Below are 57,671 nucleotides of genomic sequence, written 5' to 3' on the forward strand. Positions count from 1 at the left end.
GAAACGCTTAGATCGCATAAAAAATCTATATTTCTTTCTTTTTGTAAAAAGGCAAGGGCTTTTTCACACTCTTCCTTTCTTTCGTTATATTTTGATTCCGTTAATTTACGGGGCTTATTGGAATTCATAATTACAATCCTGTAAGGCTCGGTTTCAAGAGGAATGTACTCATAGTTCAAGGAGGAGGTGTCTAAAAGAATGGCTTGATTTTTTTTACCCATTGCTATAGCAAACTGATCCATAATCCCGGATTTGAGGCCTAAAAATTCATTTTCGACCCGCCGGCCTGTTTTTGCAAGCTCAATGCCGTCAAGTTTAAAACCGAAGGCATGAGAAATAATTTTACCGAAACAAAGTTCCAAGGCCGCCGAAGAAGAAATGCCGCTGCCTTGCGGAATATTGCTCATTATTAAAAGCTCAAATCCCGTATCAGCCTTTAAGCCCCTTTCTTTTAAAAACAAAAACATACCGTTTAAATAGTTTGAAAAATCATTTTCTTTATCAAAGTTCAAATTTCCGTCAAGCTCAAATTCAAAAACTTTTTTAGACTTCATCGAACGGTAAAGTATTTTTTTATCCTTTCTTTTTCGCAGGGCAATTCTTAAATATAAATTAACGGCAGCGGGCAGCACGAGGCCTCCGTTATAATCTATGTGTTCACCTATTATATTTATCCGCGCAGGAGAGGCTGCAAAAATAATTTTTTCTTCCGAATTACCGTAAAGAGAAATAAAGGCATCTTTCAATTCCTGTATATCATTTGTTAGGTTCAAAATTTTTTCCCCCTCAAAACTCAAAAATCATCAAAATAATTTTATAATTCTAAGAACCTTAAGCTCTATAGCCCTTAAGCCAGCGTTTAACCGGAACGGTCCAATCATCTTCGCTTGAGCCTTCCAAAAGCAGACGTTCAAACATAAAATGAATGTGAGCACTCACATCTTTTTTATCTTGTTCGGAAAGCGTTTCGTCGTCAATAAACAAACTGTTAATAATATCAACTCCAGCGCTTATCGTAAATCGGTCTTTGAGCACATATAACATCATATACATCGCTGAAGGAATACAGTTTACACTGTGCTGTTTTACATACAATACACTTTCTATAATGCGCCGTGCCCCTTCTCTTAATTCAGCGGTATAGGCTTGGCGCTCATCTTCGGTGAAATCGCCTTTTTTAAAAACTTCAGCATAATACACTGAAGCAAGAATAACGATAGAAACGTGCAGACTAGGAACGCACAGTAAATGCGGATCGAGGGCGTGAATCATTCTAAACGCTTTATCCGCCTTATAATCGGGACGCTTTGTCGTTGTCATACAAAAACGGTACACCCTTGCAGCATCGGAATACGCCTTTTTGATGAGGGAAAGATATTCGATACAGTACGGCAGAGCTTTTTTTACGCCTATTCTGCGGAACAAAAAAGTCATAGGCCGAATCCAAAAATTGGTAAAATTCAAATAGATTTGCACTTTGCCGGGTGTAAACGGAATCAGCTCGTCCAAGGGGTGCGAGACATCCAAAACGGGAATGGTTTTGAAGCGCCACTTTACCGAAAACTGAAGCCAAAAAAAATCGCGCACAACCGTACGCAAAAAACGGAAAAGCACTTTCGCACTTTTAAGCCGGAACGGAATTACCAAATACGGAAGAAGTATACCGTAAGATTCTATCGGCCTTATGACCTGATCTTTTCTCTCTGCACAACTGTTTGCCATAAAGCCTATTATATCGAAAACGGAAATTCTTTACAATATACCGCATTGCGATTGTATTGAGATTGCCGGCGATTGAAATTGCGGCAATTGAAATTGCCGGCAATGCGATTGCCGGCAATGCGATTGCTGGACAAAAGGCTTATTTTTATGTAAAATGAAAAGAAAGAAATGCGCTTTAAGGAGCAATAAATAGATGTACAAAAAAGACTTTCCCTTGCTTATGCAAAATCCTAACATTCATTATTTGGATTCTGCGGCAACAGCACAAAGACCTCTACCGGTTATAGAAGGCATAAAAGAATATTTTTTACACTCAAACGGAAATGCGGGCAGAGGGTCTCATTCCCTTGCAATAGCTTCTTCTATTTTGGTTGAGGAAACACGGAAAAAGACTGCCGAATTTATCGGAGCCGATAAAATTGAAAGCATTATCTTTACAAAAAATTCTACCGAAGCCCTCAATATAATTGCCTATTGTTACGGCTTATCAAACCTCAAACATGGCGATGAAATACTTCTTGCTGTCTCAAACCATCATGCCAACCTTGTTCCTTGGCAGTTTGTTGCAAAACAAACAGGGGCTGCCTTAAAATTTATCTATCTTAATAAAAACGGCGCCTTGGACATAAATGATTTTAAGGCTAAACTTTCTTCAAAAACAAAGATAGTAGCCCTATCAAGCGTAGTAAATGCAACAGGACTCATAAACCCTGTAGAAGAAGTAATTAAGCTAAGCCATGAAAGCGGAGCCGTCGTTGTAGTCGATGCAGCTCAAGCCGTTGCCCACTTTAAACAGGATGTATCGGCTATTGACTGCGACTTTTTAGCTTTTTCAGGGCACAAGATTTTTTCGGACTTCGGAGCCGGAGTTCTTTACGGAAAAAAAGAGCTATTGGATAAGATGCCTCCTTTTTTATACGGGGGAGATATGATCAATTTTGTTACAGAAGAGTCAAGCGAGTTTAAGGAAGCCCCCTATAAATACGAGGGTGGCACCCACGATACTGCTGCAATAGTTTCTCTTAAAATTGCAATAGAATATATCGAAAAAATCGGTTATGACAATATAGAAAAAACCGTAAAAGAATTGGACTCTTACGCTCTTTCGGAATTAAAAAAACTTGACTTTGTAGAAACCTACGGCACCGATGTTAAGGAGCGGGCGGGTATAATCGCTTTCAACGTGAAAGGCGTTCACTCACATGACACATCTTACATATTAAACGAATACGGTGTTATGGTAAGAAGCGGACATCATTGTACACAGCCCCTGATGACTTACCTAAACATAAATTCCTGCTGCCGTGCAAGTTTTTCTATTTTTAACACAAAGGAAGACATTGATGTTATGGTCACTGCCTTAAAAAAAGTAAAAAGCGTTTTTTTAAAGAATTAAAAAAACTTAAAAATAATATTGATAAGGAATATAAATGGACATAGATACGATTTATCAGGAAATGATTTTAGAATACTCTCGAAAAAAAGAAAACTGCCGCGAGCTTTCAGGTGAAGGGGTAAAGATAGAAAGAGGCCATAATCCTTCATGCGGTGATGACCTTACCCTCCTTATCCGGGAAAAAGATGGTATTATAGAAGATGCTTCCTTTTTAGGGAGAGGCTGTGCCATTTCTACGGCTTCTACAAATATGCTGATTGAGCTGATAAAAGGAAAGCCCTCAGAAGAAGGCAAACGTAAGATAGAAATATTTTTTAAGATGATGAACGGAAATGAGGTTTCAGAAGAAGAAAAGGAAGAATTGGAAGATGCTCAAATCTTGGAATACTTTGCCGAAATGCCTGCCCGTATAAAATGCGCAACCTTAAGCTGGCACAGTGCCGATGTTCTTTTAAACGAAAAAAAGGAGGTGTATTTTAATCGTTGTTCTTGCACCGATGAAAATACACCCAAATAAAACTTATTTTTTAATCTGGTTTGATTTTAGTTTTACAACATGGCCTTCACCTGCATCAAAAATAATCAAAAAATCTTTGATCTTGATGTCGGCATACTTAATTATAGCTTCTCCGTTTTTATCAAGCGTAGTCTTAAGTATAATCTTTTTTTTCGAATCCTTTTCTTTGGGATTTTCGATTCGAATCTCTACACCTTCAGCAGATGCACCGTTCGAAAAACTGCCTTGGCAAAGGAATGTCCCGTCACCGTTATCATAGCAATTAAAGATAACACTATGAGCAAACAAAAGAGCTGCTCCCAGCACTAAAAAACAAATAAAGATAGCTGTTCTTTTTTTCATTTCTCTTTCTCCTATAAAAAGTCAATGAGAAAATATCAATTTTCGATTTGACTTTTTACGCCGTTTCGCAATACCTGTAAGAAACGGCAATCAATAATGCGATGTTTTGTGCAAAGCACAAAACTCGTCAGATAAACAGTGAGGCACTATTTCTGCCGAACTGTTTATCACACCTCCCATAAAAATTTTTTGAAGGAAGCCTCAGAGCCTTTTGGCTCTGTTCTGTAAGGAAATTTTTCATCGTATCCGCTAAAGCGGATAGCGAATCAGCTTCCGAAAAAGTATTAAAATTTGGGAACCTCAAATAGGTTCCCAATAAAATTTATTTTTTAACCTTAGTTAATCTCTCTAAAAGATTTCTTGCCTCTTTTTCTACACTTGCGGCAATTTCAGCGTCTGTAAGGGCCGCTCTGTAGCAGGTGGGAGTTCCTTCAAAGTCTTCAAGTTCTTTTTCATTATTACCATACCACAAGTGAAAATGCAGCATAGGAGCAGTACCATGTACAGCTACAAATGAAATCAAAGAATACATACCGGCATCCTTTCTTTCAGCCTTCATCGTCATATATGGTCTTGAAGGACTTGCACCGACACGGACATAGCTTGATCTAAAGACTTCTTTATCCCCTTTATAAAAGACCAGCTCATTTTTTCCGTCTTTTACAATAAATTCCAAGTGAGAGTAATCTTTAACGGATTTATCTCTTTTTTGTAATTCTGCAATAATTTCAGCCTTTGTAAAATCTCCACCCTTGGGATCTTTGCCTGCAAATTCTTTTACAACCTTTGCATAGGCGGCTTCGACCTCTTTACTTGTATTTTCAAAAATAGATAATGCATTAATCCATTTGCCGTGAACTGCATAAGATTCAAAGGGAGAAACAGGGCACCACTTAGGCATATTTTGGATTGAAGATTCAAACATTTTAACAAGGTCTGCCTCAGATGTGAATGCAGAATAGTATGTAGGCCATTTTCCTGCACCGGTTATAAGACGGTCAATACTTCGGCTTCCAAAACGGGCATGCCAGTGGATAGGGCTGTTTCCGTGAGCACTGGGAGGCATTGATATAAAATACTTAAAGTTTGCATTTTCAAGTTTATCTTCTACAGCCTCAAATGTTTCCCAAATAGTATCAGGAGACTCGCCGTCAGCTTTTTGTCCCATATATTTGTATTTGACGGAAATTTGCTTTTCGTTACCGGCTTTATCCAAGTATGTAAAAAGCACAGTGTTTGTACCGTCAAACTTTGCCTTTACCGCCGGAGCTTTGTACATATCCAAGGCAGCGGCTTCAAGGCCTTCAGGTGTATAAAAGGGCATATCTGCTGCTGTTTTTTTATAAGCTGCTTTTAAAGATGGATTATCTTTTATGATATCTGCAGAAACCCATTCGCCCTTCCAGGCGGCCAATTCCATTCCGGCTGTAAATTTATCATTCATTTTTACAGCAGGCATTGACTTACAGGCAGTAAAAATAACTGCGAGTGTAACCCAGTATAAGTGCAATCTTTGCACCCATTTTTTTATTAACCATAATAAACTCCTTTAAGTTAATATAAATTATCTATAAGCTAAATAAGGATATTCCTTATTTTAGCGGCATTGCCTCAATCCAGAGCACGGCATCCTGCGAAAATTCTTTACCCTCAAATTCTTTTACATTACCTGCACCAAGGGCAGCAAAACCCCAGTACCCGGCCTTGTGAGGAATAAAGGAGAAGTTTCCGTTTGCATCGGCTAAAATAACGGCAGCGGCATTTTTTGTTTTTGCCTTCTTCTCAAATTTGCTTTTTTTCATGTTTACATCAAAGTTTATGTATTCAACTTCAATTTCCGCATTGGGAACCGGTTTCCCTTTTGAATCGACAACAGTACCGCGGAAAACACCGCCGACCCAAACGTCATAGGGCTTTACCAAGGGTAAAATTTCGGGATAACCGTCGGCACATCTTTTTTCCCAATCTGTCGGACGCTCGTCCTTATTGATAAAGACCTTAGTAATCTGCTGAATATATTTATCTTCACTACCTTCATAATAAGGATGGGGAACTGCTACCAAGACCCAGTCTCCGCCCCCTTTAAAGCCGTTATCCCTGTTTAAGGTCAGATCATAGGCCAAAGCCGTATTTTCGGCAGTAGTAAATTCCGTTTTCTTTAATGAAGGTAGAAGATCTTGAATTTTTTCGTCATGAACCGAAAAGAATTTTTCAAAAACTTTGACTTCTCCGGCCTCGTTTTTACCGATATCCATTACTAGTCCTGATTCGGCAGGATGAGTAAAAACAATCTTGAACTCAACAGAATTGCCTTCAACAATTGAAGTCGGGGTATAAATCATTTGGAAGTGTGCAAATGAAACCATAGATACCAAGAATAAAAATAAAAATATTCCTGTCAATTTTTTCATAGAAAAACTCCTATAATATTTTTAGTCTAAAGACTTATAATCTAAGCGCAAACTCAACTGTAAACAAATGTTTACAATATACCTTATTTAAAAATAAAACGGAGATAAAATAATGAAAAAGCGAAAAACATAGTCTACAGCTTTGCTTTGTTTAGAAGAGACCGACAGTAAAATATAGCTGTACAATAGTTAGTTTTCCGATTTTCCCTCCCTCCGAAGGATTCGAAATACAAATAGGCAGGTCTCCTGACTTATGATTTAAAGTTTATCGCCTTCCCATATTAACAGTGGCTTATGCTTCCAATAATGACAAATATTAGAAATACAATGATAAACAAACTCAATTACAGTAGCGGGGGCTGTGCCGGTTTTTCACCGGTTTCCCTTTTAATCTTAAAAAATAATTTAAGAACCTTATTTGTCTATAACCTTTTAGTAATTATAAATATTTTCAAAAAAAAGCAAGGCCCCCATCGGGTGCATTCTACACGGAAATCAAGTCGACTAAAAACAGCCGATAATAAAAGTATGGAAAAGCTAATCAGCATTTATTAAAAAGGAATATTGAAGAGTATATTAAAATGGTACCAATATCAAAGCCCTCTCATAAAATGTTATAAAGAGCATACATTATTTTTATATTTTAGTCAAGAAATAAATAAAATTTAAGGCCTTTTAATTCTACAATCTCCTGAAACGGTCTTTATAAAAAGCCTCGGGCTATCCGTTTTATAGGATTTACTTAGTTTATATCGAATTGTTCTTCTTTTAACACGAGAGTATGCTCACTAAATTTTCCGTTTATAATACCGAATCTCAGTTGCATTAGGCAATAATGATTTTTATATCAGTTTTTTCTTTTTAAACCAGCAAAGTCCTAAAACGACAATGACAATACTCAATATTATAACAGTAAGATAGCCGTACTTCCATGAAAGTTCGGGCATGTAGCTAAAGTTCATACCGTACCAGCCTGCTACAAGGGTCAACGGAAGAAAGATTGTAGTTACAACAGTAAAGATTTTCATAATCTTATTTAAGTGGAGATCCAGCTGAGCTTGATAAGATTCCCGCAACTGATTCGAATACTCTCTTAAAATACGGATATTTGCTCCATAACGCTCTACCCTCTTTGAAAGAAGGTTTATAATGGTCAACTCTTCTTCGGTAAAAATTTCGTTTTCATTTTCGGCCAGGTCTTGGCAAAAATCTTCCAACTGATCATAATAGCTAAAGAGGGTCAAAAGTTCGTTGTTTATATTCGAAAGCTCCGCTTCAAAGTGAGTGTCTTCTTCTATTTTTTCCCAAACCCTCATTTCCAGTTCAGATATTTTGTTTCTAAAACGGTAATAGACGCCGGCATGCGACTTGATAAGCTCTTTAAAAAAACGGTTAAGAATACGCGGAATATTTCTTTCGCGAACTATAGTTTGCTGTAAAGCAGTTTCAAAAGCTTTTTGAGTAGAATAGTCCTTGTCTATAATTTCTATGGCCAAAAAAAGATTTTTAGATATATAAAGGCCTATTGTATCGCGGTCTTTAAAAATATTTTCCATTTCGATTATATTTATAACGCCGAAACTGTAGTCTTCCCAAACGCCGAGGGTATTTTGTTGGGAAAAATCGCTGCATTGCTCGATAAAAAGAGGGTCAAGGCCTAAAAGCCCTTGAAGCTCAATGAGCTCCTTAAATTTTATATATCCTGCAACATGTCCAGTTATTTTTTCAGTCCGGGGATCAATCGGTGTCAATTCTGCATCTAATTTTACAAACATAGCTTAACCTATCATATTTTTTATATTATATCAATAATTTTATATCAATAATTTAGCTTAAATTGGAATTTATTGCCTCCGCAATTTTTAAAAGTTGGGCCTTAGTATTTTGCGAAGGGTCTTCAAGGACAGCTTCAAATAACTTTTGTAAGATTATGCCGAGCTTAGGACCTGCAGGAATTCCGATTTCAATCAGCTCTCTGCCTCCGACAGCAAGATCTTTTAAGCTGAGGGCAGAGTCTTCTGCTATGACTTTTTCAAGCCTCTTTTTAAATGCAGTCAAATTGCTTAAATCGGGAGCCTTTCCCGTCATACCGAAACCGTCGGCTCTTCTCAATTCAAAGAGATTCGGAATATTTTCTACCCCGGCTCTGACTATAAAGCGGCGGACGGCAGCATCGCTCCAATCCTCCGTATAATGAAACATGTGAAGCCCCACCAAATGACAAACTTCTTCAATTTCCTTATTCGGAAATTTTAAACGCTGCATTATATTTTTGGTGAGTTTTTCCGAAACCGCCTCATGCTTATAAAAGGTGTAATCGCCGTACTCATTTTTTTCTCTGGTACTTACCTTTCCTATATCGTGGAAAAGAGCAGCCAAGCGCACAATAAGATTATCTTGCGGAGCGGCATCGCAGCTTAAAAAGCTGTGGTCAAGCACATCGAATGAGTGCATTCCTTTTTGCTCGACCCCGCGGCAATCAGAAAGTTCGGGCAAAAATACTTTTAAAAGTCCCGTATCTTCCAAGAGTCTTAAAGAAATTATAGGATGCTCACTTAAAAGTATTTTAACGAATTCATCCCGAAACCTCTCTATCGAAACTTTTTTGCAAGTCTCAATACTTAAAGGAATAGCCTTTAAAGTTTCTTCTTCTATCTTAAAGCCCAACTGCGAAGAAAAGCGGATTGCTCTTATCGGCCTCAAACCGTCTTCCCCAAAACGGGCAAGGGGAGAGCCGACGGTTTTAATAATTTTTGATTTTATCGATTTTACGCCGTCAAAGGGGTCGACAATGGAGCCGTCTTTTAAAGAAACGGCTATTGCATTCATAGTAAAGTCTCTGCGGCTCAAATCCTCTTCGATTGAACGGACATAGCTAATACTCTGCGGCCGCCTGCCGTCGGAATAATCAGCCTCGCAGCGGAAAGTGGTACATTCTATTTTTTCGCCCTTATATAAGATAGTAACCGTACCGTGGGCTATCCCCGTAGGAATCGTCTTGCGGAAAAGAGCTTGAACTTCCTTCGGTTCGGCATCGGTTGCTATATCATAATCCTTACACAGTTTCCCTAAAAACCAGTCTCTAACAGCTCCGCCGACAAGGTAGGCCGAAAAATCGGCATTAAAAAAAATAGAAGCGATTTCTTTCATTTTTTTTGAAACAGGATAGCGCATAGAAATTCGAGTTTACACAAAAATTTACGGCCTGTCTATACGTAGGCCGCATTTTTAATACCGCATTTTAAATTATAAGGCTTCTATTTTTTTACGACTAAGGCCTGTACCTTCAACTATTTTATCAATATCAACTCCGAGCCTTTTAAAAGACGCTGCCATTTCCAGCTTTGCTTGATATGAGCCTTCAGCTCGTCCTTCGGTTAATCCTATACTTTTTCCTTCGGCTCTGCCTTCCGCTAAACCCTCAGCCAAGCCTTCTCTTCTAGCTTCGCTGCGCTCATCTTCCACATACATCCGGTATTTTTCGTCAGAGAGTTCTATTGCCATTCGCCTCTCTTCATCAGTTACCCTAAAGAGTGTTGCTTCTGCCATTTTTATACCCTCCTCTAAGCTGCACAATTTTTCCAACATTCCGCTTTTTTTGTCTTCTTCATAGTTGGCTAAAAACCTTATCCAAAAGTCTTTTAAGTTATACTCTTCCAATCTCTTTTTCATAGTATAACCTATTAGCTCATTTAATTCAACATAAAGATATTGAATTATAGAGCTCTCAGGCATTTTTACCGGCTCTGCGTTTTTAGGAACATCGCAGCCGAAAACTGAAAGGCTTATAGCGTATAAAAAATCGTCTTCTTTAGGCTCAGTCTTTAAAAAGCGGGAAGCGAGGCGCATAAGGTACATTTGACTTCTGCGAGGATAGTTTGTTTTCCAAAACTGCTGCATTTCAAGGTCGACAAGAAGGCCGTTGTCGGTTCTAATCAAAAAATCGAGGCGGTAAGTTTCTCCCGAAGGCCTATCCCGAATAAGTTCGGTGTTTATGATTTCGGCCTTTGTGATTTTACCGTAAGAATCTTCTAAAAAAGCGTTTAAAAAGCTTATTAGGGCCTTGTTTCCTTCTTCTCCTTTTGAAAACATCAGCTTAAAAACCCAATCCGTTTTGGGGTTTAAAATAGGCTGTTCATTTGACATAATGTTTCTCCTTAGAATAGCAAATAAGTCTTGCCGTCCTACTATTATTATTCAAATTTTTTACAAGAGATAGTAAAATTCTATAAAAATTTTTCATTTGGCTAAAGATAAGACAAAAAAGTTTTATTCTTGCGGTTTAATATCCGCCGTTTCTCGGTAACGCTTGCGTCGTGGGGTTGATTAAATACTTCGGTTTTTAGAGATACCCGTCACTCATACATTGAAGGTACTAAAAGATTGAAGAGCAAAATTTCTTGAGAACCGGTAATTGTAATTTCATACACACCGCGTTTTAATCTTTTAATAAAATTTACTTTTGAAAGATTTATGTTTTTTATGCAAAAGACATCGTCTATATAGATTTTTTTTCCTCCGTATTCCGGAAGAATTTGAATAAATCTTTTTTGAAAAACATCCTTATCTATTTTTTTGACCTGAAAAACCGGAATAGATAGGATTAGATTTTCCTTTTGAAATAACAATATGTTTACATCCAAATTCGCAGCAGAATATTTGCGTATCTCGGAAGCCTCATTTAAAAGGCTCCGAGCCTTATGCTTTAAGCACTGCTCTAAAAGGCCGCCTTTTTTATTTTCTAAAATAAGAGCTTTATGCTCAATAAAAAGAGATATTAAAAGATGGTTTGATTCTGAATTTGTTCCTAATGGCGAAAAAAATGGGATGGGCTTTTTTGCCAGCGCTTCTTCAGAAGCCGATTCCAAATATCCTTCGGCCTGAGTTTTATAAAACTCTTCGATAACCGCATTCGGGAGGATATTTTTTACGGCTTCAGAAAAAATTTGAGGGGATAAAATTGATGAACACAAAACGAAAAGATATGATAGATTCCCGTCGGTTTGAATGTAAGCATCGATTACCACTGCTTCGGCTTCTACACAGGCTAAGGAAATTCTCATACGCAATACGGCTCCTTGCTCACTCATAAAATTTTCTTGAACGGCAAAAAATTTTAAGCCGTAAAGAAATTCCTTACGCAAAAGTGAATTAGCTAAAACAGAGTAGTTGGAATTTTCATATTGTCTATATACAGAAACCATCAATACAGTTATCGGTCTTTTTTATAAAAAGCATTATTACTTAATTACCAAACGCATATAAAAAAACTGCGCCCTGCCCTAAGGCAAGACGCAGTCCTATAGTGAATAGCAGCGAATTCTCTTATACCGTTTTAATCTCGATCTGTTTAGGCTGAGTATCCGGTTTTCTCGGAATATTTACAACCAAAACACCGTTTTCAAATTTTGCAGAAACTTCATCGGCATTTATATCCTCAGGCAATGTAAACCGCCTCATAAAATGTCTTGAGCTTCGTTCCTTTATGATGTATTCTGCACTCTTATCTTCCTTTTCTTCCTTCTTAGAAGATGAGATTGTCATAAGCCTATCTTTTAAGCTAATTTCAACATCTTTTTCGCTATAACCCGGAAGATCTACTTCCATTACATAGGCTTTTTCCGTTTCGCGGATATCTACACTAGGCATTCCGCAGCTTGCATTCTTGATCGGAGCAAAAACTCCAAAATTGGGTCCCAAGCTCCTATCAAGGGCATCAAATACGCTGTCCGTAAAAGACGGACTAAAAAGACTTAAACTATTCATAAAGCACCTCCTGCTTATAAGTTTTTCTTTCAAACTCTTCACTTAAATACAAGCAATTTTTATGCCAAATTAAAACAAAAGGATAAAAAATTTATTAAATACCATAAGTCTATATTCAATATAGAGTTACACAATTATAAAAGAAATGTAAATTTATGTCTATTAAAAAATGATAGAGCTTAAAAGGGACAAAAAATACTATTGTGCCAAATTTTCATCTTAAATAGAGCTATTTTGACACAGCAGCCTCAGCATAGAGGTTCTCATAGGCCACTTTTGCTACAGCCTGCTCCGCTTCTTTTTTGTTTTACCGGAAAGGGGGCCGTAACCCTTACCGTTTATTGAAACCGAGAACCAAAAGGTGCGGTCATGGTCTGGACCGCTCATCTTTTTAAGCTCATATTTCGGAACTGTTTTAAATTTCTTTTGTACAAATTCTTGAAGGAGGGATTTATAATCGCTTATAAATTTTTTTTCTAAAACCGAAGTGATAGTTTTTTCTAAAAGGTTAAGCACAAATTTTTGAGCTGTCTTAAAGCCGGAATCAAGGTAGTAAGCCCCTATGACAGCTTCAAGAGCATCGGCAAGAATAGCCTTTTTTTCCCGCCCGCCGGACATTTCTTCTCCCTTACCCAAAACCAAATATTTACTTATGTTTAGCTCATGAGCGGTTTTAGATAGAGCTTCTTCCGAAACAGCGGATGCCTTTATTTTTGCCAACTCCCCTTCAGGCCTATCTTGAAAGGATTTATAAAGATAAGAAGCCGCAATAAGCCCCAGTACGGAATCACCTAGAAATTCCAGTCTTTCGTTATTCGCGTGAAAACTATTATTTTCATTAGAAAAAGATCTGTGATGGAAAGCAAGATCCAGCAAGCGTAAATCTTTAAATTTCAATCCCGCTTGCTTTTGAAATTCAAGGAGCTCCTGCTTCCTTTTGGGCTCAAGACCGCATTTTATAGGAAACAAAGAACTCCTCCTAAAAACAAAACTTATTTTTGCTGCGTTTTGATAAATTCATAAGCATCTCGGACAGTTTCAAACTCATTTGCCTTTTCGTCCGGGATCTTAATACCCATATCCTCTTCGAGGGCATAAACGAGTTCATAGGTGTCAAGACTGTCGGCACCTAAGTCCTGCCGGAATGAAGAATCTAAAGTAACTTTATCTTCATCAATTTCCAACTTTGCTGCAATTAATTGCTGAATTTTTTTGAATAAATCATCCATAAAACCATCTCCTCTAGTCTAATTTATCGGGGTTAACAACCTGTTTGCCTTTATAAAACCCGCACTTGGGGCATACATGATGAGGCATAATCAAGTTACCGCATCCGGAACACTCAACAAGATTAGGCGCTTGTAAACGCATATTTATACCGCGTCGGCGTCTTGTTCTAGCCTTTGAAGTATTTGCTCTTGGTACAGCCATACTCAATCCTCCACTACAAAATATCTAAAATTAAAAAACGTATTTGCCGCACCTTTTTGCGGCTATTCACATAATTAAGTGCCTATTCTACACTAAAACCCGCAAAAAGTCAAGCCAAAATCCAAAATTGATTTCCGTGCAAAATTCCAAAATCCAGAGGATAAAATCCATAGGATAAATCCAAAGGATTGGTTTACACCAGATATTTTTTCATTATCCTTATTGCCATATCGGGTTCTTCGGTGGCCAAAAGCCCCATGGCCGATAAAATATACTCCTTATCAAGGAGGAACTGGGGATTTTTAGGTTTTAAGCTAAAAGGATCATCCTCACGGAATTTGCAAGCTTCCATAATTTCTTTATAATGGGAATTATAAACCAAAATACCGCCTGTCCCTATTACGTAACGCAGCTGGGTTAAATCCTTTCCTTCTTGCTGAAAACTGGCTCCGCAGCCGGTATAAACAGGAGTCAAAACTCCTACATGACGGCTCATAGAAACATCGGCACATACCTTGGCAACGGCACAATCAAAGGCCAAATCCTTTTCGTTTTCAGAAATAAAATCCGTGTGCTCATTTCTTTTTTTGACTTCTTCTTCAATATTGTACTTATATTCTTTTGAAAGATAGTGCCTAAGCCCATGAGGGCCTTGTACTGAGGCTACGGTCGGAAGGGAGTAGCGCATTCCAAGGTCTCCCTCGACAGTGCGTTTTAAAAAAGCTTCGGGGAGACCGTATAAAAAACCGAACCTTGGGTAGGGTCCCCGTCGGCGGCGGAATGAACATCGGTTGTAGCCCCTCCTATATCTATGACGATAAGGTCGCCTAAACCGGCTTCATTTTCAGTACCTTCAGAAAGAGTTTGAGCGGCCTTTAGAACAGCTGCAGGTGTGGGCATTAGGATATTATCGATATTGTTTTCGACATGGGTCATACCCTTTGCATGCACAATATTATTCATAAAGATGCTGCGGATTGTTTCGCGGGCGCTTTCAACATTGAGTTTGTTTATCTTGGGCATTACATTTTCAGCCAGATGATAGTCTACCTTGTCTTTAAAGATTTCGATTATTTCATCTTCGGCACTCTTGTTGCCTGCAACTACAACAGGAACCTTAATACCGTAATCTGCAAGCATTTTTGCATTGTGTATTATACAGCGCGAATCGCCTCCATTGGTTCCGCCAGCTAAGAGGATTATATCCGCATTTGAGTTTACTATCTCCTCAGCTTCACCTTTGTTAAGATTGTGGCTGTAAGTGTGAATTACCTTGGCTCCCGCCCCCAGAGCAGCCCGTTTTGCCGCCTCGCTTGTAAGTTCAGGTACAAGGCCTATGGCTATAATCTTCAAGCCTCCTGCGGCCGAAGAACAAGCAAGGCTTTTTACTACCTTATAATCCGTTCCGGTTTTTTTGTGCAAGATTTCAAGGGCATTATTATAGCCGGTCATAACATCGGTTTCAACGGTAGTATAAGCTTTCGCCGTGCCGATTATGTCTTCTTTTTCGATATCCACAAGAGTTATCTTCGTGTTGGTACTTCCGAAGTCAACAAATAAATAGCAGTTCATTTTGAGTAAATTTTAAATTCAAGTTAAGTTCTATGCATGATCGGGAAAATCCGCATATAAATCTTTAATAGTCGTTTCAACCGGAGTTCCCGGAGGATAAACATGATCAAATCCCATATCGGTAAAACGTTTGTGAACATCGTCAAAATCCTGTTTACCTACAACTATGTTTCCGCCTACAAAAAGTTTAATACCCTTTAAGCCTGCTTCATCGCATTTTTCGCGCAAGCCCTTGCAGTCAAGCTCGCCTTGTCCGTAAAGGGAAGATACCAAAATCGCATCCGCATTCGTTTCAAGGGCTGCATTTATAAAGTCCTCTTGGGGACTTAAAACGCCTATGTTGTTTACCTCAAAACCGGCTTCAGTCAAAGAGTAATCCAAAATTTTATTACCGACAGCATGACAATCAGAGCCTATTACACCCAATACAAGTTTAATCTTTCTTGCCATATTCCGCCTCCTCAAATTCATCGTGTTTAAAATCAGTCTATTATTAAAAGAAAGATATGTCAAGTACGCTAAAAAGACAAAGAAGTACTTCTTGTAAAAAATATTAAAATTGAGTATATTACTCAAATATGCCGGAAACCACAGACTGGGAAACAAAAAAATTTGACGAACTATTTGATGACGAAATAAGGGTTTTAACAAGAAGACGGGAGCACGATAAAGACTGCTCGATAGATGATCTTCAAGGCACCCTAGAGGCTCTTTATGTACTTGAAGGAAACAATATTGACGGACGCAGCAAGGTTCATGAAATAGCCCTTTCAGCTTCAATATCAGCCTATGAAAAATTTATAGAGGACTGGAAAAATGAAAAAACTACAAAAAAATAATGGATTTATAATGTTCATAGGGTTATTTTTTACCTTAACTCTTCTTGGTTTTTCTTCATGTTCAATAAAAAAAATGGCCTATAATTCGGCAGCAAATGCCATGGCTCCCCTTCCCGAAAAAAAAATAAAGCCTGATCCCGATGCTCCGAATCCCATTACAGCCTTAACCGAAGAGGATGATATAGAACTCGTAGGAGAGGTTTTTCCAGTCATTTTGAAACTCTATGAGGGGATGCACATTGCAAACCCCGCACATAGGGGGCTTGCAATAATGACGGGCGAGCTTTACATAATGTATGCAAACGTATTTGTAGAAGGTCCTGCCAATTATCTTTCGGATGACGAATACGATAAAAAAGATGAGGCTTTTAATAGAGCAAAAAAGTTTTATAAAAGAGGATATAACAAAATCCTTTCGGCCCTCGATATAGCCTATCCCGGATTTACCGAAGCTATAAATTCCGATAATACGGAAAAAATAGAGGCAATGCTCAAAAATTGTAAACCCTATGATACGGAAGCCTTACATTGGGCAGGAGCCGGCATTTTGGCAGCCTTTTCCCTTGATCCCTTAGATATTCAAAGTTTACAAGCCGTTCAAGGGGCTAGGCTGATGCTTGAAAAAGTTTGCAGCCTTGATCCTGATTATTCTGAAGGAGCAGTGTGGGAAATTTTGGCTAAATTTTACGCCTCAGCACCGGACAGTCTGGGCGGAAATATTGAAAAGGCCGAGATAGCCTATAAAAATGCCCTTGAGCTAGCCGGAGGGAAAAGTCCTTCAATTTATGTAACCTATGCCCTCTCTTTTTGTGTACCTAGGCAGGACGGCAAGGGATTTGATGAAGCAATCGAAAAAGCCTTAGCAATCAATCCCGAATCGGATCCGGCTAATAAGCTGGCTAATAAGCCAACTAATAAGCTGGCCATAAGCATTTCGCAAAGATATGCAAAATGGCTAAAAGAAAATAAGGAAATGTTTATATTGGGAGATATGGAATGAAGAAAAAATTATTGTTTGCTTTTTTTGTACTTGTAATGATTTCAGGCGTTTTTGCTCAACAGAAAATCGTTTTAAAGATTGCAAGCAGTGCTCCGGCAAGAACCCCTTGGGACATTGAATTAAAAAAACTAGCCCAAGAATGGAACAAAATAACAAAGGGTCTTGTAAGCGTTAGGTTTATGGATATGACAGTCCTTGGAGGAGAAAAGGCAGGCATTGTAAAGATGAAACCGCCCCGCCCGGGACAAAGACCTCAAATTGACGGGGCTATCTTAAGTCCGGTCGGCCTAAATGAGCTTGCACCGAATGCAAAAATTTTTACCCTGTCTCTTCCATTTTTAATACAAAATCAAGAAGAACTTGATTTTGTATTAAGTAAGTACGGATATGCCTTTGGAAATGAAATTCAAAAAAACGGGTGTAAACTTATAACATGGTCAAATGTTGGGTGGCTCTCATTTTATACAAAGGATTCCTATTCAAGCCTTGCTGAATTAAAAAAGATAAAAATGATATGCTCAAACGATACAAAAGACTTTGCAGATGTTCTAAAAATATCAGGCTTTAATGTATCACCCGTAGCTCCCGCAAAATTCAATCAAGAACTAAAAGCTGTGACAGGGGCAAGGAGTTTCACATCGATTTCAATTCTTGCTTATACACTGAGACTGCACAAAGACGTATCTTACATACTTGATGCCCGCTTATGTCCTATAATGGCAGGCTTCGTAATTGCCGACGAATCTTGGGCACTTATCCCTGATGAGTATAAACCGGCAATGCTGGAAGCAATGGATAAAACAACAAAAAAATTAAATGCAGCTCTTGAAGATATGGAAAAAGACTATGTAAAAAAAATGAGGCAGGACGGTTTAAAAATAATAAGTCTGAATCCTCAGCAAAGAAAGGAATGGACAAAAGAGTTCAACTCCGATATGCAACGGGTACAAAAAACTATTCCGGGTTTAATAAATGCTGAAATATATGAAAAGATTTCTGCAGAGCTTGAAGCATACCGCAAATAAGTATATTATTACAAAATGAGAAAGATAGTTAATGGTTTTATTCTAGCTCTTACGGCAGTGCTGGTTGTGCTGCCGTTTGTTATCCACATAACCGTAGGTTTTGGGAAAAATAGTTTAGAATCGGAAAGATTGATTGTTCAACTTGTGTTTGTATTTGCATGCCTTGCAGGTATTATAACAACAGCAGATAAAAAACAACTAAATATAGAAATTTTTACATCCAAATTCAATCAAAAAATTCAAAACATAATTTATAAGGTTCTTGCATGCATCAATATAGCAGTCCTTACAGCCGTATTTTTTTCGGTATTTCCAAACTATAATATGATTTCTTCCGAAGATCATGTTTTATATATCCCAATAAAAATTTTCTTTTCTGCACTCCCTCCAATGTACTTGGCAATGCTTGTATTGGAAATAAAAAGAAGCAAGAGTGTCTTCACAAGCATAGGCGGTATTTTATTGGGTTTTTTAATAAGTACGGGCTCTATTTTAGGGCTTTTAAATTTAATATTCGGTTCATGGTACCCTGAAATAAACAATTCAGGTATCGCATCTATTTTAAGCGGTATTTCCATATCCGTACAAAATTTTTCAGGAAATGTCATTTGGCTAATTGTTTTAGTGTTTACCGTTCTCAGCCTTTTCGGAATACCGCTTTACATTGCACTTTTAGGTTTAGCATATTTTGCGTTTATGACTACAGGAGGATATGTTGAAAGCATCCCCATGGAAACCTATAACATTTTAACGGATACCTCCATAGCGGCAATTCCTCTATTTACGGTTGCAGGCTACCTTTTGGCAGGCGGGAGTGCAGGAAAAAGGCTCTTGGACTTTGTAAAAAGCTCTGTCGGATGTATAAGGGGCGGTGTTGTAATTTCAGCAGTATTGGTCGCAACATTTTTTACAACCTTTACAGGAGCTTCAGGCGTAACAATATTGGCCCTGGGAGGAATTTTAAGCGTAATTTTGACCGGTTCGGGTTATACCGAAGATGATTCGGAAGCTCTTATAACAGCCTCCGGTTCTATAGGCCTTTTATTGCCTCCTAGTTTGGCCGTTATAGTTTATGGAGCAACTAATTTTATGACCGTAAACATATTTGACCTTTTTAAGGGTGCTGTCCTTCCGGGAGCACTCTTAGCCTTGTCGATGATGGCCATAGGAATCATAAAGGATAAAAACTCAAAAAGAATTAGGTTTTCAAAAGAGGCTCTTTTTAAAAGTTTTAAGGCGGGATTTTTCGAGCTTCTTCTTCCCATATTGATAGTAATTGTATATTTTGGAGGCTATTTCAGCCTGTTTGAAACCGCAGCCTTTACGGTTCTATATTCGTTTGTGCTTGAAGTTTTTATAAGAAAAGATTTTAGCGTAAAAAAAGCTTTTGACGTTATTTTGCAAAGTATACCGGTTGCAGGAGGAGTGCTCGTAATAATAGGAGCCGCAAAAGGGCTTGCCTTCTTTTTAGTCTATGCAGGTATCCCCCAAATGCTTTCGGAACTTGCAATTACTTTTGTCGGTTCAAAAGTTTTATTTCTGCTGCTATTAAACATTCTGCTGTTGATAGTAGGCTGTATTATGGACTTATACTCTGCCATATTGGTAGTTTCGCCCCTTATAATTCCTGTTGCTGAAAGTTTCGGTATACATCCTGTGCACATGGGAGTAATCTTTTTAACTAACCTAGCCCTCGGTTTTTTGACCCCGCCCATCGGAATGAATCTTTTTATAGCAAGCTACACCTTCAAAAAGCCGGTAATCAAAATAGTAAAAACCATACTGCCATATCTGGCTGTCCAATTTGTCATTTTGCTTTTAATTACATATATTCCATGGTTCAGTATGGTTTTTATCAAATAAGAACTTAAACTCGGCTTTTATCCTTTACTGCAATAATAGCACCTAGAATCATTAGGTGCCTTGAAAGCTGAGAAAGATAATTTAATACGGACATTGTACTTGTAAAGATATTACCGTTTATCGGGCCAATAATATCTATTAATACAATATTTACAATCCATAAAATCATAAAAACTATTAGAATTATACCGGTCAAGCGAATTTCGCCAGAAAAAAATTCTACAATCAAAAACACGCCTGCAATCAGTTCGGCTACTGCCAAGGTTATTATAATGACCGTTGTTATTGTCCGGCTTTTAAAAACAACATCCAAAAGAGATATAGCCTGTCCCAATTCCCCTGCAGAGGAGCGGATAAGCCCCAATATTCCCGCAACAATCAAAAAGAAAGCTAATGCAATCTGCAATACTACAAGACCTACAGTTCTTTTCATAAGAACCTCCATAATTTAAAATCAACGCCTTTTAAAATCAGCTCTTTTTATTGTATCGGAATAAGAATGCTCTTGCTGTAGAGATAAATTGAGTTTTAACTCATTGCTCTTTTTACCTCTGCCTCTATTATTCCTTTTGAAGGCTTAATTAAAATGCTTTCGCCATCTTTAACTTGAGAAAAGGAGCGGATAGTTTTTCCTGTTTGGGCATTACGGACAATGGAGTAGCCCCTGTCCAAAATAGTTTGAGGATTTGCCCCTTCCAAAATTTTGTTTAAAATTAAAAGCCTTTGCCTAAGTTCCTTACATTTTTCCTGCATGCCGGATAGAATTTCTTCCTTTGCATTATCAAATCTTGCAAGAAGGGGCTGCTGAATATTTCTAAACCTAAGCTCCAAGGAATCGGGCTTAAAATTATTAAGCATGAGCCTTATCCTTTCGATGCGGTTTTCAATATTTTGTGTAAGGTCTTCCCGATTTACGGCTATGGAGTACATAATATCATTTAAAATGGGAGCGGCCAGCTCTGCGGCGGCAGAAGGAGTGGGAGCCCTCATGTCGGCTGCAAAATCGGAGAGTGCCCAGTCTATTTCGTGACCTACCGCAGAAATAACAGGGGTTTTGCAGGCGGCTATTGCCCTGACAAGGGCCTCATCCGAAAACGGGAGAAGGTCTTCCAAAGAACCGCCTCCCCGCCCTATTATGATAACATCGCCTAATTTTTTATCATCGGCAATTTTTAGCTGCTTAATCAAGGCAGGGGCAGCCTCATCACCTTGAACGATTGCAGGAAGAACAACTATGTCAATTTTTTCGTTCCTTCTTTTTACTACATTTATAATATCCCGAACGGCGGCTCCCGTGGGGCTTGTAATTACGGCAATGAGTTTCGGGAAATAAGGCAAGGGCTTCTTTTTTTCGGAATCAAAAATGCCCTCTGAAGCAAGTTTTTTCTTGCGTTCTTCCAGCATTTTTAAGATATTTCCCTCGCCTGCGAGGCTCATAGCTTCTATGATAATTTGATAAGAACCGCGCTGCTCATATACCGAAATTGATCCTTCAGCTTTTACAGTCAGACCGTCTTTTGGTTCAAAGCCGAGGGAGCGGCTTTTTCCCTTAAACATAACAGCCTGAATTGAAGCCTTTTCATCTTTTAACGTAAAATAAAGATGCCCCGCTGCCGATGGCCGGAAGTTTGAAATTTCTCCTTCAATCGAAACATATCCGAAACCGGATTCCAAAAGCTCTTTTATCTGTAAAGTAATTTCATAGACGGAATAAGTTTGTGGCATCTTAATTTTTCCTCAAAGAAATTTCATTGACCTTTTTATAAAACTCTTCAAGCCTTTGAGAAATCATCCACGTATACATTTCTTCTTGAAGACCGGATAGAAGTTTTATTCCTTCGTCTATTGTCTTTATTGTCCAAATATTGAACTTACCTTCTTTTACGGCTTTTTGAACATCCTTAGATAAAAACAAGTTGTTTTTATTGCTGACCGGAATCATAACCCCTTGGGTGCCGGTAAAGCCCAATATTTTACACGTGTTAAAAAAGCCTTCTATTTTTTCGGTTATGCCTCCTACGGGCTGAACCATACCATGCTGGTTTAGACTGCCTGTAACGGCTATGTCCTGCCTCATCTCAAAACCGCCTATTGCAGAAATAAGAGCCAAGAATTCGGCACATGAGGCCGAATCTCCGTCAATGTAGCTGTAGGACTGCTCAAAACAAATACTGGCAGAAATTGAAAGAGGTATATCTTTCGAGAATTTTTCTCTCAAAAGCGAGGTTATTATAAGATGAGCTTTATCATAGATTTCTCCCGAAAGCCCGGCTTCTCTTTCTATATTGATAATGCCTCCCGTACCTGGCGAGGCTTGAGCCGTAACCGAAACGGGTACGCCGAAAGAATGATAGCCTCGCTCCTCTACAGCGAGACCGTTTATTTTTGCAAGTTTTGTACCGGAAACATCTATCAGAATTTCGCCCAACTGAACCATCTCGGCAAATTTTTCTTCCGGCAAGGCATGAAGATAGCGTCTCTTTTCGATTGTATCGTTTAATACGCCTGCACAAATGGTATCCTTTTTTTGCTGCTTTGCATTAAAATCGGCTTCGATTATAAGGTCGGAAATTTTAGTGAATTGAGCCGTAAGTAAATGGCGGGAGCCTGCAAGCTCCGAAGCATAGGAAATTAAGCGGCTGTATCCCGAATCATCAAAGTTAAGAGCTTTTTTTTCTTTACAAAGGTGTTCGGTCAAATGAATTAGGGAAGCGATATTTTTATCGTTTTTTTGCATGACAGAATCGAATTCCGCACAAACTTTAAAGAGTTTATAAAAGTCCGGATCTTCTTGATAAAGAATATCATAAGTGTATTCTCCTCCTATTATAATTATCTTAAAATTTGCAGGAAGAGCCTCAGGTTTAAAAACGCTTGGAGTATGGTTGCCCGAAGGAGGCATCTGTATTTCGATTTTTCCCGACTGCAAAACTCTTTTTAAATAAGACCATGAATCGTCTTCTTCAAGTAAATCGTGCAAACGCACTATAAGATAGCCGCCGAAGGATCTGTGGACTGCACCCTCTCTTATGCGTAAATGTCCGTTAATTTCCGGAGCATCCGAATCGGAATGAGATTCTATCGTGCCGAATAAATTTGTAAAACTCGGCAGGTTCTCATTTATTACATAATTTTTATCCTTATTATTTTCACAAATAAGATTTATAAGGTAACGCCCGAAAAAATTTTTCTTTACCCTCGAAGATTTAAATTCGGAACTATAGATATTCATTCTGCTGATTAGATCGTCTTCGGCTTTTTTTAAAAATAGAAGTATTTTTTTATTATCTTCTATTTGTTTCGGGTTACCGGATTTTGTTTTGTAGGACTCAACTAACATCTTTAAAGGCTCGAGCGCTTCTTTAATTATCGGCATAATGGAATCTTTTTGATGCTTTATCAGCTTTTCATCCATTTCAATTCTTTTATCCCGTAGAATAGAAAAAAGCTCGGACATCTCATCGAGGGAAGCATAGTATTTTTCGCGCAAGGCCGCAAGTTCTTGTTCGCTGAATTTTTTTCGGGCAGCTTTGGATTGAAGCTCGCTAAAAGATATTTCTTTTCCCTTTATGATAGGAATTAAGTCTAAGGATTGATTGTTTTCATCCTTTATCTGCAATACCTTAAACCCAATATGAAGCATCTTGGATTCAAATTCCATCAAAAGAAGATTTTCTTCATTATCGGTTTTAGTAACGATTTTTTTCTGCTCGGCTAAAAAGACCTCAGACTTTAAGAGGGCAAGAGTTTGAGTATGAATCTTCCCCACGGCTTTTTTTATCTTTTTGCGGAACAGGTTCCCTTCACCTGGAGGAAAAAATAAAGCGATGGGCTCAATCGGGCGGCCGAAGTTGTAAGCATAGGCTATATCTTGAAGTTTTGTAGAATTTGGTTTATAATTCTGCAAGAGAGATGATATAACGGTTCTTCGGCCTGTTCCGGGCGCACCCATAACAAAGATGTTATAGCCTTCGCCCTCTATACCGAGACCCAGTTCTATTGCCTTAAGAGCACGGTTCTGACCAACTATAGTTGAGCCGGTTCCGTTATTTTTTAACTCCCTAATCTTAGATTCGGGAAAAGAAAATTCCAGTTCGTTGAGGTCTAATTTTTCTGCAGCACCGTCTGTCATATAAGCTCCTTAAATTGTATTTGTGAGGGTTCTATGTCTGATTTTTTTGTCGGCGAAATACTTGTTTTAATTTTGTTGATTTTACCTTTGATTCGTCCGTTTTCAAAAGCTCTTAAAACAGCCAACGCAATTCCGCTTTTACCCTTTGTCTCTTTAATAGTTTTAATATTTACAATTATAGGACAGGGCTTAATCTTCTCACTAATTCCCACAGCACTAATAGTCATAATCTGTATTATAACAGAATTTGCAAGATTTGTAATGTTTTTAAGGCAAGTTCCTAATAATTTTTACACAATTCCTTCGATTTTGTTAAGAATTTTTGTGCTGCTCCTTCTAGGGGCCTCATTTTTTTCAGCTTTTTATTTTTCGCCTGAAAGGGAGTATCCCATTGTAAGTTCCGTTATCGAGGCAAAAAAAATTTCTTTTATTGCCGATGACAATGAAGTGGCAGCCGGATTTTATTACAAACCCGAACCTTGCCGTAACGAAAAAGAAGCAATTATCATAGTTCCGCCCTTCCCCATTTCGGAAAGCATAGGAACCTTTGACCGCTATCTTTTAGATGAAGGCTATAAAATTGCAAGTCTATCCCTGCCTAAAAAGACCGGATATAAATACCGGATCAAACATTCGGAGCTTTTTTTTACGGTATTAAATTCCATTTTAAAAAATAAAGATATGTCTGACGGAAATTCTCAAGATAAGGAATTATTACAAACTTTGTCTAAACTTACCGGCTTTTTTGAAAAAACCGAAATATTTTTGATTGCAGAAGGCCCGTATGTTCAAACTCTTTGTGATTATTACAATAAAAATCCTAACGCTTTTTCGGGTGCCTTTTTTGTCATTTCAGAAGAGATGCCTCTACCTACGGGATTAAAGGAAGGTACATACACCGTATTAAATGAAAAAGATTTAAAGTTTTCGGAAAACATAGCTCTTTTCCCGATATGTTTTTTTATTCAGTCAAAAGAGAATTTAGCCGGTTTCGGCGATATAAGAGGAAACGACATTCTCGCAAGTCTTTTGCTGGGCGCAGAACGTGATTTGGGAAGACAAGACAGAATAAAAACCGTTAAGACTTTTGAAAAGTGGCTTAATCTGAGGTCAAGTCTTACGATAAAGTAAATAAATATAATGCCGATAATTACGTTTGAGGTTAGTTTTTATGGATGATTTTGTTGCCTGGGATGCCAGCTATGATTTAGGAATAGAACAAGTAGATAAACAGCACAGAAGATTGGTAGAGCTTATAAACGAGTTGTATCATGCCTGCCTAGGCGAAAAAGGGGCATTAGAAGAAAAATTTAAACAGGTGATGAAGGAACTTGTAGAATATGTAATGATTCATTTTAAAGATGAAGAAAAAATAATGGAAGAAATAAATTATCCGAACATTAAAGAACATAAACAAAATCACGAAGATTTTGTAAAAGAGATTTTGCAATCAGTCAATGATTACCGCAACGGAAAACCATTTGTTCCAAATACTTTTGTACGTTTTTTGCGGGATTGGCTTTTTAATCATATCTTAATTACGGATAAAGAAATGGCAAGGTTCTATTTTGCACATAAAAAATAAACCGCCTAAGCAAACGGACTTCGGCGGTTATTTAAGAAAACCCTCTAAAGAATCATGTTTTTAGAGGATCCTCTTTAATTTATTTTTTACCCTGTAATAAGATTGCAAAGGGATTGTATTTAGTACCGTCATCATCTTTGCGGGAGCGGGGTTCACCGACCTTTCTTTCACCCCTATGAGCAGGATTTCTTTCTCCCCTTGCAGCCGGACTTCTTTCACCTCTTTCGGCAAGCTCTTTTCCCTCCTGTAAAGCCGGTTTACCGGCAGAGGTTTTAACGGTAAGAGTTTTTCCATCTTTTGTTTTTACGACAAGTTTTTTTACCTCAGCCTTTTGCTTTGCAGTAAGGCGGGCTGCTCCATGGGCTTTGCCGCCGGCACTTCCATCTCCTGTTTTTCGGCTTAAAGAAATTCGGCGGCGGTCTTCGTCAAGTGAAATAATTTTACACTCTACAATATCGCCGACCTTTACAGCCTCAAGCGGATCCGAAATAAAAGAATCGCTCATTTCAGAGATATGCAAAAGGGCTGTTTCTTTAATTCCCAAATCGACAAAAGCACCGAAGTCCACTACGTTTTTGATTTTTCCCTTTACGGTCATTCCGACTTTTAAGTCTTCAAATTGAAGAACACCTTGCTGCATGATGGGTTTAGGACAATCTTCACGCGGGTCACGGTTAGGCTTTTTTAGTTCTTCGATAATATCGTTTATAGTCTGATCTCCTATATTGTACTTTGTTTTTATTTCGTTCCGGAGCTCGCCTGAAACTTCTTCATTTTTATGAATTACATCATAGATGATTTTTCCGGTCTCGTAGTTTTCGGGGTGAACCCAAGAATTATCCAAAGGATTAGAGCTTTCAGGAATTTTTAAAAAGCCCGCACACTGCTCAAAGGACTTAGGTCCCATTCCGCTCACATTTTTTAATTGTTCTCTATCCGTAAAAATCCCTTCGGCTTCACGGCGGGCAACAATTTTTTTTGCAAGAGAAGAACTTACACCCGAAACATATTTTAACAAAGAAGCACTTGCAGTGTTTAAGTTTACTCCTACATTATTTACTACGGAACCTACAACTGCATCAAGCTCTTCGCTTAATTTTTTTTGGTTTAAGTCGTGCTGGTATAAGCCGACACCTATGGACTTGGGATCAATCTTTACAAGCTCTGCAAGAGGATCCTGTAATCTTCTTCCGATAGAAATTGCCCCTCTTATCGTTAAGTCCAAATCGGGAAATTCTTCGCGGGCGACATCACCTGCAGAATAAACGGAAGCGCCGTCTTCATCGACTACAGTGAATAAAACATCGGGACAAGATTCTTTGATAACAGCAGAAACTATTTCCTGCACCTCGTGAGAACCCGTGCCGTTACCGACAGCTATGAGCTGAACATTGTATTTTTTAACGGCTTCCAATAGCAAGTACTTAGCCTCATCTGCCTTATGTTGGTAAAGCACAAAGGAGCCTAGATATTTTCCCGTCTCATCGAGAGCCGCACATTTAGTACCAGTCCTTATGCCGGGATCAACACCTAAAACCCTTGTTCCCTTGATGGGCTGAGTCATCAAAAGATGCTTTAAGTTTTCGCTGAAAATATTTATGCCGTGTTCGTCAGCCGTGTCTGCGAGGTCGCTTCGGATTTCACGTAAAACGGCGGGAGCAAGTAAACGCACAAGACCGTCGGCTATGGCTTCTTTATGGTAATCATTATTTATGGTGTACTTATTTTGTAAAAGAGAAATTGCATCTTCTATGCTGACATCTATCTTTACTTCCAAAACGCCTTCCCGTTCTCCTCGGTTAATCGCAAGAACTCGGTGCGGTTTTATTTCGTTTAAGTTTTCAGTATAGTCCCAGTACATTTGATACACGGAAGTTTTAGCAGCATCCTCATCGCCGAGTCCCTTAACTTGAAATTTTCCCGTCTTTATAAAATAATCGTGTACGGCTTTACGGTTTTCGGTATCCTGAGAAATTTCTTCCGCAATTATATCGGCAGCGCCTTGAAGAGCATCTTCGGCTGTGGGCACGTTAAGCTCTTCAGTTTCGGCATCGGTTACAATAAATTCTTTAGCCCTTTCTTCAAGGGGAGCGGCTTCAAGCTCTTTCATTAAATCAGCTAAGGACTGTAAGCCTCTTTCAACGGCAAGCATACCGCGGGTCTTCTTTTTCTTTTTAAAGGGAAGCCAAATATCTTCAAGCTCGGTGAGGGTACCGGCCTTCATTATATTTTCATAAAGAGCATCGGTTAATTTTCCGGCAGCAAAAATACCCCGCACTATTTCGAGGCGGCGGGTTTCCAAATTTGTATAAGATTTAAACAGGCGGTCTGAATCCCTGACTTGAACTTCATCAAGAGAACCGTGCATTTCTTTTCGATAACGGGAAATAAATGGGATGGTGCACCCCTCATTGACCAAACTTATAACTGCAGAAACTTGAGTAAGTTTTATACCTAATTCTTCCGCAATCTTCTTCATAATATCGGCCTCGTTTACACTGAGGCCTTCGATAAATTCATTTGTAAATTCCATAATGCTGTGAGTATATACCATAAAAAAAAGAAAATCAAGGGCATAGAAATCAAGTGTTTATTTTAAACCTCTATTTTATCTCTCCGCTTGTTACCGAAAAAACATCGTTTTCTTTTTTTGTTTGTACTTTAACATCTCCTATCGGATTCCACTGAACTAAAAAGGTTATTGTAGGTTTAAGCTCATAATATTTTTTTCCTGAAGTTTCACGAAGAATAGGTTTTACCGAATAAGAAAATTTCATTATCCAATCTTTTAAATAGTGAGTCAAATCAAAGTTAAGAGACTTTAATTTAAAACCTGATTGTCTTCTCATTCTTTCATCCCAAAAATAAAAAGAGTAGACTAAATCTTTAAACATATTTTTTTCACCCGGGATAACAATAGGAAGATTAAGTGAATCTTGAAAGTATCTTGCAATAACATCATTACGGGAAGAGGCACTAAAACTTATATCTAAAAATTCATGTATTTTAAAAGTTAGCTTAGGTGAAAATGAAAAAGATGAATCCGTTACTCTTATCAAATTAAAATTAAGAGAGGAATCAAATGAAACCATTAATTTTATTCTGTTCTTCCAAGCATAAATATCCAACGGTTTTGATGAATTTGAAAAATTTATATCCAAAGAGCGGGGAATAAATTTTTTATCTTTTAATGCTTGCCAACCTGTACCCGGAATTAATTCATATGGTGTATCATAACTCATTGCATAAACGGCAGATACATATTTCCAAGAAAAAGATGCCGCATACTTTTCACTTCTTTTTTCTTCAATATTGTAAACATAGGATTGGTTTAAAGAAATATTATACGGAAAGGATAAATTTAAATTCGTATTAAAAGTATCCCAAAACCATTTTTTTGCAGTATTTTCTTTTTCAAATAATTTTATAGTCATATTAAGTTTTCCATTCGGAAAGGCAAAACTTCCTGAAAAGGAATAAGACTGTAAAAGAGGGGCTAAATTCATAGATGTGGTAATCAATTGAGTATAATTTTTTAAATTGATTCCAAAACCCGCAGATGCAACATGAGTCTTAATATATTCCTTATCCCATTTTGCCGGAACAGTTTCCCATTCAGGCTTGTCAACAGTTCCGATAAATTTATTTTGAAGGAGGGTTTCGGAAATAGACCATTCAATAAAGGACGGTTTAAATAAATCATTGGAAATAAACGGGCTGAGTTTTAAGCTGTTTGAATTATTTAGGGTATACACATTTAATTTATAATTATTTAATTGAACCTTATCAAGATCGCTCTTGTCCTTATGGAATATATGTTTTTGATTATTTCCGTTTAACTCAATTGAATTGGATAAATTCAGAAAACCTTGATTATACGAAAGCCGGCTGTCAATTTTAGCCTGCCCGCTTAATTTATAATAGGCTGAATAAAAATCAGACCAGCTAATATCAAAAGGCTTTTTCCAATCTTTATGATTAAAAATTATATCTTGAGATGCAAAGCCGTTTAGTTTATAGGTTAAATCGTAGTTTATTAAATTCGAAAAACGATTTGTTTTTACACCGTCAATTTTATATGCAGGAAATAGATCGCCGGAAAAAGCCGGAGCTTCATCTTTATTCGTTGTTTTATCGTTTTTACCGTTGTCTGCTTCTTCAAAAGGGTTTTTAATACCTGTTACATTTTTTTGCGAATGACTGTCTTTTTTTTGAGACAACATAGATGTTGAAAAAAGAGTACCTCCAAGACCTACCCTTAATTCGGGCAAAATATTTTTGGGGTAATAAAATAATCTGTCGGGAGCATATAAAGCATCGCTTCCGCTAAGGCTTTCATTTTTTTTGGATTCAAAATTAACCTTCCCTGAAAAAGCTTCAAGGGACATATAACTTATCCAAGGTTTTAATACGGAAAAGCTAGGATTGATTGAACCGTCTACCTTCCATGAATAAAAATTTTCTAATGTAGTATCTTCAGCAGCTGCCAGCTTATCCTTGTTTAAAAAATATTTAAACCAGTTCATATCTTCGCTCCTGCCCATAAAATCTTTTTTAAAAAAAGGATCGGAAATAAACGGAAATAAAACCGAAACATTGAACGGACTTTTTGTCATGCTCACATTAAAGCTAAAATTATATCTGAAAGGCACGATTGTACCGAAAAGGTTTGCCTTATTTATAGTTCTTTCTTTACCGGCATCTCCATATTGGCTAAACAAAAGACCGGTTCTAGGATACAGGGTATAAGAAAAACCTAAAAGACCGTGAAAATCAATTTGTTTTACATATCCTTTTTTGGGAGTAAATTTTCCTTCAAGGCCTGTCAAATAACCGAGCCCCGAATAAGCATCCGCTATCAGTTTTAAATACGAACCTCCGGTATCGGAAGCCGGCTCATCCAATTTTTTAAAAAACAAACCTTCCAGCTTTTGTTTTTTTACCGTATCGCTTTGCATAAAATTAGAAAACGAAGTCGCCTCATCGCTTTTAGGTGCAGGCTTACGCCCCAGAATATAGGTAGTAGTTTGTACAAAAGCACCTTCCCTATTTTTAAAACCGAATACAGGGTGAAAAAGCATCTCATCAGCCGGATAATAAAAAAAAGGAAAGTACATGATGGGTACAACTCCTACCGACAAAAAACCGTTAAAAAAAGCCATTTCGTTTCCGGGTAAAATCCAAAGGCGGCTCGCCCGAATAGACCACAAGGGGTATTCTTCTTTGCTGGTGGTAAGCAGGGCATCCTTAAAAGCTATTGCACCGCTTTCATTCCTTCCTGCAAGACCCGTGTGAATTCTAAAAGGGTCTTGTTTTTTTTTACCGGTGCCTGTTCGATAATCCCATCAACAAAAACTCCTTCAAGTTTTTTTATATTAAAGATTAAAGCATCTCCCTTAAAACTTTCCCCTTCATCGGAGCCGATTTTTCGGGTATAAACAACATTACCCATTGCAGTCAAGGTTTCACGTGTTTTATTATGAATTATTTTATCGGCAGTAATTGTCGAAATAGAAGTTTCATCCGAAACGGAAATTGAAACAAAGCCGGTAAAAATAATCAGTTCATCTTTTTTTTCTTTTTCAGGTTTTGCTTCATCACTTTCAGGTTTAGATTCATCGCTTTCAGGTTTAGAGGCCTTATCAATCGGTTCGGTTATGGGAGCTGACGGAACCTTTACATACTCGGTAAGTTCTGCAGAGTTAATCGTAATTTTTATTGTTTTTTCCGTTTTCTCTTCCGGCTTTTTTTCGGGATTTTCCTCAGCTTGTAAAGCATATACCGAAAAGAGAAATACAAAAAAGATTAAACCCTGCAAAGCTTTTTTCATTATTCCGTCTTACCTGACTCTTTCAAGCATTTCCTTTATATAATATCCCGTATAGGACTTTTTTATCTTTGCTACTTCTTCAGGCGTTCCCTCGGCTATGATTTGTCCTCCGTTGGTTCCGCCTTCGGGGCCGAGGTCGATAATCTTATCGGCCTGTAAGATAACGTCAAGGTTGTGTTCAATCATAATGACGGTGTTTCCCTGATCTATGAGGCGATGAATAACCTGCATGAGCTGCTTGACATCTGCAAAGTGTAAGCCCGTTGTAGGCTCATCCAAAATGTAGAGGGTCTTGCCTGTAGAACGTTTGGCAAGTTCGTTTGCAAGTTTTACCCGCTGGGCTTCTCCGCCCGAAAGAGTAAGAGCCGATTGGCCTAACTTTATATAACCCAAACCGACCGATAAGAGGGTTTGAAGTTTTCGGGCAATGTGAGGAATGGGAGCAAAAAATTCCGAAGCTTCCTCGATGGTCATATCCAAAACATCGGCAATATTTTTTCCCTTATAGCGGACATCGAGGGTCTCCTTGTTAAACCTTTTCCCTCGGCAAACATCGCAGGCTATATAAACATCGGGCAAAAAGTTCATCTCGATTGTGAGGGTTCCGTCGCCCTGACAATGCTCGCACCTTCCGCCCCTTACATTAAACGAAAAGCGGCCGGGCTTATAACCTCTTGCCTTCGATTCGGGAAGGCTTGCAAACAAATCTCTTATCCCCGTAAAAACACCTACATAGGTTGCAGGGTTTGAGCGGGGTGTTCTCCCGATGGGGCTTTGATCGATATTGATAACCTTGTCTATGTGCTCAAGGCCGCTCAGTTTTTTATAGGCCCCTTCGGGAATAGAGGAGCGCATAATCTTATTTGAAACTGCCGGATACAGAACATCGGTTAAAAGGGTGGATTTTCCAGAACCCGAAACTCCGGTAATACAGGTAAAGGCCCCCAAAGGAATTTTTATAGAAACATCTTTTAGATTATGCTCACTCACCCCTGAAAGCTCCAAGGCATTTCCGTTACCCTTCCGCCTTTCTTTAGGAATATCCATTTTAAGCGTACCTGCAAGATATTGACCCGTTAAACTGTTTTTTACTTTTGAAACTTCATCAGGCGTACCTTGGGCCGTTATATTTCCCCCGTGAACGCCTGCACCCGGACCGAGGTCAACAATGTAGTCGGCCGTGCGGAGGGTTTGCTCGTCATGTTCTACAACGATGAGGGTATTCCCCAAATTACGCAAGTACAAAAGGGTATCAATCAGCCTTTGGTTATCCCTTTGATGAAGCCCTATCGAAGGCTCGTCTAAAATATAGAGAACGCCTATCAAGCTTGAACCTATCTGGGTCGCAAGCCTGATGCGTTGAGCCTCGCCGCCTGAAAGGGTTGCAGCCTTTCTTTCGAGGGTTAAATAGTCAAGACCGACATTTTTCATAAATTCCAAGCGGGCCTTAATTTCTTTTAAAATCTGAAAGGCTATGTGTTCTTCCGTTTCGGTTAACTTCAATTTTTCAAAGAAATCGATAGAATCCCCTACGGAAAGGCAGGTAAGCTCATGAATGTTTTTATTGCCCACGGTTACTGCCAACACTTCGGGCTTAAGCCTCATTCCTCCGCAGGTTTTGCAGGGCTTTATCGACATAAACTTTTCATAATATTCTCTGATAGAAGCCGAGTAGGATTCGTTATATTTCCGGTTCATGTCGGCCATTATGCCCGGCCAAGGGCGGTTATAAGAATATTTCCCCGATCCGCTTTTAGCCGTATAAGAAAACTGAATCTTCGTATCGCCCGATCCATCCCAAATGATGGTCTGTATTTTTTTGGGGAGCTTGTTCAATGGCGTATCAAGAGAAAAATCGAATTGGGCGGCGAGGGCTTCAAAGCGCACCCTGTTCCAATCGGATTCGGGATTATACGGAACGAAAACGCCCTCATTAAACGAAAGACTCTTATCGGGGGCTATCAGGTCTTGGTCAAAGTGCTGAGTCATTCCGAGTCCCGTACATTCGGGGCAGGCCCCTATCGGGTTATTAAAAGAAAAAAGGCGGGGCTGCAATTCGGGCATCGAAATACCGCAATCAGAACAGGCATTTTTTTGCGAAAAGAAAACCTCGGTTACGGGAGAATCCTTATCGTCCTGCCTTGTAGCAAGCAGGGTTCCGCCGGAACTTTCCAAGGCTGTTTCCACCGATTCCGAAAGGCGTTTCCGCACATCCTTCGACAGCTGAATTCTGTCTACGATTATTTCGATTGTGTGTTTTTTTTGTTTATCGAGCTTTACCCCGTCTTCGAGGTTTACAAGAAGGCCGTCTATACGGGCACGCACAAAACCGGCGGCGATAGCATCACTCACTATCTTTTGGTGTTCTCCCTTTTTTCCCTTTATAATGGGAGCGAGAATTTGAACGCGGGTTCCTTCCGGCCAGCTCATAATCGTGTCTATAATCTGGTCAACCGTCTGCTCATTAATTTCTTTTCCGCAAGAAGGACAGTGGGCATGTCCTATACGGGCAAAAAGGAGGCGGTAATAGTCATAGATTTCGGTAACCGTTCCGACAGTGGAGCGGGGATTGCGGTGAGTGGTTTTTTGTTCGATAGAAATAGCAGGCGAAAGCCCCTCGATGTAGTCTACATCGGGCTTATCCATTCTGCCTAAAAACTGCCTCGCATAGGCCGAAAGAGATTCGACATAACGGCGCTGTCCTTCGGCAAAGATGGTGTCAAAGGCGAGGGAACTTTTTCCCGATCCTGAAAGGCCTGATATAACGATGAGCTTATCTCGCGGAAGCTCCACATCAATGTTCTTTAAATTATGTTCACGGGCACCCTTTACGATGAGCTTATTTATATGCCCGTCCTGATTTCGGTTTTTCATAAGAGAAGCATTATACACAAAAAATGAGGTTTTGGGAAGATGACGATTGGGCATTGACCCTTCACTTGACCCTCGTCAAAAAAAAGGATAGTATTTATCTATGAAAAAATTTGAAGAAAGATTGGAAAGACTTGAAAAGATAAGCGATGACATACGTTCCTCCGATATTCCTTTAGAAAAAGCCCTCTCCCTCTTTGAAGAAGGGATAAAACTTGCCAAGGGGCTTGAAAAAGATATTGAAAAAATGGAAGGAAAAATTCAAATATTAGTAAATCAGCCCGTACTGCCTGAAGAAGAGCCGGAACTCGATTTGTTCGCAGGAACGGGCGAGGATTAAATTTAAGGAAATCGGCATGAGAGAATATAAACCCGTAAAACTCTTATCAAAAGAAACCGCAAGCAAAATAGCTGCCGGAGAAGTTATCGAACGGCCGGCTTCCGTCGTGCGGGAACTATTGGATAACTCGATAGATGCGGGAGCTTCTCAAATAATAGTAGAAATCGAAGAAGGCGGAATAAATAGAATCAGAGTAAGCGATGACGGATGCGGTATGACAAAGGAAGACCTGGAGCTTTGTACCCATACTCATTCGACAAGTAAGATAGACCAAGCCGAAGACCTGCTTCACTTGCAAAGTTTAGGCTTTAGAGGTGAAGCCCTTTCATCGGTACAGGCTGTCAGCTCTCTTGAGATTACCTCTACCCGTGAAGGCCCCGCTGCTTGGAAACTTTCCTTGGGGAAGGTTTTTCCTGCCCGTTTAAATAAGGGCACAACGGTCGAAGTTAAAAATCTTTTTGAAAACTTCCCTGCCCGTAAGAAATTTTTAAAACGCCCCCAATATGAGGCTTCTCAATGCCGTCAAACTTTTATCGAAAAAGCCCTCCCCCACTACAAAATTGAAATGCGTTATATAGCAGACGGAATAAATAAGCTCATTCTTCCGGCTCACTCTTCCTTAAAAGAACGATGCCTTGCAGCCATGAGCTTTAAGGAACCGGAAGAACTTTTTTACGAGATAAACCAAGAAGGGGACGGCTTTTCTTTTACAGCCGTTTTAGGAAGCCCCGCAGTTGTCCGCTCAGATAAACGTAATATCTACATCTTTGTAAACGGAAGGCGGATAAACGAGTACGGCCTTGTTCAAGCTATTTGCTACGGATCGGAAGGCTATTTTCCCAACGGGGGTTTCCCGGCAGCCTTTGTTTTTTTAAATGTAGAACCCGAAAGAGTCGACTTCAATATTCACCCTGCAAAAAAAGAAGCAAAATTCGAGGACTATAAAGAAATCCATCACAGCCTAAGTTCGACTATAAGCAGCTTTTATAAACAAAAAACCGTTTCCGAGCTTTTGAAGGAAAGCTATCAGCCGGAATGTACGCCCGATTTGGGTTTTGAAAAAGAAGAATTCGAGGCTGCCGATTTAAACCGAATTTACGAAAAAAATTACCGGCAAATCAATACGGAACAATATAGTCCCGGCAATGCAAAACCCTATTGGCCGGCATCCCCGATAAAGCAAATCGGAGCGTCGGCGGCCGGTAATTATCAGCCGGCGGCCGTTCATGGAGTACAGGCTGTCCCCCATGATGTGCAGGCAGCCCCTCTTGACCTTCCTAAAGCCGACTTTAAATTTTTAGGCCAATTTTGCGGCACCTTTATCGCCGTCGAAAAAAACAACGCCCTATATATAATCGACCAGCACGCCGCCCACGAACGCATTCTTTTTGAAGACTTAAAAAAAAGCCTAGGCCCCTCTCAGGAACTTTTAATTCCATACCGTATCGAAACGGAATCCGAAAAAGATGATGAAATTATAAGACTAAACCTTCAAGAACTTCAAAAAGCCGGCTTTAAGATGAGCGAAGAAAAAAAAGGGCTTTGGATTATAAGAGCTGTTCCAATAAGGTGGCACGGCACAGAGAAGGACTTAAAAGAAGACCTTGCAGGTGCGGGAAAGGATCCTTCGGGACTCATGCACCACATTCTTGCAAGCTCGGCCTGCCGTGCAGCCTGTAAGGATGGAGACATAATTGACCCCGTTTCCGCATACAATATTGCAGCCAAAACTTTCGCCCTCCCCGAACCGCTCTGCCCCCACGGCCGCCCACTCTATTTTATAATCGACCGCACCGAACTTTTTAAGCGGATAAAACGAACCTAATCTTGATACACTTAATAAGCCCTCTTGACAAAGATTTAGAATATCATGTATAAGGTAATTCATTTCCACATTTAAAAAAATCTTTTTAGGCCGGTCTTTATATATCAATGATTTGTGAGATTTATTAAAATATACAAGTAAATTTGAGAAAGATCGGTAAACGTAGATAATCCTTTAAAACTGAAGTTTTAGAGGGCTAATAAACAAATTTTATTTTAAGGAGTTATCAAAATGGCAAAAAAAAGCGTATTTTCAAAACGATTTTCAATGAAAAAGAAGCTGGTTATAATCTTCGGTTTGTTAATTATGGCAGCAGGATTTGTAGAGGGCATTTTTGCTATACACACAGCTCGTAAGGCGGTAACGGAAAAGGTCGAAACACATCTGATTGACAAGGCAAAAGACACGGCAGAAATTGTCGATGGGCGTATTTCAACATTCCTTCAACTTCTTGAGGGCATCGCAAAAGAGCCGATTTTAAAAGACCCGACAGTATCCTATCATGAAAAGGTAGATTATTTGCAAAGTGAGACTGATTCTAATGAAAAAATCGAACAGCTTAACTTATACGGACTTTCCGGTGTGCGTACGGACGGCGATGGAACAGTCGTAGATGTGCATGACAGAGATTGGTTTAAGGCAGCATCTGCAGGTAATAAATTTATTTCAGAGCCCATCCTTTCCCGGTCTTTAAATAAAGTCGTCATTATATTTGCACTCCCATTGTATGATAATAACAAAAACAAGCTCGGTGTATTAAACTGCGTTGTCGATGCAAAGCACCTTTCAAATATTATTTCCGATATTGTCGTCGGTAAAACGGGCTTCTGCTATATTTTGGGACTTACAGGAACTACCATTGCAACAAAAGACTTTGAAATTGTTGAAAGAATGGAAAATGTCGAGCATGAGGCAAAGAGCAATCCCAAATTTACCTCTCTTGCTGCTTTTACAAAAGTGGCTGTAAAAAACAATAAGCCGTCAGTAGAGTTTTATGAATACAACGGCATACGTAAGATATCCTCATATGCAAAGATGAAAACAACCGGCTGGACAGTTATAATTAATGCACCCGTAAATGAATTTATGGGAACGGTAAACACCTTACGCACTTCACTGATTGGCATCGGTATAATAATTTTTCTGGCTGCTCAGTTAATTGCCTTTTTTATAGCCCGCACCATAGTAAGCCCGATTAGAATAGCAGTTTCGGCCTTACAAAATATTTCGCAAGGTGAAGGAGACTTGACCGCTTGTCTTCCTATACGAGGTAACGATGAGATTACGGACTTATCCGAATATTTTAATAAAACTATTTCAAAGATAGGCTCGTCTATCAAAACCGTCGGAGCAAGCAGTGAAGAAATGACAAACATAGGCAGCGAGCTTGCCTCGAACATGACCGAAACCGCCAGTGCCGTGCATCAGATAAGTGCGAACATAGAAAGTGTAAAACAACAGGCCTTGACTCAGGCCGCAAGCGTTACCAAAACGGCATCAACAATCGGAGAGATTATACGCACTATAAATCAGCTTAACGGAAGTATCGAAAATCAGGCGGCGAGTGTTGCACAATCTTCTTCAGCGATCGAGCAGATGGTCGGGAACATAACTTCCATCACACAGACTCTCAGCAAAACCGATGATGTCATAAAAACCCTTGCAGATGCTACTGCCGACGGTAAAGAAACAATAGTTAATTCAAACTCAGTTACACAAAAGATAGCTGAAGAATCCGGCAGTCTTTTGGAAGCCTCAAGCGTTATTCAGCACATTGCAAGTCAGACAAACCTCTTGGCGATGAATGCTGCAATAGAAGCAGCCCACGCAGGCGAAGCAGGTAAAGGATTTGCCGTTGTGGCAGATGAAATCCGAAAACTTGCAGAAGAGTCCAGTATTCAGGGAAAAAATATTACCTCCACCCTCAAAATTCTTTCAGGCGAGATTGAAACTCTTTCAACCTCTTCAAAAACAGTAGAGGAGAAGTTCAACACTATTTTTGCTCTTTCGGAACAAGTAAAAACAATGAGCCAAAATCTAACTAACGCTATGCGTGAACAGGAGAACGGCAGCAAGGAAGTGTTGTCGGCAATACGTGATATAAACATGGTAACCAATCAGGTAAACGACGGTTCCGCCGAGATGCTGAGAGGCGGAGAAAATGTAGCCCAAGAAATGCAAAAACTTGATGAGCTTACCCGCATAATTACCGACAGTATGAACGAAATGGCTTCCGGTGCCGTACAAATCAGCAATGCCGTACAGGAAGTAAATGATATCAGTCAAAAGAATAAGGCCAGCATTCAAAACCTTGCAGAAGAAGTTGGAAAATTTAAAGTGTAGGCCTTTTACAAGATTTGAGTAAACCTCTAGGTAAACCTCTAAAAACTTCGGTTTTTTAGAGGTTTACCTTAGATTAAATTTGCGATTTATAATGCTTTTTGACCATTTCAAAGAGCTGCTTTTTGTTAAAGGGCTTTTTTATTATATCGTTTAATCCCATAGATTCGCATAGGCTTCTTTCATTGTCTTGTGAGCCTGCCGTACATGCAATAATAGGTTTTAAATACCTTTTATTACGCAAAATTTGTGTAGCTTCATATCCGTTGATGCCCGGCATCTGGATGTCCATAAAGATAATATCAAAGTCTTCGCTTGATGCCATATCTATAGCATGTTCACCGTCATTTGCCGTATCTACTGTACAGTTGGCTTTTTCCAAAATAAGCTTTAATAATTTTTGATTTACGGGATGGTCGTCGACAACTAAAACCTTACAGCCGGAAAAGTCATCTTCATCCGAAGTATGTGAGGTTTCAGGCCTTTGACTTTTCTCCCCTGCTTCAAGGGGCTCAAGCTCCGAAATGTCGTCTTTTCCTAAAGTTATTGCTGATTTACGATAGAGTTCGTTTAGCAGATGAAAAACAATTCTTATCTTTACAGGTTTGTAAAGATATCCGTCAAACCATTCCAAAAGTTTCATCTTTGCGTCCTGTCCGAGGCTGCCTTCGGGAATCATCAAAAAGAGTTTTGAGCCTGAAAGATGTTCGTCATTGTGAATTTCCGCTCCCAGCCGCCATCCGTCCATTTTCGGCATAACCATATCTATGAATACCACATTGAAAGGGGTTTTATGTTCGGCTGCCGTTTTCATAATTTCGATTGCCTGCTCACCGGAGCTTACCAAGTTTATATCTTCAAAACCGAATTTAAAAAGCATTCTCTTTAAAATCGAGCGGGTTTGCGAATTATCATCGACTATTAAAAATCTGGTATTCTTGTCAAGTAATATATTTTCATGGGGAGCTTTTTTCTTTGAAGGTATCAAGGGAATCTTAAACCAAAAGACCGAACCGGCGGGAATATTATCTTTTATTCCTATTTTGCCCTTCATCATAGTTATAATATTTTTAGAAATTGCCAAGCCTAATCCCGTACCTCCGTACTTTCTATTGATAGAGGCATTTCCTTGATAAAAAGAATTGAATATTTTCGATTTTTGTTCTGCATCTACTCCTATTCCCGTATCTGCAACTTCAAAAAGAATGGAGAGCCGTTTTTCCTTATCGGTATTGTTTGGGTTGCCTTCAAGAACAACCTTTACCGAAACCGAAACATAACCTTTTTCAGTAAATTTAACTGCATTTTTTACGAAGTTTAAAAGAACCTGCTGCAGCCTTGACGGATCGCCGTATATAAAATCGGGTATCTTATCGCTTATGTCTACTACGATTTCCAGCCCTTTTTTGTGGGCTTCCATCGAAATTAAATCTACGGTTTGTTCAACAGAGTCGGTCAGATTAAAAACCGTTTTTTCCATTGTCATATTTCCGCTTTCAAGTTTTGAAAAATCCAAAATATCGTTTACGAGTGCAAGCAAAACTTCAGCACTAAAATTGACTTGGCGGGTATATTCACTTTGTTCCTCATCTAGGTTTGTATCTTTTATAAGCTCCATCATGCCTATTATAGTCTGGATAGGGGTTCTTATTTCATGGCTTACATTGGCTAAAAAAAGGCTCCTCATACTGTTTGCTTTTTCGGCATCCTGTTTTGCAATTATCAAAAATTGTTCTTTTAGTTTTTGTTTGGTAATGTCATCGATAGTTACAAAAAAAGTGCCGTCATCTTGTTGATTAAAGCTGAACTTTAAAGTAGTTTTATCGGAAAGGCTTGAAGGACTATCGAATTTGGCCTCAAAATCTGCTGTTTTGGAATTGTTTTTTATAAATACTGAAAGCCGGATATAGTCCTCTTCAGATAAAACTTTTTTTAAATAATCGTATATTTGTACCTTTGTATTTTTAATCAAGTAGTCGGGTAAAAGTCTTTCGGCTTCAGGGCTCCAAAACAAAGGAATATACTCAGACGAAAAAATTATATAGGCTATGTTTGATGAGGTTAAATATTTTCCCAACCGAAAATTTGAAATACTTTTATTAAAGAGAGGCACCTAAGACTTCCTCCATCTTGCGTAAAACCGTTTCTTTTTTTATAGGTTTTAGTATGTATCTTTTAGCCCCTTTTTCCAGGGCCTTAATAACCGTATCTCTCTGAGTTACGGAAGACAGAATAACAAAAGGCACTGTTATGCCTTTCTTTTTTGCTTCAATTAAAACATCGATGCCGCTCATTCCGGGCATAATCATATCCAAAAAAATAACATCATAAGCGTCATTTTGTATTTTATTTAAAAAATCTTCTCCGTTTTCAAATAGAGCTACTTCGGCATTTAAGCCCGAAAAAATAGCCGTCATCATTTTACGGACTACTAAATCATCGTCTACTACAGCTATGGAAAGACTTTCGGCCGTGTCTAGTTTAAAACGGGTTTCAAGATTGCCTATGTTTTCATTGCGCTCATTATCGGCATTAAGCATTGTTTGAGCTACAGCTCTCTTATCCTCGCTTGTCTGTAAAAGAGCCGAAAGGGCTTGAGCGAGACTTCCTACAACTTCAATCATATTATAGTCGGGATTTTGCGAAAAGAAGTCTTTTACAAATTGATTTAAGGTAAGAAGTTTTACATTTTTAGGAGAAACTACCTTTACAGCTAGGATATTATCTATCAAATATTCCAAGTTAGCGGTATCGGCATAGGTTAAATTTAAATCTGTCAATATAATTAAAATTTTAGCTTCGGTAAGTTTATAGGACTCGATGAGTTCTATAATCCTAAATTGAAGGAGCTCAAGTTTATCTCTGTTAAGGCCTTGCGCCAATTCTATAAATATAACATCCTCATTTACCCGCGTTTCCAAGATACAGGGTGTGGGATCTATGGGAAATGTTGTTCCTAAAATTATGCCTATTGAGGATAAAAGTTCATCAACTCTTACAGGCTTTGAAATTACCTTTTTTACTCCGTATGAGGCCAATAAAGCTATGTCAACTTTGGCTATTTTTCTTCCCAATACTATTGACGGTATTCCTGCAAGGGTTGGAGCTTTTTGTTTTTCTGCAAAAAAATTAAACAAGACATCTCTGCTGAAACTATAGTCTATTATTATAAGCATTACAGGCTGCTGCTTCATAATATTCATGGCTTCTATGACTGTTTCAACATATATTACAAAAATACCTACTTCTTGTAATTTTTTTGTAATATAATAGCGTAAAGTAGGGGCTATCCCTATCAATAAAACTTGTTTCATGCTATCATTATACCATATTAGAACAATATTATCTAGTTGTAAATTTGGAGGAATAAATGAAAAAAGCTTTTTTATTTTTAGCAAACGGATTTGAAGATGTTGAAGCCCTTACACCTATAGATTATTTAAGAAGAGCCGGAATAAATTTGATTACGGTTGGTGTTGAAGGCAAAATCGTAATTTCATCTCATAAGGTTCCTATAACCTGCGATATTGTGTTGGAAGAAGCCTTGCAGATGGATGGCGATTTGATTGCCGTAATCCTTCCAGGCGGCCTTCCTAACAGCAGTACTCTTGCCGGAACGGAAGCCGTTAAAGATTTTGCAAAAAAGACTCTTGCAAGCGGAGGAATCGTCGCTGCAATCTGTGCGGCTCCTGCCCTTGCTCTAGGTTCTTGGGGTTTGTTGGAAGGAAAGAACTATACCTGCTATCCCGGTATGGGGCAGGATTTGAGTACAAAACCAAAGGCCGGCGAAAGGGTTATAAGAGACGGAAATATAATAACGGCCTGTGCAGCAGGAGCTGCAGAAGAATTTGCCTTTGCAATTGTAGAAGCTATTTGTGGAAAAACCGCATTAAATAAACTTAAAGCCGAGGTGGTAGCGCGATAATGGAAAAACTTTCAGATTGGTTTGAAAACGAAACGTTTTGGGCTGAATATGCTCCGATTATGTTTGACACGCAAAGGTGGGCTGAAGCTCCTGCCGTTGCGGAATCCGTTTTAAGGATAATCGGCGTTCCTGTAGATAATGCCGGAATTTCAATCTTGGATGCAGGCTGCGGCCCCGGAAGGATTGCCATTGAGCTTGCAATACGCAAGGCCCGTGTTACAGGCATCGATTTAATCCGCCCCTTCTTAAATGCAGCTATGGATTCTGCTCAAGATGAAAATGTAGAAATAGAGCTGATTCAGGGAGACTTGCGCAAATTCGTCCGGCCTGAAGCCTTTGATGCGGCTATAAGTATGTATACGAGTTTCGGGTATTGCAGCACAATCGAAGAAGATATGCAAATCCTAAAAAACATAGCCCAATCCATAAAACCGAACGGCTGGTTCATTCTCGAAATGACGGGACGTGAAATTGCTGTGCGGGATTTTACCGAAGGTGAATGGTTTGAACGGGGCGGTTTTACCGTCTTAACCGAATATTCCGTCGAAGGAGCTTGGGAAGGTTTACGTTCCCGCTGGATACTTTATGATGAGCAGGGCAGAAAGGCAGACCACACCTATGTCCAGCGCCTTTATTCTGCCGTCGAGTTAAAAAGACTGATGCTTGCAGCAGGCTTTTCTTCGGTAGAAATATACGGAGACTTCGATTTTTCGCCCTATAATGAAAAGGCAAGAACGATGGTGCTCATAGCGAGAAAGTAGCTTAATTTCTTTTTCATAGAAATAGTTTTTTAATTTAAATCTCTTTATCCCTGTGTCAGTTTATGACAGTTTATAGTGCTATTGTCAAGAAACAAATAAAGGGTTACAATAGAAGAATGAATAATAGCAATAAAACAATACCGATTCTTTTAAAAGAATTAAAAGACTTTGAGTCAAAACTTGTGGAAGCTTATAAACAGCTTGGAAATAAACTTCTTAAAGATGCAGCCGATCCTGTAAAGCAAAACAATACCGTTTCACAGGATAATCTGGTTCAATGGCAAAGACTGCACGATGAAAGAAAGTTTTGTACCGAAAGCATCTTGGACATAAAAAATAACAATACCCGTCTTTCCGAATTGGACGGTTTTAAAAAACAAATAAAGGATAGGCTTTCAGATACAAAAAAAGAGATTGAAAAAATAAAAGGGGATTTTTTACTCAAACTCTACAAGGACTTTTTACCCCAATGTGCTGCCCTTTTTACGCCTCTATCTGACGAAATACACACGGAAGAAGCAAAAATACACGAAACTCAAGAAAAAATAGAAGCCCTAAATGCTGAAAAAAAAGAAGCTAACTTTTTTGTCAAACTCGGCCTTTCGGGAAAAATTACATCCCATGAATTAAAGGTAAAAAATTCCGAAAAAAAGATCAAAAACATCTTAACAAAATCGGCTATAGACCTTAAAACTTCTCAAGAAGTAAAAGCTCTTTATGATGAAGATAAACTTTCACCCGAGCTTAAAAAAACTTACGAGGAAATTTTAAAATTGGGTATGGATTTGACGGACTCGGAAGACCGCCTTAAAATGATAGAAGAAGAAGCCGGTTTTGTTACCAAAAAACTAGCCGATTCCGGAGCCGACAAAAATTCAAAAAAACGTATCGACAATTTTTCAAACAGAATAAAAGAAATAGATGAACACATAGATTCAATCCTTTACTCCGCCGGAATAAAATATGCAGATAAGTTTTATTCAGCTGAAGGAGAATCGGCTCTGGGAGGAGAAGTATCGGATGAGGCTCTTGGAAAATATGCGGATTACCTGAAAAAAACCGGAGATTACCGAAAAGAAATAACAAAAATAAAATACAATATAGAATTCTGTGAAGTTATGCAAAAAATAAAGGCCGAAGAAAATAGAATTCAAAACTTAAACCGTACAATAAACAATTCCGAAAATGCAATTAAGGAAGCCGAAAAGAAAATAAGGGAATCCGAAGCTGCAATTAAAACAGCCGAAAACAAAATAACAGATTTGCAAGACTATGCTCTGACCTTAAAAAATAAATTTTCGGATCAAACAACCGATTCAGGCTCGGAGGAAGAATAATGGCTGCAAAAAAGGCTGTTTATGATGAGTCCAAAATAAAGACTTTGAGCTCCCTTGAACACATCCGTTTAAGGACGGGCATGTACATAGGCCGCTTAGGCGACGGTTCAAATCCCGATGACGGAATTTACATCCTAGTAAAAGAGGTAATCGACAACTCTATAGACGAATTTATAATGGGGAACGGTTCCCGCATAGATATTCAACAAGAAGGAAACAAGATAACGGTCAGAGACTTCGGGCGGGGAATCCCTTTAGGAAAATTGGTAGAATGTGTTTCGGTTATAAACACGGGTGCAAAATATAACGATGATGTCTTTCAGTTTTCGGTCGGTCTAAACGGGGTCGGAACAAAGGCTGTCAATGCCCTTTCCGAATATTTTAGGGTTGTAGCCGTGCGGGACGGTAAATATGCCGAAGCAATCTTTGAAAGAGGAAACCTCGTAAGCGAAAAAAACGGAAACACAAAGCCCGGTATCAAAAACGGCACCCTAGTGGAATTCATTCCCGATACAAAAATTTTTGGGGATTATAAATTCAATTTGGATTTTATCGAAAAACGGATTTGGAACTATGCTTATTTAAACTCCGGCCTTACCTTGAGTTTTAACGGAAAACTTTTTAAATCCGAAAACGGCCTTTTGGACTTGCTTGAATCCAATGTAGGAACTTCCACAATTTATGAAGTCTGCCGGTTCAAAGAAAAACAGCTTGAGTTTGCTTTTTCGCACACAAACAATTACGGCGAAACCTATTATTCATTTGTAAACGGGCAATACACCTCAGACGGCGGTACCCACCTTTCGGCCTTTAAAGAAGGCTTGTTAAAGGGCATCAACGAATATTTTAGAAAAAACTATAAAAGCGAAGACGTCCGTGAAGGAACCTGTGCTGCCGTTTCTGTAAAGATCCAAGCTCCTGTATTCGAGAGCCAGACAAAGAACAAACTCGGCAATACCGAAGTACGCTCTTGGATAGTCAACGATACAAAGTCGGCAGTTGTAGAATGGCTGCAAAAAAAATGCGGACTCTGCGGCACAACTTGAAAGCAAGATAATTGCCAATGAAAAACTCCGCACCGAGCTCAACACGGTAAAAAAAGAAGCAAAGGCAGCAGCAAAAAAAATTGCCATAAAGATTCCGAAATTAAAGGACTGCAAATTCCATTTAGGAGACGGAAAATTCGGTGAAGACACCATGATCTTTATCACCGAAGGAGACTCGGCTACGGGAGCAATGGTTTCAAGCAGGGATGTTTTAACGCAGGCAATTTTTTCTCTTCGCGGAAAGCCTGAAAACATGTATGGTAAAAAACGGGCTCAGATATACAAAAATGCAGAGCTTTATAATATGATGATGGCACTAGGCATCGAAAACGATATTGAAGGCCTACGGTACTCAAAGATTGTAATAGCAACGGATGCGGATAATGACGGCTTTCATATACGTAACCTGCTTTTAACCTTCTTTTTAAGCTATTTTGAAGAACTGGTTACCTCAGGCAGGGTTCATATCTTGGAAACTCCCCTATTCAGAGTACGCACCAAAAAAGAGACAAGCTATTGTTATTCCGAAAAGGAAAGAGATGAGGCCGTAAGCCGACTTGGAACTTCTTCCGAAATTACCCGCTTTAAGGGTTTGGGAGAAATAAGCCCCAAAGAATTCGGGCAATTTATTGGGCAGGATATAAAACTCCTCCCTGTAACGGTTCAAACCCTAAAAAAGGTGCCTTCAATTTTGGAATTTTATATGGGCAAGAATACCCCCGAACGCCGCAAATTTATTATGAAAAATCTTCTGGCCGAGATAGATGCTTAATCACCTCTCCGGCTATTAAAAGACCGGCGATTGAGGGCACCCATGCAGCCGAGGCCGGAGGGTTTTGTTTTACTGTACATTCGGTTTTGGAATAAAGCACTTTCAAATGCTTAACATTTCTTTTTTTTAACTCGGCACGCATTACCTTACAAAGAGGACAGACGCTCGTTTTGTAAATATCTGCAAATTCAAAGTCGGCATCTAAGCGGTTTCCGCAGCCCATCGCCGAAATAAGAGGTACCTTATTTTTTTCGGCCTCAGCTGCAAGAAAAAGTTTTAGGGCTATTGTATCGACAGCATCAATTATAAAATCTATCCTTTTAAAAAAATCTTCACCTAAGATTTTATAAAAACTATCCGGCAGGACAAAGGAATTTATAGCTTCAATTTGACATTCCGGACTTATATCGGCAATACGTTCCTTTGCAACTTCGGTCTTAAATTTTCCGATGGTAGAATAAAGGGCATAAAGCTGACGGTTGATATTGCTTTCTTCTATCCTGTCTCCGTCAATCAAAATAAGCCGCCCTGCCCGTCTTCGGGCCGCCTCGTTCCGGGAAGCCCCGTTTCGGGCGGCACGGCTTTGGACCGTCCCATTCCGGACCGCCCCGTTTTGGGCAACCCCGCTTCGGGCAAGAGCCTCGGCAGTATAACTTCCTACGCCTCCCAGACCGAAAACCGCAATCCGTGCATCTGCAATCTTTTTTAAATTGTCAGAACCTAAAAGAGGCTCAAACCTCGATAAAAAACTCATAGCCTTAAAAATTATAAGCCTATCGAATTTTAAATAGAATTCCTAAGATAACAATCGTAATAAGAATTTGGACAATCACAAAGCGGATTAAAACCTGAGTCGGCGACCATTGCAAGTTTTTTTTCATGTGGTCATGAAGAGGAAATCTGATGTTTTTAAAAATACGGATTTTAAAAAAGCGTAACATAACTACTTTTAAAATACCTGTTCCTCCGTTTATGAGGATAACACCGCTCGTCATCAAAAGTATAAAGGGATTCCGCGAAATAATTACGAGAACGCCGATAAAAAAGCCCAAAGCACGCGAACCTGCGTCTCCCATAAGTACCTTACTCGGATAGGCATTATGCCAAAGATAACCTGTAAGAACTCCGCAAAGGGTAAAAATCATAACTGCCCATTTTGCACCCGTATTAATATTGGGAACCAAAAGATAGGCCGCAACTTTTACATGTCCCAAAACAAAGTAAAAAACTATGCCGAGGGAAACAAGGGCTAAGAGGATAAGGGTTCCCGAAAGGCCGTCAACTCCGTCCGTACAGTTTGTTGTATTAATCGAAATCCATAAAATAATTATAGAAACGGCAAAGAACACAATAGGATGAACTTCAATAAGGCTCGATGTAAAGGGAAGCCAAAAAGAAACCTTTCCTTCAAAATAGATATAAAAAATAACAAGAGCTGTTACGGCCGATAAAATAAAATCCAAGCCGCCCTTTAAATATTCACCCCAAGATTTTTCGGATCTGTCATCTAAAAAGCCAGTCAGCATAACGGCAAATGTTATAACCAAAACAAGGCTTTGCGTAAGGGTCGGTGTAATCAATAAAAAGACACATAGCACAAAGATGGAAATAAATACCGCTCCGCCTCCCGTAGGTTTTCCCACGGCAGCTTCGGGGTTTACAGTAAATTCCCGCCCCCTGTCTTTAGGCAATTTAGAATAAAATTTAGGCAAGAGTAAAACAGTGATTAAAAAGCCCAAAAATAGGCCTAAAGAAATTAAAACGGCATAGGATTGTAAAAGTCTCATCGGCCCGAAATATGGACCGAGCAGTTCTGCAATATGGTATAACATTTTTTTATTATAGCAAATTTTTATGTAGTCTGTCTATTGTATTGTTTATGTAAACTTCGAAAAACTGAAGTTTTTCGAAGTTTACCTCAAACTTACTTACGATATTTTTATAGCACAGAAACAAAGCCCATACTACTCCCCAACTCAACCAAAGAGTAAACCAAAATTTTTGTAAAAAGCAGGGGGTCCAAAGGGCGGCAAGCCCTTTGGCAGCGCGGGTACAACCAGCGTAGCTTCGAGGTCAAGAGGGACGGGGTCATAGGGAAAGGGAGGTAACCCCTGCTCTGAACGGGGGTTCCTCCCTTTCCCTAGATTTTAGATATCGTCCAAGAAGCTTTCTTCTTCAATAAGTTCTTTTTCTTCAAGAGCTTGAGCAGCCTCGGCTTCAAGCCTTCGGCGTTCAAGGATTTCGTTCATCTGAACATCCAAGTCGCTCTTGTTTTTATCAAAAAGTTTTATGTCGCGGTACTGCTTCATACCGGTTCCGGCAGGAATTAGATGGCCTATAATTACGTTTTCCTTTAGACCGCGAAGCTCGTCCGATGAACCTGCAATAGCGGCATTTGTAAGAACCTTTGTAGTCTCTTGGAAAGAGGCCGCCGAAATAAAGGAGTCGATATTTAAGGCAGCTTTTGTAATTCCTTGGAACATAGGACGGGCAACGGCAGGCTGACCGCCTTCTTCCTTAACCCTCTTATTTTCTTCGTGGAAGCGGTATTTATCTATCTGCTGGTCAAAGATAAACTTGGTATCTCCAACCGAAACAATCTTTACCTTTCGGAGCATCTGGCGTACGATTATACCCACATGTTTATCATTTATGGTAACACCCTGAGCATCATAGACTTCTTTGATTTCCTTCATCAAGTAGTTTTGAAGAGCGTTCTCACCAAGGATATTTAAAATATCGTGCGGATCAAAGCTGCCGTCACACAAGGGCTCACCGGCTTTTACCGTATCTCCGTCACGGACAAGCATTCTCTTTCCGATAGGAACCAAGTGTTTTACGTCATGGCCGTATTCGTCCCGAACCATAATAGTTCTCTTACCCTTGAGTAAGCCTTTCTTAATGGTAACAACACCTGCAATAGCTGCAAGAACGGCAGGGGACTTAGGCTTTCGCGCTTCAAGAAGTTCCGAAACTCGAGGAAGACCTCCGGTAATATCCTTTGTCTTTACCGACTCTTTTGCTATCTTTGCAAGGATTGCACCTGCCTTAATTTCTTGACCTTCTTCAACCAAAAGCTGAGCACCTCCGGGGAGGAAGTAAGAGTCTTCACCTACGGGGTTACCCGATTCATCCGAAATAAAGATACGGGGCTGCATCTTATCAAAGTGAGCATCGCTTATTCGTTTTTCGACAACACCAGTTTCCTCGTCAGCTTCTTCTTTTAGGGTCGTTCCGGGCAAAATATCCTCAAATCGAACAAAACCGTCATATTCCGCCAAAATAGGATCTGCAAAGGGGTCGAAGGTACCGATTGTTTCTCCGGCCTTTATAACCTCATTTTCTTTTACTATAACCTCGGAACCGTTTCTTATCTCTATTGTCTGATCCTGACCGGTCAAATAGATAATATTATCCCTGACTTCGGCAATGGCTATATTTTCTGAAAGCACTTCTTTTCCGTTTTTTAAGGTATAAAGAGGATTGCCCTTTACTACCCTCGTTCCCGTACTTACAAGAGGTGTTTCACCTTTTTTAAGAGCATATTCGTTTAATACCCTGCTGAAGGTAAATTCTCCCTTTCTTGTAAACAGGAAGTGTCCGTTTTTGAGTGTTACATAAGAGCCCTTTATGCCTCTAACGATGATAGAATAATCGTTAAATACGATCCTGTTCTCTTCAACGTTTTTAGAAGCCGTACCGCCTTCATGGAAAGTACGCATCGTAAGCTGTGTACCGGGCTGGCCGATGGACTGGGCTGCGATAATACCTACAGCCTCCCCTATTCGGACAATTCTGTTTCGGGCAAGATCCCGTCCGTAACACTTAACACAAACACCGTGCTTTGATTCGCAGGTTAAAACGGTGCGGAGCTTAACGGTTTCAACACCGGCTTCTTCTATCTTCTTAGCTGTTTCATCGGTAATATATTCGTTTACATCTATGAGAAGCTCTCCCGTAATGGGGTGAATAACCCTTTCCAGAGTGTATTTTCCGGCAATACGCTCGCTCAAGGACTCACGGATTTCGTCTCCTCGTTTAATTGCGGCATATTCTATACCGTTAATGGTACCGCAGTCTTCTTCGTTTACAACTACGTTTTGGGCAATATCGACGAGACGGCGGGTCAGGTAACCGGCATCCGATGTTTTAAGAGCCGTGTCGGTCAAACCTTTTCGGGCACCGTTAGTCGAAATAAAGAATTCCATAACGTTTAAGCCTTCTTTAAAGTTCGATCTAATCGGGAGTTCTATGATGTCTCCCGTAGGTTTGGACATAAGACCGCGCATTCCTGCAAGCTGATTTATCTGATCCTTAGAACCTCTCGCTCCAGAAGTTTCCATCATATGAATCGTGTTAAATCCACCCTTGTCTTCTTGCAGACGGTTCATAAGAATTTCTTTAAGATTGGAGTTAGTCTTTTGCCAAACGTCAACAACGCGGTTATAGCGTTCTTCTTGGGTTATATGACCGCCCTTATACTGGTTATATATTTCCAAAACCTCTTTATTGGCCTTTTCGAGCATTCCTGCCTTTTCAGGAGGAATAATCATATCTTCCATACTCAAAGTTGCCCCGAAATATGTAGCATACTTATAACCGACAGCCTTTAGCTTGTCCAAAAGCTGAACAGCCAGCCACGGGCCCTTAGCTTTAAAAACACCTTCTATTAGTTTTCGTATTTTTTTATCGTTTAATGCATCATTTGTAAATGGAACACCTTCGGGCATTTCTTCGTTAAATAGGATTCTTCCCGGCGTTGTCCTTACGGTTTCAATCTTACCGGGCTCCGTTTCATAATCTATTAAAACAGGTTCCTGCCAGCCGACGGCATGACATTCTGCGGCCATCAAAACTTCTGCAACGGAAGAATAGCGGCGCTCTTTTTTACCCTCAGGCAAAGCTCTTTCTTTTGTAAGATAGTAAAGGCCTAAAACCATGTCCTGCGTCGGGAAGACTATTGTTTTTCCGTTTGCAGGGTCAAGCAGGTTTCGGGCTGAAAGCATCAGTGTCCAGCACTCCATTTGGGCAGCCTGAGTCAGCGGAACGTGGATAGCCATTTGGTCGCCGTCAAAGTCGGCGTTAAAAGCCTTACATACTAGAGGGTGAAGACGGATAGCTTTTCCTTCTACCAAAACAGGCTCAAAGGCCTGAATACCCAAGCGGTGGAGAGTCGGAGCACGGTTTAAAAGAACCGGATGTTCGCTTACAACCTCATCAAGGACAGCGAAAACTTCGGCAGCTTCCTGCTCAACAAGAAGTTTAGCCTTTTTAATATTGGAAACGACTTCCTTTTGAACAAGTTTTTTCATTATAAAGGGTTTGAATAGCTCCAAGGCCATCTTTGTGGGCAAACCGCACTGCCAAAGTTTGAGCTCGGGGCCTACAACGATAACTGATCGGCCTGAATAATCAACACGTTTACCTAAAAGGTTTTGGCGGAACCTTCCCTGTTTTCCCTTTAAAAGGTCTGAAATCGATTTTAAGGGTCTATTTGAAGCTCCCTTAATAGCCTTTTTACGCTTTGAGTTATCAAATAAAGCATCAACCGCTTCTTGGAGCATTCTCTTTTCGTTCCTGATAATAATATCGGGAGCCTTTAATTCCATGAGTTTACTCAAACGGCTGTTTCGGTGGATAACTCTTCTGTATAAATCATTAAGGTCGGAGGTTGCAAAGCGGCCTCCGTCAAGCTGAACCATGGGGCGTAAATCCGGAGGAATAACCGGAATAACATCAAGAATCATCCATTCGGGTTTGTTGCCCGATGCTCTAAAATTTTCGACTATTTCGATTCTGCGTAAAAGGCGTTGATCGCTTTTTGCACCTTTTTCAATCATTTTAGCACGGAGCTGGGCTGCAAGTTCATCTAAATTTATGTTTTGAAGAAGGGTTTTAATAGCCCCTGCTCCCATACCTGCAGTAAAGGCGGCTCCATAGCGCTCGTGAGCATCCCTGTACTCATCCTCAGTTAAAAGCTGCATGGGTTCTAAGTCTGTATCGTTTGCATCTATAACAATGTATTTTTCGTAGTACAAAACAGATCTTAGGGCTGCAACCTGCAAGTTAAGCAAAAGTCCCATTCGGCTCGGTACCGAGCGGTAATACCAAATATGAGAAACGGGAGCTGCAAGTTCTATGTGCCCCATACGTTCACGACGGACTTTAAAATGAGTAACCTCAACACCGCAGCGGTCGCAGATAACGCCCTTATAACGGATTGATTTAAATTTTCCGCAAAAACATTCCCATTCCTTTGTAGTTCCGAATATTCTTTCGCAAAACAAGCCGTCCCTCTCAGGGCGCAAGGTTCGGTAATTGATTGTTTCAGGCTTTTTTACTTCCCCGTAGGACCAAGCCCTTATAGTATCGGGTGAAGCAAGTTTTATCATCAAGCTGTCAAAATCTTGTATATCTCTCATAATCTTTCCCTCTCCTTTCCGTTAAAAGTTAGTACTCGTTTTTTCGCGTTTAATTAGCTCTTCATCCCTTTCGGTTAAAGGAATTTGCTGACCCTTTGCGTCATAGATTGTAAAGTCGAGAGCTAAGCCTCTTAATTCCTGAACCAATACGTTAAAGGATTCGGGGATACCGGCAGAGCTTGAAGGCTCGCCCTTAACGATGGATTCATATATTTTAGACCGTCCGTGCATATCGTCGGACTTGATTGTGATAAGCTCCTGTAATGTGTTGGCAGCACCATAGGCTTCAAGTGCCCAAACTTCCATTTCTCCCAAGCGCTGGCCGCCGAACTGGGCCTTACCGCCCAAGGGCTGCTGAGTAACAAGAGAATAGGGGCCTGTTGACCGTGCATGCATCTTGTCGTCTACCAAGTGAGCCAGCTTTAAAAAGTAGATAACACCGACAAAGACATCGTTTTCAAAGAGGCGGCCGGTTAAACCGTCTCTGAGTTTTACCTTAGAATTTGTAGGATAACCTGCGGCCTTGAGCTTTGCTTCAATCTGCTCCATGCTGGGAGACTCAAAAACGGGAGATTCGTACCACTCATTCAATTTTAATCCTGCAAGGCCTAGCTCCGATTCCAAAATCTGTCCGACATTCATTCGGGATGGAACGCCGAGCGGGTTTAGACAAATATCGAGCGGTGTTCCGTCTTCCATGTAGGGCATATCTTCTTCGGGGAGAATTCTGGCTACAAGCCCCTTGTTTCCGTGGCGGCCTGCCATCTTATCTCCCTCTCGGAGCTTCCTCTTTGTGGCGATTAAAACTTTTACAACCTCATCTACACCGGGACTCAAGTCATCTCCCTGATCCCTCTTTAAGCGCTGAACATCGATAACCGTGCCCTCAGTTCCGTGGGGAACACGCAGGGAGGTATCCCGCACTTCCTTAGCCTTTTCACCGAAGATAGAATTAAGGAGCTTAAACTCAGGGGTTGTATCGCTTTCGCTCTTGGGGGTAACCTTTCCTACAAGGATGTCTCCGGGCTTTACCTTAGAGCCGATCCGTATAATACCTTCACTGTCGAGGTCATCCAAGCTCTTTTCGGACTTATTCGGAATATCACAGGTCATCTTTTCGGCACCCAGCTTTGTTTCCCGAACATCGGTTGAAAGCTCTTTTATATGAATAGAAGTGAACATATCTTCTTTTACAACTCTGCGTGAAATTAAAATAGCATCCTCATAGTTGTAACCGTTCCAAGGAACAAAGCCTACAAGGATGTTTCGGCCTAGGGCCAACTCTCCGTTATAGGTTGCAGGCCCGTCAGCTATGGGCTGTCCTTCTTTTACGGCATCTCCCACATTTACGATGGGGCGCTGATGATAGCATGTTTCTTGGTTAGTCCTTTGATATTTTAAGAGAGTGTATTCGTCCTTATCTTCTTTATTTTTTCCCTTTTCGGGGGAGATAATAATCTGATCGGAAGAAACGAACTCAACCTTCCCCGCCCTCTTTGCCTTAATCAAAACGCCCGAATCATAGGCGCACTTTTTTTCCATACCGGTTCCGACACGGGGCGGCTCAGGGAAAACAAGAGGAACGGCCTGGCGCTGCATGTTAGAACCCATGAGGGCACGGTTAGCATCGTCATGCTCAAGGAAGGGAATTAGAGAAGCCGAAACGGATATAATCTGTTTCGGAGAAACATCCATGTACTGAATATCTTTCGGGCTTCTTGAAGTATAGTCTCCAAGTCTTCGGCATGAAACCTGATCCGTATTGATTTTTCCATCCTTTCCTATAGCGGAAGAAACCTGACCTATAAAGTACTTGTCTTCATCCATTGCAGACAAGTATTCGATTTCTCGTGTAGCAACCCCGTTTACAACCTTTACATAGGGGGCTTCCAAAAAACCGTATTCGTTTACACGGGCATAGTTTGCCATAGAAACTATGAGTCCTATATTCGGGCCTTCAGGGGTCTCGATCGGGCACATTCTTCCGTAGTGGGTATAGTGAACTTCACGGACCTCAAAGCCCGCCCTGTCTCGTGAAAGACCGCCGGGGCCTAAAGCGTTAAGACGGCGCTTATGAGTAAGCTCGGCCAAGGGGTTTACCTGATCCATGAACTGGGACAATTGGCTTGCCCCGAAAAATTCTTTGATAGCTGCAACAATGGGCTTAATGGAAATTAAGTCCTGAGGTTTGATGGTATCCATCTCCTTGGAGCTCATCCTGTCGCGGGCAATACGTTCCATTCTGGAGAAGGCTTTTTTTAGAACATCGGTCATAATTTCGCCGACTGACCTAATTCTCCTGTTACCCAGATGGTCAATATCGTCAACACTTTCTTCTCCTATGTAGACCTTGATCAAAAGCTTCATCGTTTTAAAGATGTCTTCTTCAATTAAGGTTGTGCCTTGCACATCATCGGGATAGTCGAATTTTTTGTTTAATTTATATCGGCCGACCTTACCTATATCGTATCGGCGGGCCGTAAAGAACATATTGTGCAGGTCTTCTTTTGCATTTTCGTATGTAATAGGATCTCCCGGACGTATAACGCTGTAGACTGCGTTTAAGGCATCTTCAACTGTCGGCTCATCGTTTACGGCAGGGTCGGGAGTATACTTAATTTCCTCTCTTTCAAAGCAGTTGATGATGATCTGAGAATCCAAAGAATCCTTTGCCTTAAAGTCGATTATCGTTATCTTTTTAACTCCGCTTTGAATTAAATCGTCTATGTTATGGGGATGGATCTTTTCACCGGCTTGATGCATTTTCCGTTTTTCGCCATCCTCACCTTTCACAAAAACATCACGGGCTAAAACTTGACCGATCAGTTCTTCATATTCCGACCTGTCGGCAGATATTTTTGCCGTCTTAGTCTTATAGAAAAGGTCGATAATTTTTTCTCTTGTATCATATCCGAGAGCGCGTAAAAATATCGTACCTAAAATTCGCTTTTTACTGTCTAGCTTTGCATAAATAAGCTCTTTTTTCTGATCTATTTCAAATTCAAGCCATGTTCCGCGGTAGGGAATAATGCGGCTTGAGTAAACGCCTTTTTCATGCGAAAAGATTACACCCGGCGAACGGTGAATCTGAGAAACTACAACCCGTTCCGCTCCGTTGATAATAAAGGTTCCTCTTTCAGTCATTAACGGAATATCGCCCATATATATGTTTTTGCGGCGTATTTCTTTAGTTTCTTTAAAAAATAAATCTATTTCGGCTTTTAAGGGAACAGAATATGTTAAACCCTTTTGTTTACATTCAATTTCTGAAAATTTAATACTGTCATAATCGAGAGAATAGGAAAGATATTGCAAAGCCATGTCTTCATTTATACTTTCTATAGGAAAAGTTGTATTAAAAACCGATTCTAAACCCTCAATATCGGCCTCATCCGTCTTTTTTTCTTTGTTTAAAAATTTATTGTAAGATTGAATCTGAATATCTATAAGGTTAGGAAGTTCCATAAAATTCGGAACATCCTTACCATAATATCTTCGATCTATCTTTTGGCCTCTTGCAAACATTCCTTACCCCCAATTTTATATTTAATCACAAAAAGACTTCCTGAAAATTCATACAGGAAGTCTTAGAGAAAATTTATTGTTTATGATGTTATGCTTCTTTTAAAAAGAAGCATAACAATGTCCGGCTTAAAACCGGTATTTTGCTTATTAAGCAATTTCAACTTCACCGCCGGCGGCTGTAATAGCTTCCTTAATCTTGGCTGCTTCTTCTTTAGAAACATCTTCTTTAAGAACTTTCGGAGCTCCTTCAACAAGCTCTTTAGCTTCCTTCAAGCCGAGGCCGGGAATAACGTTTCGAACTTCCTTGATAACACCGATTTTTTTACCGGGATCAGCGAGGCCTTTAAGAGTAACGGTAAATTCCGTCTTCTCTTCTTCAGCGGTTCCGCCTCCTGCAGCTCCGCCTGCAACTACTGCAACGGGAGCAGCGGCTGTTACGCCGAATTTTTCTTCCATAGCTTTGATAAGCTCGGAAAGTTCGAGAATCGTTTTTTCGCCGATTGCTTCAATAATTTGTTCATTTGTTAATGCTGCCATATTATCTTCTCCTTAAATTTAAAATTTTGTGCTTTTAAGCACCTTAAGCAGACAGGGGGCAAGCCTTTGAAGCCTGACTGCTTAAAAATCTTTTCGGAAAACTCCTAAAAGATTCCTTAGTTTTAAGCCTCTGAAGCAGAAGCTTCAGCTTTTGCTTCTGCGGGAGCACCGGCTTGAGCATCACCCTGAGGACCGCCATCGAGGCCGCCCTTATCCACAATCGCCTGTAAGGTACGTACAAACTTGGAAGTTGTAGCATTGACTGTAGACATAAACATTGCAATAAGGTCTTTTTTGCCGGGAAGTTTTGAAAACGCCTCAATTTGTTTGGCATCATAAATTTCACCGTCAACTACCGCACCCTTAATTACAAGAGCCGGAGTATCTTTTGCATATTCAAACAAGGTTTTTGCAGCAAGGTTTGCATCTTCTGAAATCATTGCCAAGGCTGTAGGCCCTGTTAACCAAGAATCTACATCCTTAATATCGGCATCTTCAAAAGCAATGCGTGCAAAATTATTACGTACAACCTTGTATGT

At 39.7% G+C, this 57,671-nt stretch carries 42 protein-coding genes, 3 pseudogenes and 1 riboswitch (2 of these 46 running past the window's edge); of the genes and pseudogenes, 15 read left to right on the top strand and 30 right to left on the bottom strand.

Annotated elements, in window-relative coordinates; translation table 11 throughout:
* A protein-coding gene (locus JO40_RS00515) for a galactokinase (RefSeq protein WP_044979642.1) crosses the window boundary here: on the bottom strand, positions 1-773 show its 5' portion. Its footprint begins 415 nt before the window's first position; only the first 773 of its 1,188 coding nucleotides appear in the window; its start codon is at positions 771-773; its stop codon lies beyond the left edge, outside the window.
* Between the two features lie 58 nt (positions 774-831).
* Positions 832-1,722 (bottom strand): hypothetical protein, encoded by an 891-nt coding sequence (locus JO40_RS00520; RefSeq protein WP_044977338.1) that lies wholly within the window; start codon positions 1,720-1,722, stop codon positions 832-834.
* Positions 1,723-1,915: 193 nt separating this feature from the next.
* On the opposite strand from JO40_RS00520, the gene JO40_RS00525 reads away from it, so the two are divergent.
* Complete coding sequence (locus JO40_RS00525) at positions 1,916-3,118, top strand: SufS family cysteine desulfurase (protein ID WP_044977339.1); 1,203 nt, start codon at positions 1,916-1,918, stop codon at positions 3,116-3,118.
* A gap of 34 nt (positions 3,119-3,152) precedes the next feature.
* Positions 3,153-3,635 carry a Fe-S cluster assembly sulfur transfer protein SufU gene (gene sufU, locus JO40_RS00530; RefSeq protein WP_044977340.1) on the top strand — a complete coding sequence of 161 codons (483 nt, stop codon included), beginning with the start codon at positions 3,153-3,155 and terminating at the stop codon, positions 3,633-3,635.
* A gap of 3 nt (positions 3,636-3,638) precedes the next feature.
* Here sufU and JO40_RS00535 read toward each other — a convergent pair whose 3' ends face one another.
* From JO40_RS00535 to glmS, 13 genes and pseudogenes are all read right to left on the bottom strand, one after another.
* Positions 3,639-3,977: a hypothetical protein gene (locus JO40_RS00535; protein WP_044977342.1), complete on the bottom strand. Its 339-nt coding sequence runs from the start codon at positions 3,975-3,977 to the stop codon at positions 3,639-3,641.
* A 322-nt stretch (positions 3,978-4,299) separates the two neighbouring features.
* The gene (locus tag JO40_RS00540; protein WP_245608935.1) at positions 4,300-5,421 is read right to left on the bottom strand and encodes a ZinT/AdcA family metal-binding protein; all 1,122 of its coding nucleotides are present in this window, start codon (positions 5,419-5,421) and stop codon (positions 4,300-4,302) included.
* A gap of 148 nt (positions 5,422-5,569) precedes the next feature.
* Positions 5,570-6,388: a DUF4198 domain-containing protein gene (locus JO40_RS00545; protein WP_044977344.1), complete on the bottom strand. Its 819-nt coding sequence runs from the start codon at positions 6,386-6,388 to the stop codon at positions 5,570-5,572.
* Between the two features lie 219 nt (positions 6,389-6,607).
* A riboswitch (cobalamin riboswitch) is annotated at positions 6,608-6,821 on the bottom strand.
* A 409-nt stretch (positions 6,822-7,230) separates the two neighbouring features.
* Positions 7,231-8,163 carry a magnesium transporter CorA family protein gene (locus JO40_RS00555; protein WP_044977347.1) on the bottom strand — a complete coding sequence of 311 codons (933 nt, stop codon included), beginning with the start codon at positions 8,161-8,163 and terminating at the stop codon, positions 7,231-7,233.
* A gap of 52 nt (positions 8,164-8,215) precedes the next feature.
* Positions 8,216-9,562: a CCA tRNA nucleotidyltransferase gene (locus JO40_RS00560; RefSeq protein WP_044977349.1), complete on the bottom strand. Its 1,347-nt coding sequence runs from the start codon at positions 9,560-9,562 to the stop codon at positions 8,216-8,218.
* A 72-nt stretch (positions 9,563-9,634) separates the two neighbouring features.
* On the bottom strand, positions 9,635-10,534 hold the full coding sequence (locus tag JO40_RS00565) for a PD-(D/E)XK nuclease family transposase (protein ID WP_044977351.1): 900 nt from the start codon (positions 10,532-10,534) through the stop codon (positions 9,635-9,637).
* Between the two features lie 209 nt (positions 10,535-10,743).
* The gene (locus tag JO40_RS00570; protein ID WP_044977353.1) at positions 10,744-11,592 is read right to left on the bottom strand and encodes a hypothetical protein; all 849 of its coding nucleotides are present in this window, start codon (positions 11,590-11,592) and stop codon (positions 10,744-10,746) included.
* Positions 11,593-11,713: 121 nt separating this feature from the next.
* Positions 11,714-12,154, bottom strand: a complete 441-nt coding sequence (locus JO40_RS00575) for an Hsp20/alpha crystallin family protein (protein WP_044977355.1) — start codon at positions 12,152-12,154, stop codon at positions 11,714-11,716.
* A 229-nt stretch (positions 12,155-12,383) separates the two neighbouring features.
* Positions 12,384-13,123: pseudogene (gene rnc / locus JO40_RS00580) on the bottom strand (ribonuclease III).
* Positions 13,124-13,146: 23 nt separating this feature from the next.
* On the bottom strand, positions 13,147-13,383 hold the full coding sequence (gene acpP / locus JO40_RS00585) for an acyl carrier protein (protein WP_044977357.1): 237 nt from the start codon (positions 13,381-13,383) through the stop codon (positions 13,147-13,149).
* Between the two features lie 13 nt (positions 13,384-13,396).
* Complete coding sequence (gene rpmF / locus JO40_RS00590) at positions 13,397-13,585, bottom strand: 50S ribosomal protein L32 (protein WP_044977360.1); 189 nt, start codon at positions 13,583-13,585, stop codon at positions 13,397-13,399.
* Between the two features lie 193 nt (positions 13,586-13,778).
* Positions 13,779-15,157, bottom strand: a pseudogene (glmL, locus tag JO40_RS15130) (methylaspartate mutase accessory protein GlmL).
* A gap of 30 nt (positions 15,158-15,187) precedes the next feature.
* Positions 15,188-15,607, bottom strand: a complete 420-nt coding sequence (gene glmS, locus JO40_RS00600; RefSeq protein WP_044977362.1) for a methylaspartate mutase subunit S — start codon at positions 15,605-15,607, stop codon at positions 15,188-15,190.
* A 128-nt stretch (positions 15,608-15,735) separates the two neighbouring features.
* Between glmS and JO40_RS00605 the strand changes: the two genes are divergently transcribed.
* The 4 genes from JO40_RS00605 to JO40_RS00620 are packed head-to-tail and all read left to right on the top strand — an operon-like array spanning position 15,736 to position 19,884.
* Positions 15,736-15,996 carry a hypothetical protein gene (locus JO40_RS00605; protein WP_044977363.1) on the top strand — a complete coding sequence of 87 codons (261 nt, stop codon included), beginning with the start codon at positions 15,736-15,738 and terminating at the stop codon, positions 15,994-15,996.
* Positions 15,997-16,006: 10 nt separating this feature from the next.
* Positions 16,007-16,996 (top strand): TRAP transporter TatT component family protein, encoded by a 990-nt coding sequence (locus JO40_RS00610; protein ID WP_044979643.1) that lies wholly within the window; start codon positions 16,007-16,009, stop codon positions 16,994-16,996.
* A complete protein-coding gene (dctP, locus tag JO40_RS00615; RefSeq protein ID WP_044977365.1) occupies positions 16,993-18,021 on the top strand; it encodes a TRAP transporter substrate-binding protein DctP in 1,029 nt (342 codons plus the stop codon). The genes JO40_RS00610 and dctP overlap by 4 nt, the downstream gene beginning before the upstream one ends.
* A 15-nt stretch (positions 18,022-18,036) precedes the next feature.
* Positions 18,037-19,884, top strand: coding sequence for a TRAP transporter large permease subunit (locus tag JO40_RS00620; RefSeq protein WP_044977366.1), 1,848 nt, complete (start codon positions 18,037-18,039; stop codon positions 19,882-19,884).
* A 4-nt stretch (positions 19,885-19,888) separates the two neighbouring features.
* Here the strand turns inward: JO40_RS00620 and JO40_RS00625 are convergent, their stop codons facing one another.
* From JO40_RS00625 to JO40_RS00635, 3 genes are all read right to left on the bottom strand, one after another.
* Entirely contained in the window at positions 19,889-20,317 is a 429-nt protein-coding gene (locus JO40_RS00625; RefSeq protein ID WP_044977368.1) for a hypothetical protein, read from the bottom strand.
* A gap of 95 nt (positions 20,318-20,412) precedes the next feature.
* Positions 20,413-21,609 carry an exodeoxyribonuclease VII large subunit gene (gene xseA, locus JO40_RS00630; protein WP_044977370.1) on the bottom strand — a complete coding sequence of 399 codons (1,197 nt, stop codon included), beginning with the start codon at positions 21,607-21,609 and terminating at the stop codon, positions 20,413-20,415.
* 1 nt (position 21,610) lies between these two features.
* Entirely contained in the window at positions 21,611-24,016 is a 2,406-nt protein-coding gene (locus JO40_RS00635; protein WP_044977371.1) for a Lon protease family protein, read from the bottom strand.
* A 33-nt stretch (positions 24,017-24,049) separates the two neighbouring features.
* Here JO40_RS00635 and JO40_RS00640 point away from each other — a divergent pair, with 33 nt between their 5' ends.
* Both JO40_RS00640 and JO40_RS00645 read left to right on the top strand, forming a co-directional pair.
* A complete protein-coding gene (locus JO40_RS00640) occupies positions 24,050-25,147 on the top strand; it encodes a hypothetical protein (protein ID WP_044977372.1) in 1,098 nt (365 codons plus the stop codon).
* A gap of 40 nt (positions 25,148-25,187) precedes the next feature.
* Complete coding sequence (locus JO40_RS00645; RefSeq protein WP_044977374.1) at positions 25,188-25,601, top strand: bacteriohemerythrin; 414 nt, start codon at positions 25,188-25,190, stop codon at positions 25,599-25,601.
* Positions 25,602-25,680: 79 nt separating this feature from the next.
* Here the strand turns inward: JO40_RS00645 and JO40_RS00650 are convergent, their stop codons facing one another.
* The 4 genes from JO40_RS00650 to uvrA are packed head-to-tail and all read right to left on the bottom strand — an operon-like array spanning position 25,681 to position 34,305.
* A complete protein-coding gene (locus tag JO40_RS00650; RefSeq protein WP_173402610.1) occupies positions 25,681-28,155 on the bottom strand; it encodes a helix-hairpin-helix domain-containing protein in 2,475 nt (824 codons plus the stop codon).
* 49 nt (positions 28,156-28,204) lie between these two features.
* Entirely contained in the window at positions 28,205-30,811 is a 2,607-nt protein-coding gene (locus JO40_RS00655; protein WP_245608938.1) for an LPS-assembly protein LptD, read from the bottom strand.
* A gap of 44 nt (positions 30,812-30,855) precedes the next feature.
* The gene (locus tag JO40_RS14300; protein ID WP_245608939.1) at positions 30,856-31,431 is read right to left on the bottom strand and encodes a hypothetical protein; all 576 of its coding nucleotides are present in this window, start codon (positions 31,429-31,431) and stop codon (positions 30,856-30,858) included.
* A 9-nt stretch (positions 31,432-31,440) separates the two neighbouring features.
* Positions 31,441-34,305 carry an excinuclease ABC subunit UvrA gene (gene uvrA, locus JO40_RS00660; RefSeq protein ID WP_044979645.1) on the bottom strand — a complete coding sequence of 955 codons (2,865 nt, stop codon included), beginning with the start codon at positions 34,303-34,305 and terminating at the stop codon, positions 31,441-31,443.
* A gap of 100 nt (positions 34,306-34,405) precedes the next feature.
* On the opposite strand from uvrA, the gene xseB reads away from it, so the two are divergent.
* From xseB to JO40_RS00675, 3 genes are all read left to right on the top strand, one after another.
* Entirely contained in the window at positions 34,406-34,642 is a 237-nt protein-coding gene (gene xseB / locus JO40_RS00665) for an exodeoxyribonuclease VII small subunit (protein WP_044977375.1), read from the top strand.
* Positions 34,643-34,658: 16 nt separating this feature from the next.
* Positions 34,659-36,467 (top strand): DNA mismatch repair endonuclease MutL, encoded by a 1,809-nt coding sequence (gene mutL / locus JO40_RS00670; RefSeq protein WP_044977377.1) that lies wholly within the window; start codon positions 34,659-34,661, stop codon positions 36,465-36,467.
* A 231-nt stretch (positions 36,468-36,698) separates the two neighbouring features.
* Complete coding sequence (locus JO40_RS00675; protein WP_044977379.1) at positions 36,699-38,810, top strand: methyl-accepting chemotaxis protein; 2,112 nt, start codon at positions 36,699-36,701, stop codon at positions 38,808-38,810.
* A gap of 73 nt (positions 38,811-38,883) precedes the next feature.
* On the opposite strand, the gene JO40_RS00680 is transcribed toward JO40_RS00675, so the two are convergent.
* Positions 38,884-40,920, bottom strand: coding sequence for a response regulator (locus tag JO40_RS00680; protein WP_044977381.1), 2,037 nt, complete (start codon positions 40,918-40,920; stop codon positions 38,884-38,886).
* Positions 40,907-42,121, bottom strand: a complete 1,215-nt coding sequence (locus tag JO40_RS00685) for a response regulator (protein WP_044977383.1) — start codon at positions 42,119-42,121, stop codon at positions 40,907-40,909. The genes JO40_RS00680 and JO40_RS00685 overlap by 14 nt, the downstream gene beginning before the upstream one ends.
* A 56-nt stretch (positions 42,122-42,177) precedes the next feature.
* On the opposite strand from JO40_RS00685, the gene JO40_RS00690 reads away from it, so the two are divergent.
* From JO40_RS00690 to JO40_RS00705, 4 genes and pseudogenes are all read left to right on the top strand, one after another.
* A complete protein-coding gene (locus tag JO40_RS00690) occupies positions 42,178-42,732 on the top strand; it encodes a DJ-1 family glyoxalase III (protein ID WP_044977384.1) in 555 nt (184 codons plus the stop codon).
* Positions 42,732-43,493 (top strand): class I SAM-dependent methyltransferase, encoded by a 762-nt coding sequence (locus tag JO40_RS00695; RefSeq protein ID WP_044977386.1) that lies wholly within the window; start codon positions 42,732-42,734, stop codon positions 43,491-43,493. The genes JO40_RS00690 and JO40_RS00695 overlap by 1 nt, the downstream gene beginning before the upstream one ends.
* A 116-nt stretch (positions 43,494-43,609) precedes the next feature.
* Complete coding sequence (locus JO40_RS00700) at positions 43,610-44,830, top strand: hypothetical protein (protein ID WP_044977388.1); 1,221 nt, start codon at positions 43,610-43,612, stop codon at positions 44,828-44,830.
* Positions 44,830-46,648 (top strand): annotated as a pseudogene (locus tag JO40_RS00705) (DNA topoisomerase IV subunit B). Before JO40_RS00700 ends, JO40_RS00705 begins: the two are co-directional and overlap by 1 nt.
* On the opposite strand, the gene JO40_RS00710 reads toward JO40_RS00705, so the two are convergent.
* The 6 genes from JO40_RS00710 to rplJ all read right to left on the bottom strand — a co-directional run.
* Positions 46,614-47,402, bottom strand: a complete 789-nt coding sequence (locus JO40_RS00710) for a tRNA threonylcarbamoyladenosine dehydratase (protein ID WP_044977390.1) — start codon at positions 47,400-47,402, stop codon at positions 46,614-46,616. The pseudogene JO40_RS00705 and the gene JO40_RS00710 overlap by 35 nt on opposite strands.
* 19 nt (positions 47,403-47,421) lie before the next feature.
* Positions 47,422-48,480: a phospho-N-acetylmuramoyl-pentapeptide-transferase gene (locus JO40_RS00715; protein WP_044977392.1), complete on the bottom strand. Its 1,059-nt coding sequence runs from the start codon at positions 48,478-48,480 to the stop codon at positions 47,422-47,424.
* Positions 48,481-48,795: 315 nt separating this feature from the next.
* Positions 48,796-53,070, bottom strand: a complete 4,275-nt coding sequence (gene rpoC / locus JO40_RS00720; protein WP_044977394.1) for a DNA-directed RNA polymerase subunit beta' — start codon at positions 53,068-53,070, stop codon at positions 48,796-48,798.
* A gap of 21 nt (positions 53,071-53,091) precedes the next feature.
* Positions 53,092-56,595, bottom strand: coding sequence for a DNA-directed RNA polymerase subunit beta (gene rpoB, locus JO40_RS00725; RefSeq protein WP_044977396.1), 3,504 nt, complete (start codon positions 56,593-56,595; stop codon positions 53,092-53,094).
* Between the two features lie 147 nt (positions 56,596-56,742).
* Entirely contained in the window at positions 56,743-57,132 is a 390-nt protein-coding gene (gene rplL / locus JO40_RS00730; protein WP_044977397.1) for a 50S ribosomal protein L7/L12, read from the bottom strand.
* 122 nt (positions 57,133-57,254) lie between these two features.
* Positions 57,255-57,671, bottom strand: the 3' portion of a protein-coding gene (gene rplJ, locus JO40_RS00735) for a 50S ribosomal protein L10 (protein ID WP_044977398.1). It continues 162 nt past the right edge of the window; 417 of the gene's 579 nt are visible here — the last part of the coding sequence; the start codon falls outside the window, past its right edge; the stop codon is at positions 57,255-57,257.

Source organism: Treponema putidum (assembly GCF_000755145.1).
GTDB classification, from domain to species: Bacteria; Spirochaetota; Spirochaetia; order Treponematales; family Treponemataceae; genus Treponema_B; species Treponema_B putidum.

Bases quoted from the DNA above. Each gene is read 5' to 3' on its own strand.
- mutL (WP_044977377.1), top strand. From the start codon at position 34,659: ATGAGAGAATATAAACCCGTAAAACTCTTATCAAAAGAAACCGCAAGC.
- JO40_RS00710 (WP_044977390.1), bottom strand. From the start codon at position 47,402: ATGAGTTTTTTATCGAGGTTTGAGCCTCTTTTAGGTTCTGACAATTTA.
- JO40_RS00525 (WP_044977339.1), top strand. From the start codon at position 1,916: ATGTACAAAAAAGACTTTCCCTTGCTTATGCAAAATCCTAACATTCAT.
- JO40_RS00555 (WP_044977347.1), bottom strand. From the start codon at position 8,163: ATGTTTGTAAAATTAGATGCAGAATTGACACCGATTGATCCCCGGACT.
- JO40_RS14300 (WP_245608939.1), bottom strand. From the start codon at position 31,431: ATGAAAAAAGCTTTGCAGGGTTTAATCTTTTTTGTATTTCTCTTTTCG.
- acpP (WP_044977357.1), bottom strand. From the start codon at position 13,383: ATGGATGATTTATTCAAAAAAATTCAGCAATTAATTGCAGCAAAGTTG.
- JO40_RS00575 (WP_044977355.1), bottom strand. From the start codon at position 12,154: ATGAATAGTTTAAGTCTTTTTAGTCCGTCTTTTACGGACAGCGTATTT.
- JO40_RS00620 (WP_044977366.1), top strand. From the start codon at position 18,037: ATGAGAAAGATAGTTAATGGTTTTATTCTAGCTCTTACGGCAGTGCTG.
- JO40_RS00625 (WP_044977368.1), bottom strand. From the start codon at position 20,317: ATGAAAAGAACTGTAGGTCTTGTAGTATTGCAGATTGCATTAGCTTTC.
- JO40_RS00565 (WP_044977351.1), bottom strand. From the start codon at position 10,534: ATGTCAAATGAACAGCCTATTTTAAACCCCAAAACGGATTGGGTTTTT.
- JO40_RS00675 (WP_044977379.1), top strand. From the start codon at position 36,699: ATGGCAAAAAAAAGCGTATTTTCAAAACGATTTTCAATGAAAAAGAAG.
- JO40_RS00610 (WP_044979643.1), top strand. From the start codon at position 16,007: ATGTTCATAGGGTTATTTTTTACCTTAACTCTTCTTGGTTTTTCTTCA.
- JO40_RS00690 (WP_044977384.1), top strand. From the start codon at position 42,178: ATGAAAAAAGCTTTTTTATTTTTAGCAAACGGATTTGAAGATGTTGAA.
- JO40_RS00570 (WP_044977353.1), bottom strand. From the start codon at position 11,592: ATGGTTTCTGTATATAGACAATATGAAAATTCCAACTACTCTGTTTTA.
- glmS (WP_044977362.1), bottom strand. From the start codon at position 15,607: ATGGCAAGAAAGATTAAACTTGTATTGGGTGTAATAGGCTCTGATTGT.
- JO40_RS00545 (WP_044977344.1), bottom strand. From the start codon at position 6,388: ATGAAAAAATTGACAGGAATATTTTTATTTTTATTCTTGGTATCTATG.
- JO40_RS00685 (WP_044977383.1), bottom strand. From the start codon at position 42,121: ATGAAACAAGTTTTATTGATAGGGATAGCCCCTACTTTACGCTATTAT.
- JO40_RS00540 (WP_245608935.1), bottom strand. From the start codon at position 5,421: ATGAATGATAAATTTACAGCCGGAATGGAATTGGCCGCCTGGAAGGGC.
- JO40_RS00695 (WP_044977386.1), top strand. From the start codon at position 42,732: ATGGAAAAACTTTCAGATTGGTTTGAAAACGAAACGTTTTGGGCTGAA.
- rpmF (WP_044977360.1), bottom strand. From the start codon at position 13,585: ATGGCTGTACCAAGAGCAAATACTTCAAAGGCTAGAACAAGACGCCGA.
- xseB (WP_044977375.1), top strand. From the start codon at position 34,406: ATGAAAAAATTTGAAGAAAGATTGGAAAGACTTGAAAAGATAAGCGAT.
- dctP (WP_044977365.1), top strand. From the start codon at position 16,993: ATGAAGAAAAAATTATTGTTTGCTTTTTTTGTACTTGTAATGATTTCA.
- uvrA (WP_044979645.1), bottom strand. From the start codon at position 34,305: ATGAAAAACCGAAATCAGGACGGGCATATAAATAAGCTCATCGTAAAG.
- JO40_RS00605 (WP_044977363.1), top strand. From the start codon at position 15,736: ATGCCGGAAACCACAGACTGGGAAACAAAAAAATTTGACGAACTATTT.
- JO40_RS00535 (WP_044977342.1), bottom strand. From the start codon at position 3,977: ATGAAAAAAAGAACAGCTATCTTTATTTGTTTTTTAGTGCTGGGAGCA.
- JO40_RS00700 (WP_044977388.1), top strand. From the start codon at position 43,610: ATGAATAATAGCAATAAAACAATACCGATTCTTTTAAAAGAATTAAAA.
- JO40_RS00715 (WP_044977392.1), bottom strand. From the start codon at position 48,480: ATGTTATACCATATTGCAGAACTGCTCGGTCCATATTTCGGGCCGATG.
- JO40_RS00650 (WP_173402610.1), bottom strand. From the start codon at position 28,155: ATGGTATATACTCACAGCATTATGGAATTTACAAATGAATTTATCGAA.
- JO40_RS00645 (WP_044977374.1), top strand. From the start codon at position 25,188: ATGGATGATTTTGTTGCCTGGGATGCCAGCTATGATTTAGGAATAGAA.
- JO40_RS00560 (WP_044977349.1), bottom strand. From the start codon at position 9,562: ATGCGCTATCCTGTTTCAAAAAAAATGAAAGAAATCGCTTCTATTTTT.
- sufU (WP_044977340.1), top strand. From the start codon at position 3,153: ATGGACATAGATACGATTTATCAGGAAATGATTTTAGAATACTCTCGA.
- rpoC (WP_044977394.1), bottom strand. From the start codon at position 53,070: ATGAGAGATATACAAGATTTTGACAGCTTGATGATAAAACTTGCTTCA.
- rplL (WP_044977397.1), bottom strand. From the start codon at position 57,132: ATGGCAGCATTAACAAATGAACAAATTATTGAAGCAATCGGCGAAAAA.
- JO40_RS00635 (WP_044977371.1), bottom strand. From the start codon at position 24,016: ATGACAGACGGTGCTGCAGAAAAATTAGACCTCAACGAACTGGAATTT.
- xseA (WP_044977370.1), bottom strand. From the start codon at position 21,609: ATGCCACAAACTTATTCCGTCTATGAAATTACTTTACAGATAAAAGAG.
- rpoB (WP_044977396.1), bottom strand. From the start codon at position 56,595: ATGTTTGCAAGAGGCCAAAAGATAGATCGAAGATATTATGGTAAGGAT.
- JO40_RS00520 (WP_044977338.1), bottom strand. From the start codon at position 1,722: ATGGCAAACAGTTGTGCAGAGAGAAAAGATCAGGTCATAAGGCCGATA.
- JO40_RS00640 (WP_044977372.1), top strand. From the start codon at position 24,050: ATGTCTGATTTTTTTGTCGGCGAAATACTTGTTTTAATTTTGTTGATT.